This is a genomic window from Deinococcus marmoris (assembly GCF_001949125.1).
In the GTDB taxonomy this organism is placed as follows: domain Bacteria; phylum Deinococcota; class Deinococci; order Deinococcales; family Deinococcaceae; genus Deinococcus; species Deinococcus marmoris_A.
The window spans coordinates 1-40,447 of record NZ_MSTI01000080.1; the positions used below are offsets into that span (position 1 = coordinate 1).

The following is a 40,447-nucleotide window of genomic DNA, read 5'->3' on the forward strand; positions in this document are numbered from 1 at the left end:
TAAACCGCAAGCAGCAACTCTCAAACCTCCATCCTCAAACCTCAGCTACAGGTAAGCCTTGATGTCCGGCAGGTTGTCCTGATACGTCCGCCCCTTGGACGTTGCGCCAATGGCGGTCATGGTCCAGTCGTTGCCCTGGCGCTTGAGGCTCGCCAGGATCATGGCGCTGTGCTGCCCGCCCGCCGACAGGTCATAGCGCGCAATCTCGGCCTCGCCCTGGGTGTTGACCAGACGGCAGTAGGCGTTCTCAATCTGGCCGAAGTCCTGGCCGCTGTAGTTGTTGACGCTGAAAATCAAAGTCGTGACGTTGGCAGGCAAACGCGACAGGTTCACGGTGATGCTCTCGTCGTCGCCGTCGCCCGCGCCCGTGCGGTTGTCGCCGCTGTGCTGGATCGCGCCGTCCTTGCTCTGAAGCTGGCGGAACCACACGGCGTCCACCAGTTGGCCCTGCGCGTCAAACATCAGGGCGTTGGCATCCAGATCAACATCCACCGAGCCGCCGCCGAAGCCGAAGAAGCCCTTTTTCTTGATGGCGTCCCAGCCCAGGCCCATGCGAACGCTGCTGAGGCCGGGGGCTTCCTTGGTGAGGCTGATCTGCTGTCCTTTCTTGAGGGAAATAGGCATTGGGTTTGCTCCTTGTGTGAGGGGGAATGGGAGTTGGGGATTGTCTAAGGGTCTAAGAGTCTGAGGGCCAAAAACGTGGGCGTCTGTCTTTTAGTTTTGCGGTTAGACGGTTTGACCGTTGGACGGTTAGACGCGCAGGATTCCTGCGGCTTTGGCGTCCCGCTGCCAGCCGTCCAGCTCATTGAGCAGCAGATCAAACAGTTCGGCGTCGGCAATTTTGATGGGTGCGGGCACGCGGAAGAAGTCGGCGTTGTCCACCACGCGGCCCGGCAAGTCGTCCAACTTTTCCAGAAAGTCAAAGTTGACGCGCCCCTCTTCAATGCCCATGAACTTCCAGAAAATTGGTTCGTGGGCGGCGTCGGTCATCTGGCGGACCACCACGGCGGGGTTGCTGGTGCCACCATCGGTGATGAACAGCACCAGACACGGCAGGTCACGCCCCTCTTTCTCGGCGTCCTCGCGGACCATTTTCATGACCGGGCTGTAGTGGGTGCCGCCCTCCAGCTTGACCTTCAGGCGGTCCACGAACCCGGCCACGTTGTCCAGCGACAGCGTGCCGCTGCGGTGGGCCTTGATCCCGAACAGGTAAACCTCCACCTCGCCGTCGTCGTCCAGGCGGGCGGCCAGGGCTAGGGCGCGTTCGGCCAGCGCCTGCACTGCGCCGCTGCGGTACTCGTTCTGCATGCTGCCGCTGATGTCCAGCACCAGTTTCACGCGGTAACGGGCGTCGGCCAGCCCGCGTTTTTCCAGGCTGACGCTGGCGGTCTTAATCAGGTTGACCAGTTGCGGCTGCTCGCGCTCGGCCTTTGCCAGCAGCACCCGCTGGCGCTCCTTGTGCAGATTGACAGTCGGGGAAGGTGTTGGCGTGAATGTTTCAGCTTCCTCCACCTCCCCGCCAAAGTGCCGCACCAGCGCGTCCAGACCGCCGTTAAAGCCCTGCGCCACCGTCGCCAGCCGCCAGCCGTCCGCGTGACGATAAAGGCGAATCAGCATCACGGCTTTCTCCGCCTTCAGATGGGGTTTGACATCAAATGTCGCCTCCCCAACTTTGACGGACAGCGCCCCCGCCCCGGCAATCGGCTGGCTGTCGTGCGTGGCGGTGAAATAGATTTCGCTGATGGTGGCAGGGAGCGCGGCGAGGTCCACGCTAAAGCTCGTGTCTACCCCCTGCTTGACCAGTTCCAGCGCCCCTTCCGGGCTGCGCGGCTGGTTAAAGAAGACCATGTAACGGTCATCGGTCAGCTTGCCGTCCTGCAAGCCGAAGGCCGTCAGGTCGGCGCCGTCCAGCGTGCAGTGGATGTCCACGCTTAGGCGCTGACCCACGCCCAGAGTGCTGAGTGGCACACGCTGCCCGGCCTGGAGAACGCCCATCTACTTGCTGCCCGCCGACCAGCGGAAGCCGAAGCCGAAGTGCTGATCGGCCTCCTGATGGTCCTTGAAATAGCGTTCTTCCTTGGTGATCTTGACCTCGCCGCCCACGTTCTCAATGCTGGCGATGGCGCAAAAGGTCCGGCGCATATCGGGGTTGCTCAGTTGCACCATGATCTCGTTGCCGCGCGGGTCTTTCATGGTCAGGCGGGCATTGACCTTGGTGAAGTCGGAAGTTCCCTGATAGATGAAGGCGAAGATCACCACCGTATGAATCAGGTCCGGGCGCGAGATCACCAGATTCTCGCCGTCGCTGGACGCGCCGCTGCGGTCATCCTTGTCCAGCAGGATGAACGGCTCGAAGCGGTCACTGCCAAAGCTGTTGCCCAGCGCCTGAATCACGCCCTTCTGCCCGTCCTGCATCACGAACATGCAGCCCAGGTCCAGGTCCGCACTGGCGCGCAGGAAGCCGCCGCCCTTGTCCCAGTTCAGATTCACACTGATGGGGTCTTTCTGGCCGTCTTTCCGCAGAGAAATCTTGGCGCTCTGGCCCTGCTTGTCCAGCGTGATCTTGCCCAGGTTGATGGTGGGAGCGGGCGGCGTGGGCGCTGCGGCAGGCGTAGGCGTGGCCGGGCGCGGCGCGGCAGCCGGGGTGGGCGGGGGCGCAGGAGGGCGGGCGGCAGGCGTGTCGGCCACCGTGCCGCCAAAGTGCTTGACCAGTGCGTCCAGACCGCCGTTAAAGCCCTGGCCCACCGCGCCCACACGCCACACGTCCTTGAAATACAGGTCCAGCAGCATGATCGCCTTCTGCTGCTGAAAATCGCGCCCGGTCACGCGGTAATTCATCAGCGGGGTGCCGGAACTGCTCAGCGTGACCTCGGCGTGATCGATGGCGTTGAATGCGCCGCTGTCCACCGTGGACGCCAGACTCAGGCGGCGAACGCTCGTGGGCAGGCGCGACAGGTCCACCTGAAAGACCTTCTCATTGCGCGCCCCGCTTTTCATCTCCACCGCGCCTTCCGGGCTGCGCGGCTGGTTAAAAAAGATCATGTAACGGTCATCGCTCAGCTTGCCCGCCGCGTCCAGCCCGAACAGAATCAGATCGTACTCGGAGGCGGGGCCAGTCACCTGCACCGTTAAAGTCAGGTTGGTTTGCGGAGTCAGGGTACTCAGTTGGGCTTTCTGCCCGCTCGTGAAGGTCTGCATGTTCTCCTTTGTGCGGGGGGTTGAGAAGAAGGGAGGCCGGAAACCGCGTTCCCAACCTCCCCAACGTCTGTGCTGTGAACTGCTCTAGAGGTGGCTCAGTCTCAGACGTTGACGCCGAAGTTGCGGGCCATTGGGGCCAGACCGCCCGCGAAGCCCTGACCCACCGCGCGGAACTTCCAGTCTGCGCCGTTGCGGTAGATCTCGCCAAAGATCACGGCGGTCTCAGTGCTGTAATCCTCGCTCAGGTCGTAACGGGCAATTTCTGCGCCGCCGTCCTTGTTCATCACGCGGATAAACGCGCCGCCTACCTGGCCGAAGCTCTGGCCACGGGTGTCGGCCTCGTCGATGGTCACGGTAATCGCCACCTTGTCGATGTCGGCGGGCACTTTGCTCAGGTCGATGTCGATGGTCTCGTCGTCGCCCTCGCCCTCGCCGGTGCGGTTGTCGCCGTTGTGGACCACGCTGCCGTCAGAGGACACCTTGTTGTTGTAGAAGATAAAATCGCCGTCGGCGCGGACCTTGCCGTCGGCCTTGAGGGTAAAGGCGCTCGCGTCCAGGTCAAATTCCTTGCCGTCGGTGGCGCGGGGGTCCCAGCCCAGACCCACGGTGATGGCCGTCAGGCCGGGGGCCTCTTTGCTCAGGGAAACGTTGCCGCCTTTTTTCAGTGATACTGCCATGTTGGTGCCTCCTAATAGGGAATGAATCGCGAATTGACGAAGGGGATGGCTTGAAGGTTCAGACGTTAAATTCGGACGGGTCCAGCTTCAGGGCCTGGGCAATTTCGCGCACCACGCCCATTTCCTTCTCGTCAAATTCGCCGTCAGAGTTGGCGATGACCACCGCCAGTTGCACCACGGCGCGGGCCTGATCGGGCTTGCCCGCCACCTTACCGATGGCCTGCATCAACTCGATCTTGCCGAAATCGAAATCGGCGGTGATCTTGTCGCAGTAGCGGTCATACTTGTCACGCATATCCGAGACATTGAACGCCTTGAGCTTGTCGCTGGTGGTGATGAACTGCGCGGTGCGGCTGCGCTCGGTCTGGTCGATCTTGCCGTCTGCCGCGCCGATCAGCGCGCACGCCGCCATTGTCGCGTCGGCAAATGCGCCGTTGTTAAAACGGCTCCAGCCGTCCTGCGCTTCCTTGCTGGCCTGCGCGCCCATCGCTTTGAGCTTGTCGAGAAAACCCATACCGTGTTCCTCCTGACTGCCTGTCGAAAACTGCTTGAAAGACGAGAACGTGAGGTCAGACAACTGCGGACCTTACCCCCTGAAACTATCAGGACTGGGGTTTAGACTCCTTGAAATTGTTCTCATGAAAGCGGCGGACTGTCGGCGTAGCGGTGGGAGAACGGGTGGTGCTGTGCAGTCCCTGATCAGAAGTGCAGGGCCTCGTGCCGCTGCGTTTCCAGCACGCCGTAGAGCCTGGCGCGGCTCAGGATGTCCGAGGCCCAGCGCGTGTGCGTGGCCGGTTCGCACATGCGCCCGTTCATCTGGAAGACGGCGGGCGCGTCTGGCGCGAGGATCGCCCGCGCTTCCAGCAGATCGGATTCCGACACGCGGTAGGCGTCCAGGACGGTGTGAAGTTGCGCCGGATGGATGATGGTCTTGCCGCACAGCCCATAATCCAGGTCCTGTTCCAGTTCGCGGGCCAGCGTGGGCAGGTCACCGAAGACCTCGTAGACCGGGCTGGACAGCGCGAAACCGTGCGGCTTGAACACGCCGATGAGCATGCTGATCACGCGTTCCAGCGGTCCCTCATACAGCGTGCGCCCCGGTTTGCGGCGCACCCCCAGCGCGTGCATCAGGTCATTGCCGCCGATCCGCAGGGCGGCCACGCGCGGGCCGTGGCCGCCGTCCAGGATCAGGTCGCGCAGCCGGGTCATCTGCGCCTCGCTGAGGGCTTCCGGGGTTTCCAGCGTCAGCAGCACGGGCATCTGCGGCCACGCCGAGTGGTCCAGCGCCCGCAGATAGTCCGCCAGATTCCCTGCGTGAATCTTGGGCAGCACGAAGCCGCTGATGCCGCGCAGGTCCAGTGTCAACAGGTGCGCCAGAATGTGAGGATTGCGGGCGCGGATCAGGCGCAGTGGCCCGGTTCCGGGTGGGGGCAGCAAGGGGAGCGTGCGTGCCAGATTTGCCAGCGCCAGGGGCAGATCGGCCTCCAGCACGGCGTCCTCGGTGCAGTAGATCAGGCTGGTCAGGGATGAGTAACGCCCGGACCCCAGCGCCAGCAGATCGGGCCGGGTGGCCGGGGTGTACAGGCTGGCCCCCAGTTGCCAGGGATTCATACGGGTTCCGTCTGTTTCGTCAACAAACCGGGAAAGCTCCCGTTCGTCAACTCTATGCCCGGAACCCGTCCTTCTCCTTCTCGCATCCGCTCGGATTTCATCGTTTTTGCAAACGATTCAATCGGAGTCCGTATCAGCCGCCAGGGATTCAGCAGCGGCGCTGGCGAGAGCGAGGTGGTCATGTGTCTTCCCCGGCGCGTGGCCTGATCAGTGCCGCCGCCAGATACGGCAACTCCGGGTGGACCGTCATGGGAATGCCCGCCGCCCGCGCCAGTTCGCTCAGGTGGTGGGTGTCGGGATGTCGGGCGTCGCGCAGCAGCAACCCGGCAGGCTGGCGGCGCAGGAAGACGCGGGTGGCCTCGCCCACCCCTGGCTTGACCAGATGCGGGTCATGCACGCCCAGCCCAGCCGCCAGCGCCAGCACCGCGTCGTAGGGGCGCACGGGGCGGGGGCCGGGACTCAGGGGGAGGTCAATCCCGGTGTCGAAGGCGTCCAGAGCCGCCAGATACTCGCCCGTCACATCGTCGGGGCGCAGATGATCCTCGGTGCGGACGCCGTGCAACTTCTGCTCAATCTGCGATTCGGCGTCCACGAAGGTCCGGCTCAGCAACCCGCTGATGGTGGCGTTCAGGGCGGCGTGGGGCAACAGCAGATCGTCGTGGGTGGCGGCAAAACTCGCCACGCCCGCTGGATCGCTCAGCACGGCCAGCAGCGGCGGCACATCCCCAGGCAGACTGTCCACCAGCGTTCCCCAGATGCTGCCCTTGCCCGTCCAGCCGTCCACGAAGACCAGTGTGCCCCCCGGATGCGCTCCCTGTACGCGCCGCAACGCCTCCCGGTCAATCCCGCTGCCCCGGATGATGCTGAGGGTGTGGTGGGGCAGCTTTTGCCCCCGCCGCCGCGCGAAACGCGTCATGGCCGCGCCCACTGGCGTTCCCGCGCGGGCCAGCGAGACCAGCACCGGCTGCGGCACATGGGCCAGCAGATGCGCGGTCAGACTGGCGATCAGTTCCGCCATGCGGGGGCCGTTGCGCGTCAGGGCGTCGTGGTAGGCAGCCATCTGCACGGCGCTGGGCCGCGTTTCGGGGGTCAGCAGCGTGCCGTAGGACACGCCCTGCCGCAGCAGCGCCTCCTTCTCGGCCACGCCCACCAGCCGGGGCGTGGCCGGGCGCAGATGGACCGTCACGTCGGCGGGGTCGAAGGTATGGAAAAAAGCTGTGGTCTGGGTCATAGAAATGGACAGCCTCTGGGATGTGGATGTTTGGGGTATGCGCGTCTGGGATGTGAGGGCTGGACAGGGGAACCGTCCGAGGGGGAGAGGGTGGGCCGCAAGGTCTAAACATGTTACGCGAGAGCGTGTGCCCTGGCCTCCAGATTTGAGCCGGGTGCAAGGCCGCTGGCCTCCAGAGACGGACCGGGGAGCCAGGGCATCGGCCCGTAGCCCGCCTTTCTCTCAACTAGATCTCTCAGCCGACGTATTCAACCAAAGTATTCGGGCAGATCGGCTTCTGTCGCCAGCACGTCGCGGGGTTTGCTGCCCTGGTGCTTGCTGACGATGCCCATCGCTTCCAGCAGGTCCATCAGTTTCCCGGCGCGGGCGTGGCCCACACTCAGGCGGCGCTGCAACCTGGAAACGCTGCCCTGGCCCTCCTCGATGCAGATCTGGGCGGCCTGACGCAGCAGCGGATCGCTGAAATCCATGCCGCTGCGGTCTCCGGGGCCACTGGACATGATCTCGCTGTCGAAGTCCGCGCCGTACGCCTCCACGAAATCGTCCTCGAAGACCATCCGGCGCAGCTCGTCGCTGATGCGGGCGGATTCGGCCTCAGAGATATAAGGCCCCTGGAGGCGCACGGGTTTGACCTGACCCGGCTGGTAGAACAGCATGTCGCCCATCCCGGTCAGGCGTTCCGCGCCCATGCTGTCCAGAATGGTGCGCGAGTCGTGGCTGCTGCTGACTGCAAAGGCGATGCGCGCCGGGACGTTCACTTTAATCAGGCTGGTCAGGATGTCCACGCTGGGGCGCTGCGTCGCCAGGATCAGGTGCATGCCGGTGGCGCGGGCCATCTGTGCCAGCCGCATAATCGCGCTTTCCACTTCTTTTGGGCTGGTGATCATCAAATCGGCCAGTTCGTCGATGATGATCACCAGATGCGGCAGTTCGGTTTCGCCGGTCTGGCGCATCTTGGCGTTGTACTGTTCCAAGTTCTTCGCGCCCACCGCGCTCATCATCTTGTAGCGGCGCTCCATGTGGGCCACCGCGCCCAGCAACACCCCCGCCGCGTCCACCGGATTGGTGACCACGCTGCGGACCAGATGCGGAATGCCGTCGTAGGGGGTCAGCTCTACCATCTTGGGATCGATCATCAGAAAGCGCAGATCGCCCGGCAGGTACTTGAACAGCAGTGAGGTGATCAGCGTGTTGACGCACACCGATTTGCCCGAACCCGTGCTGCCCGCCACCAGCAGGTGCGGCATCTTGGCGAGGTCTCCCACCATCAGTTCGCCGTCAATGCTCTTTCCCAGAATGATCGGCAGTCTGGCGCGGGTGTTGCGGAAACCGGGAGAAGAGGCCGCCTGATGAAAGGTCACGGGTTCGCGCTCGGCGTTGGGAACCTCCAGGCCGATCACGCTCTTGCCGGGCACGGGGGCCTCCACGCGCACGCCGCCCACCGCCAGGGCGCGGGCCAGATCGTTGCTCAGGCTGGCGATCCGGCTGATCTTCTCGCCGGGCGCGGGTTCGATCTCGTAGCGCGTGACGGTGGGGCCGCGCGCGTAGTCCACCACTTTGGCCTGCAAACCAAAGTGCCGCAGCGTCTCGTCGATCAGTCCGGCCCGCTGCCGCGCCGAGACCTCCAGCGCCGCCGTGTTGTGTGCTGCCGCCGGAATGGGATCAAGGAGTTTGCTGTCGGGCAGGGCCAGCGCGATTGCGCCCACAGGGTTGGTGGGCCGCCTTTCCTGCCGGGGTGGGCCAGCGTCTTTCTCCCACGGTGGCGTGCCCGATTTCGGCGCACCAGCACGCACGCCACCTTTGCCCAGCAGAGGCTCGCCTTTACCACTGGGCACGGCGTCCAGCGTCCGGCCCGTCTTGATAGGTGCAGGCCCAAACGGCAGATCGTCGTCGTCCCAGTCGGAGAAGGGATCGACGCCACCAGTTTCTGGGCCAGAGGAGGGGTTTGAGACAATGTGCGGTGAGGCCAGAGGCGGCGCTCCCCAGCCCGCTGGGTCTGCCGTGGCCGTGATGGTGGTGGGCTGTGGAGTTGCTGCCGTGTGCCCAGTGACAGCGCTTTCCCCTTCCGAGAACTCGTCGTTCACGAAGTCGAAGTCCAGCGTGGGCGGCACAGCCTGGGCCGACACGAGGACTTCCTGGGTGGCCGTTCCAGTGATGGCCTCGGCGCGGCGCAGGGCGTCCTCCTGGGCCTGGGCCAGCCGGTGTCTCCAGCGGCCCTGTTCGCGCAGGGTGCCGTCGGTGTCCTCGGCCAGCGCCGCCGCCAGTTCGCCTGCCACCTCGGTGGGCGCGCGGTCAAAGGCGGTGGCCAGATCGGGCCAGCCGGGATACACGTCGGCCCGCGTGCGCCACGCGGTGAAATCGCGGCTGACCTCCTGCCACGCCACCTGCCGTTCGCGGTGGGCGGGCCACTCGCGGGCCAGGGCGGCGCTGTCGGGCTTGGCCAGGGCTTTCTCGGCGGCCACGCGCTCACGCTCCAGCTTGCCCGCACGCCCGGACAGGCGCTGGATCTCGGAGACCATCGCGCGGCGCAGGCGTTCCAGCGCGTCGCAGGCCTGGGTGCTGGGCAGCGCCACGCTCAATTCATGGCGGCCCTGGCGAATCTCGGCGGCGCGGGCCTCGGCGTCGGCCCCGGCGTCGGGGGCTTCACGGGCCACCAGTTCACGCAGATCGCGGGCACCGTTGCCGACAAAGATGCGGGTGCTTTCCTGCCAGTGTTTCAGATCCCGCTCCAGACCCTTGAGGCCCGCCTCGTCCTGGCCGCGCACCTCGCGCTGGGCGGCCTTGAGTTCGGCCTGCTGGGTCTTGATCTCGTTCGCGTCGGGGTACAGGCGGCGCAGGGTGTCCAGCTCGCGCCCGTGGGCCATCAGCCCGGCGCGCACGCCGCCGCGTGCGCGGGCCGACTCGATGCCGTCCTGCCGCGCCTCGATGGCCCCCTGCACCCCCGCAGACGCACCGCCCAGCAGCATGCTGAGCCGCCGGAAAACAGACTTGAGCATGCTCAGTGGGGCCAGCCGAAGCATCAGCTCCAGTCCCAGTGTCAGCGTGATCAGGGGCAGCAGCGCCGCCGCGTAGCTGAGGGTTCCCACCAGCGGACGCATCACCACCACGGCCCCCTGTCCCGCCGCCCCCGGATGAACGACCTCGTGCAGCGCCAGCAATGAGGCCACCACCACCACGCCGCCCAGCACCCGGCGGTTCAGGTTTCTCAGGTCACGTCCCAGGAAGACCAATGCGCCGTAGGCGACGGGAATGATCGGCAGCAGGTACGCGCCCCAGCCCAGCCAGTCCAGCAGCAGCGAACGTGCCCCACCCATGAACCCCGCCGTGCCGCCAGTGCCAGGGGTGCCCGTGCCGCCCGCTCCCAGTCCGTCCTCGCCCGGCAGCAGCAGCGTCACCGCCAGAAAGATGCCCACCGCGAACAGCACCAGACCCAGCGCCTCGCCGTCGAAACGGCTGACCGGGGGAGAACTTTTGGCGCGGGCCTTCGACATAGCGGGCAGTGTAACGCAAAGCGGGCCGGGTCATTTGGAAATTGAGTCGTCCTGTACGGCGTTTGAGGTTGGAAAGGGACGGCGGTCTGTCCTGATGGGGTCCCGGAACCGTGCCGCGCGGCACGCCGCGCCCGCGCTCCATAATGGAGCGTGTCCCTGATCCTGCCTGCCGTGCTGGCTGACGCGCTGTGGGCGCACGCCGCCCGCGAGTTTCCGCGCGAATGCGTGGGCGCGTTGGGCGGCACGGGCCGGACGGCGGAGGATTTGGATGGTGAGGAAGCCCGCGCCGTGGCGCTGTACCCCCTGCCCAACATCTCCGCGCAGCCGGAGCGCGAGTATCTGGCAGACCCGGTGCATCTGCTGCGTGCCCTCAAGGCCATGCGCGGGGGCGGTCTGGCCCTGGTGGCGCTGTACCACAGTCACCCGCGCGGCCCGGCGTGGCCCAGTTCCACCGATCTGCGTCTGGCCACCTACCCGGTGCCCTACGTGATCGCGGACCTGCAAAACCGCGTGCTGCGCGCCTACCGTCTGCCACAGGGAACGGCGGTAGGGGTGCGGGTGGAGGCTACGTCTACAGGGGATTGAACGCGGCCCCACACTCTAAGAAATCCTCTAATCCACGCAAGAGAGGGTGAAGGCCGATTGTGAGGCGTTGGCTTATGCCGGGGCAGGGCGGTCCTACACTCGCGGCATGAAAAAGATTCTGTTCGTCGCCGGGCTGCTGATGCTGGGCCAGGCCAGCGCCGCAAGCTATGTCAGTAACGACGCGGCCACCAAGACCGCCACGATCACGGTCAATGCCGGAGAGGGCGGCGACAACGGCGGCCTGAACTTCAACGGGGCCGATCACGGCAAGAAGGGCTTTGTCATCCCCGCCGGATGGACCGTCAAGATGGTCTTCAAGAATGTCGGGATGATGCCCCACAGCGCCGTCGTGACCAAGGGCAAGACGCCGCTGTCCAGCATCACGGAAAAGGACGCGGCCTTCGCCAAGGCTTACACCTCCAAACTCGCCGGGGGCATAGCGGGGGGCAGCAAGGCCGAGACGGTGATGTTCAAGGTGGGCAAGGCCGGAACCTACAATCTGGTCTGCGGCGTCCCCGGCCACGGTCTGGGCGGCCAGTACGTGGGCTTCATGGTGTCCGGCACGGCCAAGACCGCCAGTTTCGAGTAAGCCGGACTGCGGGTAGGGCGAGCAGGACGGGGGTGGGTTTCAGATACGGAATCCGCCCCTTCTCATGTCTGCCACTCATGTCTGCCCGCCGGGAGTGTTCAGCATCGTCTGCACTGCACCGGAATCTGATACGGGGCCACAGCGCGTTGGCCCCAGGCATTTGCCAGCCACATTCATGATTTTCCCCTATGTTGAGGGCGTGACTGGGGAACGGGATGTGGGGGAAGGCAGTGGTGGCAACGGAAGTCTCCTGATTTACGGTCTGGGCCGCAGTGGACGCGGCGTGGCCCGGTTTCTGTCCTCAGAGGGAACGCGGGCGCAGTGGCACGACGCCCGGCCCTCTGCGGAAGATCTGGCGTTGATGGACGAGTTGCATTACGGGCGCGGCGATGTGGGCGGTACCTACTCAACCGTCGTGGCGGCTCCCGGCGTGCCCATCGATCACCCGGACCTGGAAAGCCTGCGTGGGCGCGGCGCGGAGGTCATCGGGGAGGTGGTGCTGGCCGCCCGTCTGCGCCCGGCGCTGCCCATCGTGGGCGTGACCGGCACGGCGGGCAAGGGGGGGACCACGGTGCTGATCGCCTCTTTGCTGCGGGCCTGCGGGGTACGGGCGCGCGAGGGCGGCAACATCGATCCGCCGCTGCTGGACGTGGTGGACACGGCAGCGGTTGCGGTGGCCGAACTGTCCAGCTTTCAACTGGAACGGGTACCCGGCCTGCGCCTGCCCGTGGCCGTGATCACCAATCTGGGTGTCGATCATCTGGACCGCCACCGCACCGTGGCCGCCTACCACGCCGCCAAACTGAGCATCACGGCGGGGCAACAGGAAGAGGACGTGCTGATCGTCCCGGAGGGGCTGGAGGTCAGCACGCGCGCCACGGTTCTGCCCTTCTCCCCGGCGCGGCTGGTGCTGAGCAGTGGCGAGGAAGTCCTGCCCGCCGCCGAACTGCCCGACGCCATCCACCCCGCCAACGCCGCCGCCGCACTGCTGGCTGCCGAGGCCATGCTGATCCGGCTGGGCCGCCCGGTGCAGCCCGAGGTGCTGGCGGCGGCCCTGCGCGCTGCCCGGCCACAGCGGGGCCGCTTCGAGACGGTGGCGCAGGTGGGTGGTGTGCGTTTTATCGACGACAGTATTGCCACCCGGACCATCGCCGTGCAGGCCGCGCTAGAGCGGGCGAGGCCGCCGATTGCCTGGCTGGTGGGCGGGCGTGACAAGGGCGCGGAGCTGGGGCCGCTGCGCGAAGCCGCCCAGGGCCGCGTGAAAACAGTGATCGCCTTCGGTGAGGACGGCGAGAAGTTGGCCCACGAGTTGGGGCTGCCCTTCGTGGCCGTGTCCGGTGCGGATGGAGACGGCAGCATGCGCGCGGCGGCGCTGGCCGGACTGGAAGCGCTGGGAGGCGAGGGAACGGTCCTGCTGGCCCCCATCGGCACCAGCTTCGATCAGTTCCGGGACTATGCCCAGCGGGGCGACAGTTTCCGGCGGGCGGCGCTGGCCCTCGTGGACGCCGCAGATGCGCCAGACCCGGAGGCCCGCGCGTGAGCGTTCAACTGATCATCGCGCAGGTGCTGCTCATGGCGCTGGGTCTGCTGGGCATCTCCGCCGCGCGCCCGGACCTGGTCGTGGAACATGGCTGGAAAGCGGCGCTGGCGCTGGGCATCACCTTCGCGGTGGCCCGGCTGCGGCCCAGAACCTTCCTGAAACTGGGGCCGCCGTTCTGGGCCTTCACCCTGGTGCTGCTGCTGCTGGTGCTGTTCATCGGCAAGGGGACCCAGGAAAGCGAGGCCACCAAGCGCTGGCTGGATTTCGGCGGCCCCTTCCGGTTTCAGCCCTCCGAACTGGCCAAACTGGGGCTGGTCATGATGCTGGCCTCGTTCTTCTCGCGGCGGGGGGTGCAGAACAAGCTCCTGAGCGCCACGGTCATGATCGTGCTGACCACCGCCCTGATCTTTGCCGAGCCGGACCTGGGCAGCAGCGTCCTGATGTTCGGGCTGGGCATCATTCTGATGTACGCCGCCGGGGTGCGGATCAGCAACATCACCGGCTTTCTGTTCGCGCTGGGCCTGATGGCGCTGCCCGTCTTCTCGGTCTATCTGGAGAAACACCCCTACATTCTGGCCCGCTGGCAGGGCCATCAGGCCCGTGACGAGGAGCGGGCCATCGGCCTCGATCAGATCGGCCTGGCCCACCGGGACCTGAGCTGGGGCGGCTGGTGGGGCCAGGGGCCGGACGGCAGGCGCTACGAGTATTTTGCCGCCCACACCGACATGGTGGTGGCCTCGGTGGGCTTTACCGCCGGGCTGCTGGGTGTGGTCACGCTGCTGTTCTGCTACTGGCTGATCGTCTCGGTGGCCCTGCAAACCTCGCAACTGGCCGCGCGCATCCGGCCCATGACCGCCGAGATCCACGGGGCCAGCATCCTGGCGACGGGCGCGATGTTCATGATCGTGGGTCAGGCGATGGTAAATCTGGCCGTCGCCGCCGGGGTCTTTCCGGTTACGGGCGTGCCGCTGCCGCTGGTCAGCTTCGGTTTTTCCAGCATGCTGACCATGAGCGTGGCGCTGGGCATCATCCATTCTGCCCTGCGTGAGGTCAAGCGCAATCTGCCCGAAACCGAGGCCCGGCCCGCCGAGGACAGGGTGGCCGAAAGCGAGGGCGTGGGCCTGAGTGCCGATTGAGGGCTGGAATATAGAGAAGAGGCAGCGTGGCGGGATAGTCCCACGCTGCCTCTCTCTTTTGTCCCTTCTGCGTCCTGGCTTAGCGCCCCGGCGTCAGCACGTCCAGATTTCGCACGCTGACATACGGCACCAGCCCGGCGGCGCGGGCGCGGCTGTAGGTTTGCGAAATCAGGCCAGGATTCGAGGCGTAATCCAGCGTCAGCACCGGCTTGCCCAGCTTGCGCCAGGCTTTAAAGCTGCCCAGCAGTTCGGTCTGTCGCTCAGGTTCCGTGACCCCATCCGTGGCGTACACGAAGGTTTCTTCCTGGGCGGCAGCGTCCACGCAGGCGGCGTAGCCGGGGTCCAGCAGCAGTTCGGGGGCGTTCTGCGGGATGATCAGAAACTGGGGGTCACGGGCGTGGGCGTGCGCGGCAATCTTGCAGACCCAGCGCACCATCTCCGCGCGGGCGGTGGGGCGTTCCGGGCGGCGCATGTAGGCGTCGATCAGGTCCAGGTAGACGCCGTGAAAACCCTGATCGATCAGCGTGTCCAGCCCGGCCAGCGCCAGCTTCTGCCACGCCGGGTTCCAGTACGCCACGTCGTAATTGCCGGGCCAGTCAGGATCGGCCTTTAAAATCCATTCCGGCTGGCCGGGTTTCCAGCCCGGCTGCCAGTAGCGGCGGTAATCCTCGGCGGCCCCCACGCTCAGGTAGGCGACGAGCAATTTATCCTGCGCGGCAGCCTCCACCTCGGCGCGGCTCCAGGGCTGGCCGTCGTCGTCGTTCGGCTCGATGACCAGCAGACCAAAGGGAGCGCGTTTCAGCGGGGCCAGACGCGGCCCGTCCGCCCCGCCCAAGCCGCCCAGTTGAATGGCCCAGGTACGCACGGCGCTCAGTTTTTCTGAACGCGATTCGGCCTGCGCGCCGCCTGCCGCAAGCGTCCAGCCCAGACCAAGCAGGAGGGGAGAGAGGAGAACCAGCCACCGCGCGAGGCGGGACCGGGAAAGGAAGTCTGGGACCGTGTTCAGGGCAGACCTCCAGCCAGCGAGAGGGCGCGGTCTGTGACGAAGGTCTGCACGTTGTAACGCGCGGCCCGCTCGCGTGCGGCGTGGGCCAGGGCCGGGGTATCGGCATAGTCCAGCGCGCAGACGCTCAGGCCCGTGGCCCGCACTTCTTTCAGCCAGTGGTCCGTGTAGGTGCGGCCCGCCTTGTCCAGCGCGGCGTAAGCGGGGGTGTGCGTGGTGGAAAAGCCCTCGAACAGCACCCCGTCTACCAGCCGTGCCAGCCCCGGCAGCAGCCCGAAGCCCCGGTTGGCCAGCAGCGTGGCCTTGGGGAAGGCCGTGCGCAACGTCTGCACCAGTGCCAGCGTCGCGTCTGCTCCGGCGCTGTCCAGGGTGTCGAGCATCAGGCCGTCGGCGTGTTTTAACTCTAGGTCGGCGCGGCGCAGCAGTTCGGCCCACCACGCGGGGTTGGTGGCGTCCACCTTCACGCTGCCCCACTGCGGGTTGACCTCCAGGTGGTACGCCTGACAGCCGGGCGCGCAGCGGTAATCGCCCAGCGGGTGATCCTCGCCCACGCTCAGATACCCCAGCACCCGCGTCCCGCCCGCCCGCAGGGCGTCGAGCTGGGCCGGGGTGTACAGCGTGGTCTGCACCACCACCGTGCCGAAGCCGCCCAGCGTCTTTAGAGCCTGCGGCGTGGGTGGGCCGTAGTAGACGCTCAGGGGCAGGTGGGGCGAGAGAGCGGTAATGGCCGTGAGCAACCCTTACCTGGGCGTCACGGCGACGTTGACCGTGCCGCTGACGGTGCGGTTCAGGATGCGGGCCGCGCCGTAGACAGACCCGGAAGTCGCCCCGGTCAGGCTGACCGGCAGGGTGCCCGCGCGGCTGGTGACTGCCACCGTGTTGGTCTTGCGGTCCCACACCGCGCCAAGTTGGCCGGCTGCCTTGGCCTTTTCCTCGCGGGTGTGGCGGTCCACGTAGGCTCCCAGATCGTCCCAGGCCAGGGTGTTCACCGGCAGCGTGCTGGCTTTGCTGTACTTGTCCAGCACGGCGCGTACCCAGTCGGTGGCCACGCTCTTGCCGGGGGCGTACTGGTTCAGGTTGGGCTGGTGCATGTAGTGCGGCCAGGCGGCCCCGGATAGGACGTGTTGCAGCCCGATATCGCTTTCCTTGTCCAGATATTCCGTGTAGTTCAGGGCGCTGGGCCAGTACGGGCGAACACCGCCGGGGCCGTAGACCGCGTTGTAACTGGTGGCCGCCTCGTCAGGGGTGCTGGAGTAGTAAAAGACGTTGTTGGGCCAGCGCGGCACCAGCAGGATGTTGGGCTTGAGCGGATGGAAGATGCCGCAGGTGGGGCAACTCGCGTCCCAGTGGCTGGCGACGCTGCGGTTGGAGGGCACGTACTGGACGCCCGACAGGGTGGCCGCGTTCAGGAAGTTGATGTTGCTGGCCCCCAGGCCGTAATCCACCTTGGGCTGACCCTCAACCAGGGACTTCCAACCCAGCCCGCTGATTTCGCCGGTCAACACAGTCTTATAGCTCAGTTTCAGGCCCATGAACAGGCCGATCAGGGTGTTCTGGAAGATCTGGTTGAAGCTCTCGTTCAGCGACAGGTCATCCATCAGCAGGTGATCGCGGGTGTGGTTGACCCAGTCGAAATCCTGGCTCAGGCATTTGGTCACGGCGCTCAGCGGGTCCTTGACCCCGGTGGACGGCGAACAGGTCTTGGGGGCCAGGATGTCCGCACCCAGGCCGTTGTACATCATGGCGTAGGTAAAGTTTCTGGCAACTGAATAATCCTTACGGACAGCGGCCTGCTGATCGCGCACGGACAGCGCGTCACTGGCCTTCAGCCGGAACGCATTGGGAAGCACGGTCTTGGTGGGAGCGTCGTAGCGGTCCCCGGTGGCGAACCAGTCGTCGATGTCCACGCCCAGGTAGCGGCGGTACTCGCCCAGGTAGACGCCCTTGGTCAGCCACTGCACCATCCCGTAGCCCAGCAGTTGGGTGTGGGTCAGGTACTCGTTCTGGGCCATCGTCAGCAGCAGCCGCTCACGCCCGTCGGCGGCGGTGCTGCTGACCGCCAGCAGGTTGCCGTTGGCGTCGGTCAGCAGCGGGGTGGTGGTCACATTGGGCACGGCTTCCAGACGGCTGGGGTAGGCGTATGAGAACCGCACCGGCACCGTGTTGGCGGTCAGGTCGCTGAAGACCGCCTTGCCGCCTGCTGTCACCGTGGCATCGGAGGTGCCCGTTTCTGCCCCTGGCACCGCCCGCACGCCGTAATCCTCCGGCGCGATGCCGGGGAAACCGAACAGCGCCAGTTGGCGCACCTTGTAGGCCGCCTCGTACTCGAACAGGGTGGCCCACTCGGCGTCGTTCAGGGCGCTGGTAAACACGCCGGGGCTGTTCTCGGTGGTCAGTGAATTGCTCGCCAGGATCACGCCCGAATACTTGCCCACGCCGTCCGGGCCGATCAGGGTACTCAGATTCAGATCCTTGGCCGTGGCGTCCAGCGTGTCATAGGCGACGCCGTGCTGAGACAGCAGCGCCTTTGCGGGGGCCAGCCCAAAGTTGGCGGCCCCGGCATGCAGGACCAGGATCTTCAGCGCCACCTTGCCGGTCTGGGCGTTGCCGGGCAGGGCCTGGGCACGGATGGCTTGAGCGCTCAGGCGTCCAGCGGGCGCGGCGGGAACGGTGGCCGGACCCAGGCGCTGCGCGCCGAAACCCTGGGGCAGCAGCCGCCTGATATCCCCGGCCACTGCTCCGGTGGGCGTCAGATTGCCGCCTTCAGAGGCCGAGACCGTCTCGCCGTAGCGGGCGATGTCGCTGAGCTTGACGCCGTTCTCACCGACGATGCCGGTGTCGGGTTTGCCATCGGGGGCAGAACCGGAGGGGCCGGGGGCGCTGCCGCCTCCGCACCCGGTCAGGATCAGGGCGGCGGACAGCAGCAGGGCGGATGGAAACAGGTTGTTCAATTTCGTCATGGATAGTCCTGAGGGTGGTGAAGAGTGAGTGGAGGCAAAAATGGACGGCCCCCTGGAAGTCCGGGCAGGCCGACTGGATGATGAATGCAATGGCTCTAGCGGGGCGTGACCCCCACGGTCCGGTTGCCGCTCAGGCTGACCACCTGGGATTTGTAGGCTCCGTACAGGCTGCCCCCGTCCGCGCCGGTCAGGGTGACCGGGACCGTGCCCGCTGACAGGTTGCTCAGGACCACCGTGTTGGTTTTGCGGTCCCACATTCCCTTGAGGCTACCCGCTGCCTTGGCTTTTTCCTCGGTGGTGTGGCTCTGCATATACGCGCCCAGATCATCCCAGTGGTAGGTGTTCAGCGGCAGGGTGCTGTACTTGCTGTATTTGCTCAGGGCCGCCTGCACCCAGTCCGAAGCCACGCTCTTGCCCAGGGCGTACTGGTTCAGGTTGGTCTGGTGCATGTAGTGGGGGAATGCGCCGCCGCCCAGCATGTGCGTCAGGGCCAGATCGCTTTCCTTGTCCAGGAATTCGCTGTAGTTCAGGGCGTGGTCCCAGTAAGGCCGGGTGCCGCCGGGGGCATAGACATTGTTGTAGCCCTTCAGCGTTTCGGCGGGGTTGGTGGCGTAGTAATAAATATTGATCGGCCAGCGCGCCATCACGAACAGCTTGTTGTCCAGCGGATGCACCACGCCACAGGTGGGGCACGAAGCGTCCCACTGGCTGGCGACGCTATGGTCGGCACCCAGATAGCGCACCCCGGCGCTGTCGGCGGCTTGCAACATGTTGGGGTTGCTGCGCCCCAGGCCCAGATCCTGCTTGGGCAGGTTGACATCGTCGTCGTTGTGGCTGCCGTCGTCGGTGGGGTCCATGTTGCCCAGCCCGCTGTGTTCGCCAGTCACCAGACTCTTGCGGTTGACGGGAAGGCCCAACTGGCTGGCAATCGTGAAGTTGCCCGCGATCTGATCGGTGGCCGTCTTCAGATCCATCACGTCCATGCGCAGATGGTCTTTGGTGTGGTTGACCCAATCAAAATCATTTTTCAGGCACTTGGCCATACTGGTCAGTTGGTCCGAACTGAGCCAGTAAAACAGGCAGGAGCCGAAGGCCGATGTTTTTGCGCCCCCACCGTTAAAGACCAGTGAATACCTGAAGTCGCTGGCTGCCTTGAAGGTGCTGCGGATATCGCGCTGCTGGTAGTACACCGAAATGAGGTCGCCAGCGCTCATGCGAAAGGGTTTGGTGTACAACTGCCCGGTGGCCGAGTTCAGGTGGTCCCCAGCCGAGAAAAAGTCGTCGATGTCCACCTGAAGGAAGCGGCGGTGTTCGCCCAGATGGACTCCCTTGGTCAACCACTGCACCAGGCCGTAACTCATCAATTCGGTGTGCAGCAGGTAAGGGTTCTCAGCCACGGTCAGCAGCAACCGCTCCCGGCCATCAGGGGCGGTGCTGGTGGCGGCCAGCACGCGGCCCTGCGGATCGGTCAGCAGCGGGGTGGTCTTCACGCCAGGAACACTTTCCGGCACGGAAGGGTAACTGTAGGCGTACTGCACGGGCAATGCCGTGCCGGTCAGGTCCTTGAAAACCGCCTTGCCCGCACTGCTGGGGGTCATGGACGTGGTGGAAGTCTCCGCGCCCGGCACCGCCCGCAGGCCGTAATCTTCCGGTGCCACGCCGGGATAGCCGTACAGCGCCAGTTGCCGCACCTTGTAGGCCGCCTCGTACTGGAACAGGGTGTCCCATTCGCCGCTGTCCAGCGTGCTGGTGTACACGCCGGGAGTGGACTCGTTGATCAGTGCGTTGGTGGTCAGGATCACGCCCTGATATTTGCCGCTGCCATCGGCGTTGATCAGCCGCGACTGGTCCAACGTCTGCTGGCTGGCGTCCAGTACGTCAAACGGCACGCCGCTCTGCTGCAACATGGCCCTGGCACTGTCGATGCCGAAGTCCCCCGCACCGCTGCTCAGGACCAGCACTTTCAGGTCCACCCTGTCGGTCTGGGCATTGCCCGGCAACGCCTGAGCGCTCAGGCGCGCGCCGCTGGGAATGGTGGCCTCGCCCAGTCGGGCATCTTTCGGCAGCTTGCCAGGGAAAGGCTCGGGAGCCTGGTAATGTACGTCTCCCGACACAATGGGGACATTGTCGAAAGCCGGTTCTACCGTGTCCGGCCCGACGGCCTGCGGAACAGTATTGAGGTCGCTGGTGGAACCGGGCACCTGACCGGTGTCAGTGGTCGTGCCGGGGGTCGGCGATCCAGCGCAGGCAGCCAGAATCAGGGTCAGGGACAGGGCGGACAGCAGGGTCTGGGGTTTCATTGCGTAAACTCCTCAAAACCAGATGTTGGTTTCATGTGTTGCAGCCGGAAAAACGAGGTTTGACGGGGACCGAAGGTCTGGCTCGGACTGCTGTCTGTTATGCAATCCCGGCACCAAATTGTTTTCTTCGTGAATCTGCCCGGCCTCGGCCAGCATGGAGCGGAGCAGAGTGGAACAACGGTCTCGCCTTACTGTTGCGTGACCGGCACGGTTTTGCTGCCGCTCAGGCTGACCACCTGTGATTTGTAGGCTCCGTACAGGCTGCCCGCATTCGCGCCGGTCAGGGTGACCGGAACTGTCCCCGCCGAGAGGTTGCTCAGGATCACGGTGCCCGTCTTGCGGTCCCACATGCCCTTGACGCTTCCTGCCGCCTTGGCTTTTTCCTCCAGGGTGTGGCGCTGCATATACGCGCCCAGATCGTCCCACTTGTAGGTGTTCAGGGGCAGGGTGCTGTAGAGGCTGTATTTGGTCAGCCCCGCGCGCACCCAGTCGCTGGCCAGGCTCTTGCCGGGGGCGTACTGGTACAGGTTGGGCTGGTGCATGTAATGGGTGAAGGCGTAGCCACCCAGGATATGGTTCAGGGTCAGGTCGCTGTCCTTGTCCATGATCTCTTCGTAGGTCAGCTTGTGGTCCCAGTACGGGCGGATGCCGCCGGGCGCGTAGATGCTGTTGTAGGAGGCCGCCGCCTCGTCGGGCGTGGTGACGTGGTAATGCACGTTGGTGGGCCAGCGCGGCACCAGGAAGATATTGGCGTTCAGGGGATGCTGCACGCCGCAGGTCGCGCACGAGTCGTCGCGTTCACTGGCGACGCTGTGATCGGAGGCGATATAGCGCACCCCGGCGCTGGTGGCTGCCGAGAGCATGTTGGGGTTGCTGCGGCCCAGGCCCAGGTCCTGCTTGGGGCCAACCGTTCCCTCGTCGTTGTGGGTGCCGTCGTCGTTCGGGTCCATGTTGCCCAGTCCGCTGTGTTCGCCGGTCAACAGGGTCTGCTTGCTGAAGGGCAGCCCCAGCTTGTTGGCAATCGTGACGTTGCCGCCCACCTGTCCCTTGGCGGTCTTCAGGTCCATCACGTCCATGCGCTGGTGATCGCGGGTGTGGTTGACCCAGTCGAAGCTGCCCTTGACGCATTTGGTCACGCTGGTCAGCAGGTCCGGCGTGCTGATCCCCAGGTTGCACGACGCCGGGGCGTTGGGGAACGCGCCGCCGCCGTTGAACATCATCGCGTAACGGAAGGCGCTCGCCACCGGAAACGCCTGCTCGATTCCGGTCTGCTGGTCCCGCACCGACAGCACGTCCGAGCCGCTCAGGCGGAAGGGGGCGGGGTAGACCAGCCCAGTCTGGGCGTTCAGGTGATCGCCGTCCAGGAAGTAGTCGTCGATATCCACCTGTAAGAAGCGGCGGTGTTCGCCCAAGTGGACGCCGCGCGTGAGCCACTGCACCAACCCGTAGCTCATCAGTTGGGTGTGGCGCAGGTAGGGGTTCTCGGCCACGGTCAGCAGCAACCGCTCACGTCCGTCGGGGGCGGTGCTGGTGGCGGCCAGCACGCGGCCCTGCGGATCGGTCAGCAGCGGGGTGGTGGTCACGCCAGGAACACTTTCCAGCACGGAGGGGTAGCTGTAGGCGTACTGCACGGGCAATGCCGTGCCGGTCAGGTCCTTGAAAACCGCCTTGCCCGCACTGCTGGGGGTCATGGACGTGGTGGAAGTCTCCGCGCCCGCCACGGCCCGCAGGCCGTAATCTTCCGGTGCCACGCCGGGGTAGCCGTAGAGGGCCAGTTGCCGCACCTTGTAGGCCGCCTCGTACTGGAACAGGGTGTCCCATTCGCCGCTGTCCAGCGTGCTGGTGTAGACGCCAGGACTGGTCTCGGCCACCAGCGCGTTGCTGGTCAGGATCACACCCTGATATTTGCCGCTGCCGTCCGCGTTGATCAGGTTGCCCTGCCCCAGGGTCTGCGTGCTGGCGTTCAGCACGTCGTAGGGCACGCCGCCCTGCTGGAGCATGGCCGTGGCGCTGTCCAGCCCGAAATCGCCCGCGCCGCTGCTGACCACCAGCACTTTCAGGTCCACCTTATCGGTCTGGGCATTGCCCGGCAGGGCCTGGGCACTCAGCCGGGTGCCCTTGAGAACAGTGGCCTCGCCCAGACGGGCGTGGGTGGGCAGGTTGCCCGGCTTGGGGTCCGGGGGAATGATCGCGATCTCGTCGTTGTGATCGTTGCTGTGGTCGCGGTTGTAATCGCTGCGCGGCACGATGATCTGCCCCGAGCCGTCGGGCGCGCTGGCGTCGTCTGGAACAGGGAAATCCACGGCGGGCGCGGAGGGGCCGGTGCCAGCCTCGGGCGGCGCGGCGCAGGACCCCAGCAGCAGCGAAAGGGTCAGGGCGGACAGCAGCAGTTTTTTATTCATAGGCAGATTCCTCGGTTCCGGGGGCGATCTGGTCTTTCCCGATGACGACGCAGGGCAAAGAGGTGTGAATCTCGTCAGCAGGTGGGGCGGGGGGCATGAAGGTGGGGGCTTGAAGGGAGTGCAGCCGGAAAACATCGGTGGGGGCTGGGGTCTCAGCCCATAACGGCAGTTCTCCCCTCGGCAGGCTCCAGCCCCCGCAGGAGCGCCTCCAGCGAGTCGCCAAAGCTGTGGCGCAGCGTGAAGCCGCTGTCCAGCAGGCGCGAGATGTCGGCCCGCTGATACGGCACGTCGCCGCTGCGGGGGCTGCCGGGGGCGTCTTCCAGAATCTGGCCCCGGAAGCCGGTCAGGGCCACCAGTCCGTCTACCAGATCGCGCACCGGACGCGCCTGACCGCTGCCCACGTTCACTACGCCGCTCAGGTCCGAGGTCAGGGCGTGCCACACGGCGCGGGCCACGTCGCGGGCGTCCACGAAATCGCGCCGCGCCCCCAGCGGGCCGAAGCGCACCGTGTTTTGAGCCAGCACCGTGTCCCGGCCTTCCAGCGCCGCCACCGAAAGCTCGTGGGCGGCGCGGCCCGGCAGGGTGCCCGCGCCGATGCCCGCACCCAGCGGATTGGTCAGGCGCAGCACTGCCGCCTGCACGCGCCCGCTGCGGACGGCCTCCAGGGTCAGCACGGTTCCGGCCAGCTTGGACGCGCCGTAGGGCGACAGGGGACAGGCCGGATCGTCCTCGCACGAGGCGTGGTCCTCCGGCACCGCGCCGTATTCGGCGGCAGAGGCCAGATGGACCAGTTTGACGCTCCCAGCGCCCGCGCGGTTCAGTTCTTCCAGCACCCGCGCGGGCAGCAGGGCGTTGGCGCGGGTCAGCTCGGTGGGGCTGCCGAAGGTGCGTCCGGCAGCGTTGATCACGCCCGAAACGCCGTCCAGCAGGGCGTCCCAATCGGCGCGCGAGGCCGCCGTCAGATCGCCCGGCGGCGCGGTGCGGACCTCGTGGCCCGCTGCCTGCACCCCGGTCACGATCTGCGCGCCCAGAAAGCCGCGTGCGCCCAGCACCAGCACCGGACCAGTCGAGGGACGGGGCCGGGGGAAGCCGGGCAGATCAGCGTCGGGCATTCTAGTCGGCGGCGCTCAGGGTCAGGTGCGGCAACAGGATGGCGGACATCTCCTGCCACTCGCGGTTGGCCATGTCGTAGTCCTCGGGGCGGCCAATATCCAGCCAGTAGCCGCCGAACAGGTCGCTGCCAGGGAAATCCTGGGCGGCCAGCAGGTCCAGCATCAGGGTGTCGAAGCCCAGCACCTGTCCCGGCGTGTAGCCGCGCAAAGCCCCACGGGAAATAGCGTAGACGCCCATGCTGACCTGAAAATGCACCGTGGGCTTCTCGCGGAAGGCGACGATCTGGTTGCTGGCCTCATTGATGTCCAGCACGCCGAATTCGCTCTTGATCTCGCGGTTGTAGGTGGCCACGGTGACCGAGCGCTCCGACTGGATGTGGCGTTGCAGGAAGGTGCCGTAGTTCAAATTTGTAAGCACGTCGCCGTTCATGACCAGGAACTGCTCGGGCAGGCTGTCCAGCACGTTCAGCACCGGGCCGATGGTGCCCAGCGGGGTTTCCTCGTCGGTGTACTCCACCGTCAGGCCGTAGCGGCTGCCGTTCCCTACGAAGGCGCGGATCAGGTGGCCCATGTGCCCCACCGCCAGCGTGACCGACGTGAAGCCGTGGGCGCGCAACTGGTGCAGCACGATTTCCAGGATCGAGTAGGTATCGCCGATGGGCACGAGCGGCTTGGGAACACAGGTGGTGTAGGGGCGCAGGCGGGTGCCTTTTCCTCCGGCCAGGATAACTGCGTGCATGGGTTCCTCCTTTCCTGTCTTCCTAGAGCAGGAATGAATCTGGGGTGAGGTCGCGGTGAGGACTCTTCCTCATCTGCGACTAGTGAAGCACTGGACGCGTTTCAGAGAAGTTTCAGACCGTTAATTAACGCTCAGTCTGTTCTCAGACGGTGGCGCTGCTCAGACGGTGTACTGATCGACGCGGTAGCGGGCCAGATTGGCGGGGTCGGTGAACCATTCGGCGGTGCGCTTCAGGCCCTCTTCCAGCGGCACTTCGGGCTGCCAGCCAGTCAGCTTGCTCAGCTCGGAGTGGTCCGCCAGCAGGCGCATCACTTCGCTGCCCTCGGGGCGCAGCCGCACGTCTTCCTGGGTCACGTCCAGCTCTGCGCCCATCACCTGTCCGATCAGCTTGACGGTGTCGCCCACGGTGATCTCGCGGCCCGAACCGGCGTTCAGCACGCGGCCCAGCACCTCCGGCCCGGCCTCGCCCACCGCGCGGAAGGCGCGGGCCGTGTCCAGCACGTAATTGAAGTCGCGGGTGGGGCGCAGGTCGCCCAGTTTGATCTCGCGCCGCCCCGCCGCCACCTGGGAAATGATGGTGGGAATCACCGCGCGGGCGCTCTGGCGCGGGCCGTAGGTGTTGAAAGGCCGCATGGTCACTACTGGCAGCTCGAAGCTCAGGTAATAACTCTCGGCCAGCTTGTCCGCGCCGATCTTGGTGGCCGAGTACGGCGACTGGCCCTGCAAGGGGTGGCTTTCATGAATCGGGGCAGTGCGGGCGGTGCCGTAGACCTCGGACGTGGAGGTATGCACCACGCGCCCGGTCCCCAGATCGCGGGCGGCTTCCAGCACGTTCAGGGTGCCGGTGATGTTGGTCTCCACGTAGGAGCGCGGCGCGACGTAGGAGTACGGAATGGCGATCAGGGCGGCCAGATGGTACACGGTCTGGGCGTCCCGCATCAGCGCCCGCACGCTGCCGGCATCGCGCACGTCGCCCAGTTGGACCTCCACATGCTGCATGGTCTCGGCGGGCACGGTGTCCAGCCAGCCGTAGGACCCCTGCGAGTTGTAGATCGCCATCGCCTTGACACGGTAACCCGCGCGGACCAGTTCCTCGGTCAGGTGCGAGCCGATAAAGCCGTCCGCGCCGGTCACGGCCACCAGCGGGCGCTGGGAAGAGGTAGAGGTGTTGGGGGCAGGCAGGGTGGTCTGGGTCATCAGCGGTAACTCCTGGGATCAGAGAGGGTGTGCAGGGTGGGAAACAGCAGGGCGAGCAGCGTGAACAGCGCGAAGGCGGGCGGGGGCAGGCCCAGCACCAGCGCGGCTGCGCCCAGTGCCCAGACCGCCGTCAGAAAGCCCAGACGGCGCTGGTTGGCCAGCCAGGAACTGAGCAGCAGGGCCGCGCTGTACAGGGCCACCGTCAGCAAAGAGAGGTTCAGGTCGAGCGGGCGCAGCCAGGACAGCAGCGCCACGCCCGCGCCCAGCGCCAGGCCGTAGCCAGCGGCGCTCAGCAGGACCGTCGGCAGACCCACCCGGCGTAGAGCGGGCAGGGTCCGCAGGGTGCGCGCCGCCACCTGAAGGCGTTCCTGCGCGTGCCACACGCCCGCTTCCAGCAGTCCGGCCCCCAGGATCACCGGCAGCAGCGGCCAGGTGCCGAGCCGCGCGCTCAGGGCCACGAAGGCGGCGGCCATCGCCCAGCCGTACACGGCGTGGGGCAGGTGCGGGCGCAGCGTGGCAAGGCTGGCGCTCAGGCTGCCGCGTGGGCGGGTCACGTTCAGGGCGGTAAAGGTGGGCACGGCGGCCAGCAGCCCCAGCGCGAACAGTGCGGCCCCGCGCGAGGGCAGCGACATCACGATTCCGGCGGCCAGCAGCGGGCTGGCAAAGGCCCCGGCGAACTGCCCCAGTTGCCCCAGCGACAGCAGCACGCCCGCCGCGCCGCTGGACAGGGCCACTGCGCCGCCCACCACTGCGCCGATCAGCACGTCGCCGCCCAGCGCTGCCGCGACGCCCGCCCCGCCCAGCAGTCCGGCCCCGGCGCTGACCAGCAACGTGGTTCGCAGGGCGCGGCCCGGCACCGCGAAGGGTTCGGCGTAGCGCACCCCGGCCACGGTCATGGTCCAGCCCCAGCCGAAGGCCGCCGCCAGGATAAAGGCGCTCTCGGCGGCTTTCCCCAGCGCGCCCGCGATCAGCAGGCCCGCCAGACCCGGCAGCAGGTACAGCGGCCCGCGCGGCAGCATGTGCCAGGGAAAGGCCGGGGTGACGGGCTTGGGCACATGGTCCAGCGCCCTTCCCGTGCCCTTTTGCCGGTACAGCATCTCGGCGGCGTCGAACAGCCCGTCCGCGCCGTAGCGGTCTTTCAGGATCTCGTCGCCCAGTCCGTCGGCCTCCAGGTAGGCGGCCAGTTCCTCGGCGTCCACGGCACTGGCGCGCTCGGCGGCCAGTTTCAGGTCCACCTCGCGCAGCCGCTCGGGCAGTTCGCCGGGCAGTTGCAGGCGGGTGCGGGCGGCGCTGGTCCGCGTGCCGGTGTGGCTGCGGGCCGTCCGCTGGAGCTGCGTATCCAGAGAGTGCGTATCCAGGGAGCGTGTCTCCCGAGGCTGTGTCTCCCAGGAATGTGCATCCCAGGCCTGGATATCCCGGAGGTGTGGGTCAGGAAGTCCTATGTCCTGAAAGGGGCTGGACTGAACGGACTGTTCTGCAACCGGATCAGAAGCTTGTGGTGTCGGGGCCTGGGCTGAAGGCGGGGCCACCGGGTTGAATCTGTTGTCGCCCGTCACCCTGAGCAGTCGGGCGCGCACCGTGTCGCGGCTGCTTTCACGGCTCATACGGACTCCGATTGAATCGTTTGCAAAACGGTGGAAATCCGAGCGGGACTCGCAGAGCTGCGACGCAGAGGAGCAGCGTCCATACGGGCGTCTGTCGCGACGATAGCGAGGAGGAGAAGGACGGATTCCGGGCGTGGAGTTGGCAAACTGGCGCTGTCCCGGTTTATGAACGAAACAGACGGAATCCGTATCACAGCCCTTTGCCCCCGGCGATCACTAGCGGGTAGGCCCGGCGGTAGGCGTCCAGGCAGCCGTCCAGGGTAAACAGCTCCATCACGCGCTCACGGGCGGCGCGGCCCAGGCGGGCGCGCAGCGGCGCGTCGTCCAGCAGGCGGGTCAATGCGCTGGCCACGCCCATCACGTCGCGCGGACGCACGATCAGCCCGGCGTCGCCCACCGCCTCGGGCACGCCGCCCACGCGCGTGGCCACGGGCGGGCGGCCCATCGCCATCGCCTCGATCACGGTGTACGGAAAGCCCTCGCTCACGCTGGTCAGGGCCACCACCTGCCCGGCGCGGTAGGCGTCGGTGATGTCGTCGATGCGGCCCTCGAAGGTCACGTTCTCAGTCAGGTTCAATTGCTGGGTCAGGCTCTGGCACTGGAACAGGTAGCCCTCGTTGCCCGCCGGGGTGCCGCCGAACAGCCGAAGCTGCGCGCCCGCATTGCGCCGCCGCACCAGATCGAAGGCGCGGATCAGCGTTTCGATGTCTTTCAGGGGATCGATGCGGCCCACCCAGCTCACCACGCTCTCTGCCGGTTCCTCCTCGGCGTGCGGGAAGATATCGGGGTCGATGCCGTTGTACACGCAGTGGATCTTGTCGGGATGCGCGCCCAGACGCTCCTCCCAGCGGCGGTTGTAGTGCGAGCCGGGCAGCACCAGCGTGGCTTCGCGGTAGACCAGACTGCACAGCAGGCGGTAAAAGCGCAGCAGCATGCCTTTAAAGCCGGGGCTATAGGCGCTGCGGCGGAATTCCATGTAGCGCTCGCGCAGGTAAACGCCGTGTTCGGTCAGCACGAAGGGGGTGCCGTGGGACCATAGCCCGTGCAGCGCCAGCAGCCCCGCGAAACCGTTGCTGACGGCGTGTCCTACCTCTGCCTGTGGGGCGGGGTGGCCTAGCGGGCGCAGGGCGTGTTCCAGCCACATCAGGGCGTCCAGAGAGTCGGCCACGGTGGGCAGCGGCAGCCGGGGTTCGCCACGAACGCGGGAACTGGCCTGCCGCGCCGCGTGGCCCGCCCAGGTGTCCAGCGTGAGCCGGGCCACCCGTGGCGTGTCCAGCAACGCGGTAAAGCCCCCGCCCTGGCCCAGCGTACTCAGCGCCTGTAATCCGGCAGCGAACAGGTCCAGATCCAGCGTACATAACCCGTCCAGCAGGGTCAGGTAGGCGTCCTCGGCCCCTCGCCTGCGGGCGGCGTCGTTGCGGACCAGGGCAGACGGCGGCGCACCCCACAGCGGCACCTGCGTGAAGCTCACGTTGCCGGGCATCTGCACCGCCGCCCTGGCAAAGGGAATCCCGGAAATGGCCTGCACCACAAATCGGTGATCGCCCAGACCCCTCACCAGTTGGTCCACCCAGACGCTGACGCCGCCGTGGGCCTGGGGATAGGTGCCCTCGGTGTACAGCGCAATGGTGTGGGTCTGGATCAGCGTGTGGGTGGACATCTGGCAAACTCCGGGCAGGACAGAGGGGGGCAAGCTACCGCGACAAAGTCAGTTTTATGAGGGGCTAGAGAGAATCTGACGGCAGAAGGGAAAGAGAGAAAATATACGAAGGCCACCCTAAAAGATGAAGTATCTCAAATCTCTTTCAGACCTGCCCCTGCTCGGGCACCAACTTGCGAAGACTGCCCTTCCACCCACAAGTTTGACTGACCGCACGTTAAATAATCGCTTCCCTCCGGCTGGGTTTTGAACCGCGTCAGAGGGCTGCTCCGGGCGGCAGGATTTCTGCTCAGATTACTCTCATGGCATGTCTCCCAGCGCGGGCTTTGGGCCTTTTGTCCTTTGGGTGAGGACGGATTGGTCAGACCAGGGTGGTCACTTCGCTGGAGCGCTGCCGACGTGCCTGAGATTCCACTCGAATGGGGCAGGCCGGACGCCGTTGGAGGTGGGCGCAGGGGCTGATGCAGTGGCCGATCCGGCACCGTATGCCCCGTTCAGCTGTACGGCATTCAGCCACGATTCGTTCAACTACCAGTGAGGTGATGGCCTTTTCACCGCTTCTTCACTGCGTCGTCGGTGCGGCCTGCATCCATTTTTGTGGCAACCCAGTGTTGCCCCGCTGCCGTCTATCTGAAGCCTGAGCGCTGGGGCGTGCATTCCTGCTGTGCGGGCAAGTCGGCCAGATCCCCAGGGGAGGATTGTTCTCATATGTGATTCAGATGAGAAGAGGGCGTGGCTTACTGGCCTTTTCATTTACATGACCTGTCCCAAATCTTGTACAGGTTGCTTTTCATCTTGCCGTGGTGAAGATTGAGTGTCGGACGATTAGCAACCTAAATCTGTCAGAGGTGAATTCATGAAGAAGCAGACCAGTCTCATCACGCTCGGCCTTTTGCTGGCCACTCCCGCTCTGGCTGGCGGTGCAGGCGCGCCTGTCGCCAAGCCCGCCCCCACCTGCATGTCCATCGCGCAGATCGTGACCAGCGACTCCAACTTCAGCACGCTGGCCACTGCCGTCGAGGCCGCCGGATTGACCGAGACCTTGCAGGGCGGGACCTACACGGTCTTCGCGCCCACCAATGCCGCCTTCGCCAAGCTGCCCAGTGACACGCTGGCCGCCGTGCTGAACGATCCAGAAGCCCTCAAGAACATCCTGCTGTATCACGTCGTGCCCGGCAAGGTCACGGCCAAGCAGGTCATGGGCATGACCTCCGGCAAGACGGCCCAGGGATCGAACTTCCTGGTCACGATCAGCGACGGCAAGGTCATGATCGACAATGCCACGGTCACCAAGGCCGATGTGGTGGCCTGCAACGGCATCGTCCACGTCATCGATACCGTGCTGATGCCGGCCCCGGTGGCTGCGGCTGAGCCTGCCATGGAAGAGATGGCAGAGCCTGTTGTCGAGGCCCCTGCCGAAGAGACTGCTGCCGAGATGCCCGCTGCCGAGATGCCTGCTCCCGCTGAGGAGCCGATGGCCGAGGCCGCGCCCGCACCCGAAATGCCGATGGCCCAGGCGGCCACCAGCATCGCTGATATTCCCGCCCTGCCCCTGAGCGGCGCGACCATGAGCGCCGATACCGCTGCGGCCACGACGACCACGGACGCCACCACCTCGACAGATACGGCTGCGACTGATATGGCTGCGACGGATACGGCGGCCACCGATACCACCGCCACGGACACCGCAGCGACGGATATGGCGACCACCGACACGGCCACCACGGATACGGCCACGGCTGATGCCAGCGCCGACGCCGACATGGCCGAGATGAATACCAACTCGCTGTACGACGTGATCGTCTCCGACGACCGCTTCAGCACCCTGCGCGATCTGCTCAGCGACGCGGGCATCACCGACATCCTGATGGACAACGAGTACACCATCTTCGCCCCCACCAACGAGGCGTTCGCTGCCGTCGATCCCGAGACGCTGGCCCTGATCGCCAGTGATCCCGACACGCTGCAACAGGTGCTGCTGTACCACATCGCAACGGGCAAGATGACGGCGGATCAGGTTTCGGCGGAGAGCCAGATCAGCAGCCTGGAAGGCAGCAGCCTGAATGTCAAGAAAGACGGCGATACCCAGATGGTGGGCGACGCCAAGGTCACCGGCTCCGTGGATACTGCCGACAACGGCATCATCTACGTGATCGACAAGGTGCTGTTGCCCCCCACCCTGAAGCTGCCTGCCCCACCCACCCCGGCTGAGGCTCCTGTCGCTGCCGCGCCTGCACCCGCTGCCCCGGCACCTGCCGCACCGGCCCCCGCTGCGCCCGCGCCAACGCCTGCGCCCGCACCTGTGGCAACGCCAGCGCCCGCACCAGCCCCAGCACCTGTCGCCACCACGGCCACCGGGGCCGAGACCCTGGTCACGCGCCTGCAAGGTGAAGCCCAGTTCAGCACCCTGCTGAGCCTGATCCAGAAGGCTGGACTGGCCGACGCCCTGATGGCCAGCGACGTGACCATTTTCGCGCCCACCAACGACGCCTTCGCCAAGGTGCCCCAGGCCACCCTGGACGCCCTGATGGCCGATGACGCCAAGCTCAAGCAGGTTCTGACGTTCCATGTGGTGACTGGCCGCGTGACCGACACCGATCTGATGGGCGCACAGCTCCGCAGCCTGGAAGGCAGCAGCCTGGACCTTCAGACGAAGGCTGGCGTGCTGAGCATCGGCGTGCTGACGGGCGACGTGATCACCGGAGCAATGGTGAACGTGACCCCGATCATCGTGGGCAACAGCGCCGTCTATCCCATCGACAGCGTCCTGATTCCCCCGGACCTGACGCTGGGCGCTGCGGCACCTGCTGCGGCTCCTGCGGCGGCGGCACCTGCTGCACCTGCTCCGGTGGCCGTGCCGCCCGCAGCGCCCGTCTCGCCCACCCCGGCAGCCGCCACGGGTGCCATGACCCTGCAACAGCGTCTGGCCTCCGAGCCTCAGTTCAGCACCCTGTTGAGCCTGCTCCAGACCGCCGACCTGACCACGCCCCTGATGGCCACCGACGTGACCCTCTTCGCCCCCACCAACGACGCCTTCGCCAAGCTGCCCAAGGCCACGCTGGACGCCCTGATGGCCGACAAGGCGCTGCTCAAGCAGGCCCTGAGCTTCCACGCGGTCAGTGGACGCGTCATGGAAGCGGATCTCAAGACCACGCAGCTCCGCAGCCTGGAAGGCAGCAGCCTGGATCTCAAGGACACGGCAGGCGTGCTGATGGTCGGCGTGCTGAACAACGGCGACATCACTGGCGCGACCGTGAACGTGACCCCGATCATCGTGGGCAACAGCGCCGTCTATCCCATCGATACGGTGCTGATCGCTCCTGACCTGAATCTGCCTGCGCCTGCCGCCGCCGCACCTGCTGCAACCGCTCCTGCGGCCACTGCGCCCGTGATGACGCCCCCGGCAGCACCTGTCTCGCCCACCCCAGCCGCCGCCACGGGTGCCATGACCCTGCAACAGCGTCTGGCCTCTGAGCCTCAGTTCAGCACCCTGCTGAGCCTGCTTCAGACCGCTGAGCTGACCACGCCCCTGATGGCCAGCGACGTGACCCTCTTCGCCCCCACCAACGACGCCTTCGCCAAGGTGCCCAAGGCCACGCTGGACCGCCTGATGGCCGACAAGGCGCTGCTCAAGCAGGTTCTGAGCTTCCATGTGGTGACTGGCCGCGTGACCGACACTGATCTGATGGGCGCACAGCTCCGCAGCCTGGAAGGCAGCAGCCTGGACCTCCAGACCAAGGCTGGCGTGCTGAGCATCGGTGTGCTGAACAACCAGGACATCGTGGGCGCGACCGTGAACGTGACCCCGATCATCGTGGGTAACAGCGCCGTCTATCCCATCGACAGCGTCCTGATTCCCCCGGACTTCAAGTAAAGCTTTTCTGATTCCCCTGCCCGCCCTTGATTGGGCGGGTTTTTTATGGCCGCCGGGCGGGAAGGCGGCGCAGAAAGGTGTCCCAGGTCCGGGTATTGCGCGGCAGCCCCCCGTCCTCTGTCCAGGACCAGTACGGGGTGTACAGGCTGCGCGAGCTGATGATCTCCTCCCGGAAAATCTGCGCGCTGAGGCCGGTGTCCAGCAGACCGCTGCTGCCAAAGCGTGCCAGCACACCCGCACGGTCATAGGGAATGGCCCGGAACTCGGTGTGCCAGCCGTCCGCCGCCGCCGTCAGGAGCAGGTACTGAGCGCGCGGATCACCGTTGGCGGGTGCGCCCACTGCCCCGGTGTTCAGCACCAGCACGCCGCCCACCCACGCCTGCGCGGGGCGGTGGATGTGCGAGCCGATCAGGACGCCGTGTCCGGCGCTCAGCTCCTGCACGCGTTCGGGTCTGGTCTTCTCGCTGAGGCCCTCGCGGTAATGCTGCGGCGAGCCGTGGGCGATCAATACGCCGGGCAAGCCTGGAATCTGCACGGTCCGGGTCAGCGGCCAGTCGGCGGGAACATGCAGCAATCCGGCGCTGTTCAGTTGTTCGGCGCTCCAGGCGGTGGCCCCCCAGAAGGGATCGCTGAACCACTCGGCAGGCAGGTCCGGGCTGCGGGCGTCCCACAGCCGCAGCAGGTCGTCGTGGTTGCCCAGCGTGAAACTTACGTCCCCCCGTGCCAGCAGCGTTTCTAGCGCCGCCACCGAATCCGGTCCCCGGTTGACCACGTCGCCGTTGACGATGATTCGCTCTGCGCCCTGCGCCTGAGCGTCGGCCAGCACCGCCCGCAGCGCGTCTAGGTTGCCGTGAATGTCCGCGATGATGGCCAGGCGCATGTCGGGCGATTCTAGAGCAGTTCTCCGAACTACGTCACCGGAAAAACAGACTTCCGGCGACTCCATTCTCCGTCCTGCCTGATAAAAGTCACTCGCTCTGCTCGGTCATAAAAATGGTCTTTCTATGACAACTGCTTTAGGGGCTGCTGGTCAGGTGCATTGCAGCCCCGGTCCCACCCGCCATGTTCAGCCAGTGCGGAAAGCTACTCCATGACCGAGAAATGCCACCGCGTGCGCGTGTGGTACGTCTGGCCGGGCTGCACGATGATCGAGCCTGCGCCCAGACGGTCCAATTCCGGCTGATTGAGGGCGTCGGGGGCCTGCTGGGTTTCCAGACACAGGGCCGAGCGCTTTTTATACCGTGCCCCGTTCCAGCCCACGACGCTGCCGCTCAGGAAATTGCCGCTGTAGAGCTGCACGCCGTTCTCGGTGGTCCAGACTTCCATGCGGCGTCCGCTGGTGGGATCACTCAGGATCGCCGCCTGTTTCAGACCGTCATCCCCGTTCAGAAGGACGAAATGATGATCGTAGCCGCCTGCCCCCCGGAGCTGCGCGTCGTCCGCGTCTATATCCTGCCCCAGCGGTTTGCCCGCGCGGAAGTCGAAGGGCGTGCCCTGCACCTCCGTGACTGCGACTGGAATCGCGCTGTCGTCCACGGCCAGAAACTGGGCGGCGGGAAGGAGAAGCGTGTGATCCAGCACGCTGCCCGCGCCGCCGTCCGCCAGATTCCAGTAGGCGTGGTTGGTCAGGTTCAGCGGTGTGGGGGCGTCGGTTTCGGCCCAGCAGTCCATCGTCAGCCAGCCGTCGCCACTGAGGGTGTAGCGGGCCGTCACGTCCACCGCGCCTGGGTAGCCTTCCTCACCGTCCGGGCTGTGATACCGGAAGGTCACGCCGTTCGGGCCCTCGCTGCTGTCCAGCGCCGTGCCTTCCCAGCGCACGGCATGAAAGCCGCCGGGACCGCCGTGCAGGTGGTTGGGTGGGTTGTTGATGGCCAGTTGGTACTGCTGTCCGCCCAGTTCAAAGCGTCCGCGCGCCGTCCGGTTGGCAACCCTGCCCACCGTCGCGCCGAAATACAGAGCGTCCTCCTGCTCCAGGTAAGCCGCCAGCTCGGGGTGGCCCAGCATCACGTCGCCGGGCACGCCATCCCGGTCCGGCATCTGCACCCGCAGCAGCCGCGCGCCGTACTCGCCCAGCGTGACGGTCAGCCCGTTCGGGGCGCGCAGCACGAAAAGCTGCACGTCCTGGCCGTCCGGCAGCGTTCCCCAGCGCCGCGTCTCCACCCCGGCCACAGTGCCTACCCCTACCACAACAGTCACTGCGCGTCCTCTAGCATGGCTTTCCAGCCGTCCAGATCCTCGCCTACGCTCAGCACCTTGCCGCCACGCACCAGGGGCAGCCGCAGCAGTTCGGGCGTCTCGATCACCTTGGCGATCACGCCTTCCTCGGTGGTTCGCAGATACGCCAGATTGCTGCGCTCATACGCCTTGCCCTCCAGATCCAGCAGTTCGTTCAGGCCAAATTTCTGGACGAAGCGGGTCAGCTCACCCTTGGCAATCGGACGCTGCGTTAAATCCACAAAATGGATCTTGACCTGCCGTTCCTTGAAAAACCGCTCGGCGGCGCGGGTTTCCTTGCTCTTTTTCGTGCCGAAGACCTGAACCTGGGGGGCGCTCATGAAGGAAAGTGTAGAGGACGGCGGCAGTAAAGTGCAGAAGCAGCAAAGTGCAGAAATGGTCTGGTTCCACTCTGAGCGCAAGAAACAGAGTGCGCCCCCGTGCGTCCCCCGCTAGGCTGGCCCCGGAGGTGAGGGGATGGACGGTGTATATCCAACCGAGGAAAGCCGCTGGGAAGCTGTCCTGGCACGGGACGCACGGGCGGATGGGGCATTCTGGTACGGCGTGCGCTCCACCGGGATCTACTGCCGCCCGTCCTGCCCCTCCCGGCGGCCCCGGCGCGAAAATGCTTCCTTTCACGACTCGCCACAGGAAGCACGGGCGAGGGGGCTGCGGGCCTGTCTGCGCTGCGAACCGGACGGCGTGAGTGCGGGCACGCGGGCGGTGGTGCGGGTCAGGTTTCTGCTCGAAACCGCCGCAACGCCTCCCCCTCTCTCTGCCCTGGCCGCCGATGTGGGCCTCAGCCCCTTTCATCTTCAACGGCTGTTCAAACGCGCCGTGGGTCTGAGTCCCAAACAGTACGCCGTGGGGCTTCGCCACCTGCGTTTCAAGGAGGGTCTGAAAATGGGCAAACCCGTGACTACAGCCATATATGACGCCGGACACGAGACTTCCAGCACGCTTTACCGCAAAGACGGTCTGGGCATGACGCCGGGCGCTTACCGTGCGGGCGGGGCCGGGCAGACCATTCATTTTACTGTGGTGGAAAGCACGCTGGGGCCGATGCTGGTGGCCGCCACCGCGCGTGGCCTGTGCGCGGTGCGCTTCGGCGAGGCTGAGGCCATGACGGCGGAGCTGCGCGCCGAGTATCCCGCTGCCACGCTGATCGAGGATGCTGCGCCCCTTGAGCCTTACCTTCAGAGCTTGCATGCCTACTTGGACGGTCACAGTCCAGAATTGAAGCTGGACACGGACGCACCCGGCACCGAGTTTCAGCAGCGCGTCTGGGCTGCCCTGCGCCAGATTCCCAGCGGCGAGACGCGCAGCTACGCCGAGTTGGCCGGGATGATCGGTCAGCCCAGAGCGGTGCGTGCGGTGGCGACGGCCTGCGCCAGAAATCCAGTCGCGCTGGTGGTCCCGTGCCACCGGATCGTCCCCAAAGTGGGCGGAAGCGGCGGCTACCGCTGGGGCGTGGAGCGCAAGGCGGCGCTGCTGGAGGCCGAAAGGGGAGAGCGGTTGCTCTGAAACTCCTGACCCACAGCGGCCTCCGTGTTAGAGAGGATCGAAGAAGAAATCCCCTCCATTGGCGGTAGGGCTGAATGAGGGCCTCCTAATTCGTATACAACCCTAAATCCCCGTCCGAGCCGCCCACAGGCAGTCCCAGGTGGTCATAGGCGTGGGCTGTCGCCACCCGTCCACGCGGGGGGCGCTTGATAAAGCCCAGTTGGATCAGATACGGCTCGTACACGTCTTCCAGAGTCAGCGCGTCCTCGGAGATGGCCGTAGCGAGGGTATCCACGCCCACCGGCCCTCCCGCGAAACGGTGAATCAGCGTTTCCAGGTATTTCTTGTCGCGGTCATCCAGCCCCGCCGTGTCCAGCCCCAGCTTGTCCAGGGCGCTGTAGGCCCGTTCCAGCTCGATGGTGCTTTCCCCGGCCACCTCGGCGTAATCGCGCACCCGGCGCAGCAGCCGCTTGGCGATTCGCATGGTCCCGCGCGAGCGCCCCCCGATTTCCAGCGCAGCCTCTTCCACCAGTCCAAACCCCAGCAGTCGGGCGTCGCGCAGCAGGTTGGTGGCGATTTCCTCGGGGGTGTAGTACTCCAGATGCTCGATGATCCCAAACCGCGAACGCATCGGCGCGCTGATCAGGCCGGGCCGCGTCGTCGCGCCCACCAGCGTAAAGCGCGGCAGCGGTAGCTCGATGGTGCGCGCCGCCGGTCCCTGCCCCAGCACGATGTCCAGCTTGAAATCCTCCATCGCCGGATACAGGTGTTCCTCGGCCACGCGCCCCAGACGGTGAATCTCGTCGATAAACAGGACGTCGCCTTCCTCCAGACTGTTGGTCAGGATGGCCGCCAGATCCCCTGGTTTCTCAATCGCCGGGCCGGAGGTGACGCGGATGTTCACGCCCAGCTCGGCGGCGATGATGTGCGCCAGCGTGGTCTTACCCAGCCCCGGTGGCCCGAATAGCAGCGTGTGGTCCAGCGCCTCCTTGCGGTTGCGTGCGGCTTGCAGGTATACGCCCAGTTTGTCCTTCAGCTTTTCCTGGCCCACGTATTCGGTCAGCGACTTGGGACGCAGGGCGGCGTCGAACGGTTCGGTCATAGGGGTAGTTTAGCGCAATTTAGCCCTGAGCGAAATAGGGTGAGGGGTTTAGCGTTTGGCAGAATGGGGGAGAGGTGGGGATAGGGTTTCATGGGCGGCTCAGCGCTACTGGAAAGTCTGATTCCTGGCTGGCTCCCACGTTTAACCCCTCTGTTTCGCAGCTCTGCGAGTCCGCACCTTCGAGCCATCTTCCCTTAGAAGGGAGGCAAGAGGATTGTGTGTGGGACGATCTATCGCCACTCTTGGCTCCCTTTAAGGGGAGCTGGCTGCGAAGCAGACTGAGGGGTTAAACCGCAGATGACACCTCCAGAAAACTGCGTAGCTGATTGCCCTCTCCCACTGCCCCACGCACTATCCTGGCTCCATGAAGCAGAAACTCTCCACATTGGTGGCCCAGGCGCGCGGAGGCCGCGTGGTCCGCACCGGATTCCTGGACGGTGACGAGATCGACCGCCGCCTCCTGAACGACGACGACCTGCGCCACCGCATCGCTGGCGGCTTCCCCGACGCTCGCCGCGTGGTGCTGACGCTGTACCCCGCCCACATTCCAGAGGTGGATGCTGGCGTGACCGTGCTGCGCCTGACTCCTGCCCAGGCCGCCCCCGAGTGGGACGAGCAGGATTTTCTGGTGCAACTGCGCCGCCTCGAACTGAACGAGGACCAACTGGGCGACGTGCGCGAGGAACGCGGCAGCTTCCTGATCGCCGCCACGGGCAAGGCCGCCCAGACCCTGGAATCCCTGACTGCGCTGGGGGGCCGTGACATCGAAGTCGAGGAAATCGGCGAGACGGCGGGCCGGGGCAGCAAGATCCGTGAGGTGGTGGTGCCGTCCATGCGTGTAGACGTGGTGGGTGCGAAGGGCTTTGGCGTCAGCCGCGCCTATTTCCAGCAGGGCATCGACGGCGGCAAGGTGCGCCTCAACGGTGGCCCTGCCCGCGCCAGCAGCGACATCCGCGAGGGAGACAGCCTCAGCGCCGACGGGCTGGGCCGCATCGACTTCAAGCGCGTGGTCAACGAAACCCGGCGCGGCAACTACAAGGTTGAACTTGAAGTCCATAGGTAGGGGTCAAAGGGTCTGTGGGTCTAAGTTTTCTGGCTCCCTCCCTCCTCGTGGGGGATGGTTGGGGAGAGGTGCCACTAGGCAGGCCCCCACCGCAAACAACACCCCTCCTCCTATCAGCCGCGCCTATGATTGACCTCCTGACCCGCAATCCCGCCCCCGATCCGCTGGCGCTCACGGCGGAGCTGTTGCCCAGCGCCCGATTTCAGGAGGTGCGCTTCGGAACGTATCGGCCCAATCCTGAATATCCCAGTCAGGCGGCGGCGCGCGACAGCCTTCAAACGTTTGTAGAGACCGCACAGCAAAAGCCCGGCGGCCTGCGCCTGTTTCGCCGCCGTGCCCCGGAAGGACGCGGCCTGTATCTGGACGGCGGCTTCGGCGTGGGCAAAACGCATCTGCTCGCCAGCGCCTATCACGCGTCCAGCGGAGTGCGCGCCATCATGAGCTTTCAGGACCTGATGTACCTGATCGGCGCGCTGGGGATGACCCGCGCGGTGGACGCCTTCCGGAGCCATGACCTGCTGCTGATCGACGAATTCGAGCTGGATGATCCCGGCAACACCCACATGGCAAATACGTTTCTGGGCCAGTTGATGCCCGGCGGAACCTCCGTGATCGCCACCAGCAACACCGAACCCGGCGCGCTGGGCCAGGGCCGTTTCAACGCGGGCGACTTCCAGCGCCAGATTCAGGGCATTGCCAGCCGCTTCGAGACCCACCGTCTGGACGGCCCCGATTTCCGCCAGCGCGGCACGAAACCTGAAGACGTGTTTTCTGAGTCGGAGTACGCGGTCTGGGGAGCCGTACAGAACCCGGAGACCCTGGCCACGCTGACCCACCGTGATCTGAACCGCCACCTATTGAAGATTCATCCCAGCCGCTTTGCCGGGCTGCTGTCTGGCGTGGGCGCGGTGGGCGTCCTGAATCTGGTGCCGATGGACGATCAGAACGTGGCGCTGCGTTTCGTCCATTTCATCGACAAGCTGTATGACCTCGGTTTGCCTGCCGCCTTCACGGGTACGCCGCTGGGCGCGCTGTTTGACAGTTCTTACCGCCACGGCGCTTACGCCAAGAAGTACAGCCGTTGCCTGTCACGCCTGTCTGAAATGCTGCGCGAGGCACGGGAAACTGGCCGCGTAAATGTCCCATGATACGGACTCCGATTAGAGGATGTTGAAAACACCCGTAATCCGAGCGGAGCGACCAGGAGAAAAACGGGTTCCGGGCGTGGAGTGGAGGGATCGGCGCTGTTCCGATTCCTGCACGAAACAAACGGAATCCGTATGACAGCGTGTTTGGCACCTCGTTTTCCAGCTTCCTGGCCTGTCCTATAAAAATAGTGATCCAGGAGAGGTTGACAGAATGGGCAATGGCCTGTATCTTTTCTGAGCCTCCAACGAGGCGGGGCGCATGACAACACACGTAGTGAGAGAGCAGGACCGCTTCGACAGAGGCGGGTGAGCGGCCCTTCCAAATACGGAAGTGGCTCCAGATTCACGAAAATAGAAGGCATGGGTTTCGGCCTGTGGACTTCAAAGCAGACCCGCTTCTACGGAAGGGGGCAGCCAAGCGAAAGCTTGGGTCAACGAACTAACATCTGCAAACCTTAGGGTTTGCAGTGATAGACCATTTTATGGAGAGTTTGATCCTGGCTCAGGG

Annotated in this window: 30 protein-coding genes; 8 read left to right on the forward strand and 22 right to left on the reverse strand. The window is 65.7% G+C overall.

Features of this window, described 5'->3' with window-relative positions; genetic code table 11:
• Positions 1–45 precede the first annotated feature (45 nt).
• The 8 genes from BOO71_RS12710 to BOO71_RS12745 all read right to left on the reverse strand — a co-directional run bounded on the left by BOO71_RS12710 (position 46) and on the right by BOO71_RS12745 (position 10,208).
• A complete protein-coding gene (locus tag BOO71_RS12710; protein ID WP_075832927.1) occupies positions 46–624 on the reverse strand; it encodes a TerD family protein in 579 nt (192 codons plus the stop codon).
• A 126-nt stretch (positions 625–750) separates the two neighbouring features.
• Positions 751–1,995 carry a VWA domain-containing protein gene (locus tag BOO71_RS12715; RefSeq protein ID WP_075832929.1) on the reverse strand — a complete coding sequence of 415 codons (1,245 nt, stop codon included), beginning with the start codon at positions 1,993–1,995 and terminating at the stop codon, positions 751–753.
• Positions 1,996–3,198, reverse strand: a complete 1,203-nt coding sequence (locus tag BOO71_RS12720) for a TerD family protein (RefSeq protein WP_075832931.1) — start codon at positions 3,196–3,198, stop codon at positions 1,996–1,998.
• Positions 3,199–3,299: 101 nt separating this feature from the next.
• A complete protein-coding gene (locus tag BOO71_RS12725; RefSeq protein WP_075832933.1) occupies positions 3,300–3,875 on the reverse strand; it encodes a TerD family protein in 576 nt (191 codons plus the stop codon).
• A 58-nt stretch (positions 3,876–3,933) separates the two neighbouring features.
• Positions 3,934–4,389: a tellurite resistance TerB family protein gene (locus BOO71_RS12730; protein ID WP_075832934.1), complete on the reverse strand. Its 456-nt coding sequence runs from the start codon at positions 4,387–4,389 to the stop codon at positions 3,934–3,936.
• Positions 4,390–4,574: 185 nt separating this feature from the next.
• Positions 4,575–5,486 (reverse strand): HpcH/HpaI aldolase/citrate lyase family protein, encoded by a 912-nt coding sequence (locus tag BOO71_RS12735; protein WP_075832936.1) that lies wholly within the window; start codon positions 5,484–5,486, stop codon positions 4,575–4,577.
• A gap of 178 nt (positions 5,487–5,664) precedes the next feature.
• Entirely contained in the window at positions 5,665–6,717 is a 1,053-nt protein-coding gene (locus tag BOO71_RS12740) for a cysteine protease StiP domain-containing protein (RefSeq protein ID WP_075832938.1), read from the reverse strand.
• A gap of 248 nt (positions 6,718–6,965) precedes the next feature.
• Positions 6,966–10,208, reverse strand: coding sequence for an FtsK/SpoIIIE family DNA translocase (locus BOO71_RS12745; protein ID WP_075832940.1), 3,243 nt, complete (start codon positions 10,206–10,208; stop codon positions 6,966–6,968).
• A gap of 150 nt (positions 10,209–10,358) precedes the next feature.
• Here BOO71_RS12745 and BOO71_RS12750 point away from each other — a divergent pair, with 150 nt between their 5' ends.
• The 4 genes from BOO71_RS12750 (at position 10,359) to BOO71_RS12765 (ending at position 14,058) form a co-directional block, all read left to right on the forward strand.
• Complete coding sequence (locus BOO71_RS12750; RefSeq protein ID WP_075832942.1) at positions 10,359–10,793, forward strand: Mov34/MPN/PAD-1 family protein; 435 nt, start codon at positions 10,359–10,361, stop codon at positions 10,791–10,793.
• Positions 10,794–10,899: 106 nt separating this feature from the next.
• Positions 10,900–11,382, forward strand: coding sequence for a sulfocyanin-like copper-binding protein (locus tag BOO71_RS12755; RefSeq protein WP_075832944.1), 483 nt, complete (start codon positions 10,900–10,902; stop codon positions 11,380–11,382).
• Positions 11,383–11,581: 199 nt separating this feature from the next.
• Positions 11,582–12,922 carry a UDP-N-acetylmuramoyl-L-alanine--D-glutamate ligase gene (gene murD / locus BOO71_RS12760; RefSeq protein ID WP_254843145.1) on the forward strand — a complete coding sequence of 447 codons (1,341 nt, stop codon included), beginning with the start codon at positions 11,582–11,584 and terminating at the stop codon, positions 12,920–12,922.
• Positions 12,919–14,058, forward strand: coding sequence for an FtsW/RodA/SpoVE family cell cycle protein (locus BOO71_RS12765; protein ID WP_075832946.1), 1,140 nt, complete (start codon positions 12,919–12,921; stop codon positions 14,056–14,058). The genes murD and BOO71_RS12765 overlap by 4 nt, the downstream gene beginning before the upstream one ends.
• 79 nt (positions 14,059–14,137) lie before the next feature.
• On the opposite strand, the gene BOO71_RS12770 is transcribed toward BOO71_RS12765, so the two are convergent.
• The 10 genes from BOO71_RS12770 to pelF form a co-directional block, all read right to left on the reverse strand.
• A complete protein-coding gene (locus BOO71_RS12770) occupies positions 14,138–15,064 on the reverse strand; it encodes an MJ1477/TM1410 family putative glycoside hydrolase (protein ID WP_083653400.1) in 927 nt (308 codons plus the stop codon).
• The gene (locus BOO71_RS12775; protein ID WP_083653398.1) at positions 15,061–15,798 is read right to left on the reverse strand and encodes an endo alpha-1,4 polygalactosaminidase; all 738 of its coding nucleotides are present in this window, start codon (positions 15,796–15,798) and stop codon (positions 15,061–15,063) included. Before BOO71_RS12775 ends, BOO71_RS12770 begins: the two co-directional genes overlap by 4 nt.
• A gap of 3 nt (positions 15,799–15,801) precedes the next feature.
• Positions 15,802–18,021 carry an Agd3-related carbohydrate-binding protein gene (locus tag BOO71_RS12780; protein ID WP_075832948.1) on the reverse strand — a complete coding sequence of 740 codons (2,220 nt, stop codon included), beginning with the start codon at positions 18,019–18,021 and terminating at the stop codon, positions 15,802–15,804.
• Between the two features lie 95 nt (positions 18,022–18,116).
• On the reverse strand, positions 18,117–20,321 hold the full coding sequence (locus BOO71_RS12785; RefSeq protein WP_075832950.1) for an Agd3-related carbohydrate deacetylase: 2,205 nt from the start codon (positions 20,319–20,321) through the stop codon (positions 18,117–18,119).
• A 188-nt stretch (positions 20,322–20,509) separates the two neighbouring features.
• Positions 20,510–22,723 (reverse strand): Agd3-related carbohydrate-binding protein, encoded by a 2,214-nt coding sequence (locus tag BOO71_RS12790; RefSeq protein WP_075832952.1) that lies wholly within the window; start codon positions 22,721–22,723, stop codon positions 20,510–20,512.
• Between the two features lie 152 nt (positions 22,724–22,875).
• Complete coding sequence (locus tag BOO71_RS12795) at positions 22,876–23,835, reverse strand: NAD-dependent epimerase/dehydratase family protein (protein ID WP_075832954.1); 960 nt, start codon at positions 23,833–23,835, stop codon at positions 22,876–22,878.
• Between the two features lies 1 nt (position 23,836).
• Positions 23,837–24,574: a nucleotidyltransferase family protein gene (locus BOO71_RS12800; protein ID WP_075832956.1), complete on the reverse strand. Its 738-nt coding sequence runs from the start codon at positions 24,572–24,574 to the stop codon at positions 23,837–23,839.
• A gap of 159 nt (positions 24,575–24,733) precedes the next feature.
• Positions 24,734–25,771: an NAD-dependent 4,6-dehydratase LegB gene (locus BOO71_RS12805; RefSeq protein WP_075832959.1), complete on the reverse strand. Its 1,038-nt coding sequence runs from the start codon at positions 25,769–25,771 to the stop codon at positions 24,734–24,736.
• A complete protein-coding gene (locus BOO71_RS12810) occupies positions 25,771–27,375 on the reverse strand; it encodes a hypothetical protein (protein WP_254843147.1) in 1,605 nt (534 codons plus the stop codon). Before BOO71_RS12810 ends, BOO71_RS12805 begins: the two co-directional genes overlap by 1 nt.
• A gap of 190 nt (positions 27,376–27,565) precedes the next feature.
• Entirely contained in the window at positions 27,566–29,035 is a 1,470-nt protein-coding gene (pelF, locus tag BOO71_RS12815) for a GT4 family glycosyltransferase PelF (RefSeq protein WP_075832961.1), read from the reverse strand.
• An 856-nt stretch (positions 29,036–29,891) separates the two neighbouring features.
• Here pelF and BOO71_RS12820 point away from each other — a divergent pair.
• Positions 29,892–32,909, forward strand: a complete 3,018-nt coding sequence (locus BOO71_RS12820) for a fasciclin domain-containing protein (protein ID WP_075832964.1) — start codon at positions 29,892–29,894, stop codon at positions 32,907–32,909.
• Between the two features lie 43 nt (positions 32,910–32,952).
• Here the strand turns inward: BOO71_RS12820 and BOO71_RS12825 are convergent, their stop codons facing one another.
• The 3 genes from BOO71_RS12825 to BOO71_RS12835 all read right to left on the reverse strand — a co-directional run bounded on the left by BOO71_RS12825 (position 32,953) and on the right by BOO71_RS12835 (position 35,464).
• Positions 32,953–33,789 (reverse strand): metallophosphoesterase family protein, encoded by an 837-nt coding sequence (locus tag BOO71_RS12825; protein WP_075832966.1) that lies wholly within the window; start codon positions 33,787–33,789, stop codon positions 32,953–32,955.
• Between the two features lie 203 nt (positions 33,790–33,992).
• A complete protein-coding gene (locus BOO71_RS12830) occupies positions 33,993–35,105 on the reverse strand; it encodes an aldose epimerase family protein (RefSeq protein ID WP_083653399.1) in 1,113 nt (370 codons plus the stop codon).
• Positions 35,102–35,464 (reverse strand): ArsC/Spx/MgsR family protein, encoded by a 363-nt coding sequence (locus BOO71_RS12835; protein ID WP_075832968.1) that lies wholly within the window; start codon positions 35,462–35,464, stop codon positions 35,102–35,104. The genes BOO71_RS12830 and BOO71_RS12835 overlap by 4 nt, the downstream gene beginning before the upstream one ends.
• Positions 35,465–35,600: 136 nt before the next feature.
• On the opposite strand from BOO71_RS12835, the gene ada reads away from it, so the two are divergent.
• On the forward strand, positions 35,601–36,647 hold the full coding sequence (gene ada, locus BOO71_RS12840) for a bifunctional DNA-binding transcriptional regulator/O6-methylguanine-DNA methyltransferase Ada (protein WP_075832971.1): 1,047 nt from the start codon (positions 35,601–35,603) through the stop codon (positions 36,645–36,647).
• 85 nt (positions 36,648–36,732) lie between these two features.
• On the opposite strand, the gene ruvB is transcribed toward ada, so the two are convergent.
• Entirely contained in the window at positions 36,733–37,728 is a 996-nt protein-coding gene (gene ruvB / locus BOO71_RS12845; protein WP_075832973.1) for a Holliday junction branch migration DNA helicase RuvB, read from the reverse strand.
• Positions 37,729–38,092: 364 nt separating this feature from the next.
• Between ruvB and BOO71_RS12850 the strand changes: the two genes are divergently transcribed.
• Complete coding sequence (locus BOO71_RS12850; protein WP_075832975.1) at positions 38,093–38,791, forward strand: S4 domain-containing protein; 699 nt, start codon at positions 38,093–38,095, stop codon at positions 38,789–38,791.
• Between the two features lie 125 nt (positions 38,792–38,916).
• Positions 38,917–39,939 (forward strand): cell division protein ZapE, encoded by a 1,023-nt coding sequence (gene zapE / locus BOO71_RS12855; protein ID WP_075832977.1) that lies wholly within the window; start codon positions 38,917–38,919, stop codon positions 39,937–39,939.
• The last annotated feature ends 508 nt before the right edge of the window (positions 39,940–40,447 follow it).

Excerpts from the sequence above, each read along its gene's own strand:
- BOO71_RS12780 (WP_075832948.1), bottom strand. The coding sequence starts at position 18,021 with ATGACGAAATTGAACAACCTGTTTCCATCCGCCCTGCTGCTGTCCGCC.
- BOO71_RS12790 (WP_075832952.1), bottom strand. The coding sequence starts at position 22,723 with ATGAATAAAAAACTGCTGCTGTCCGCCCTGACCCTTTCGCTGCTGCTG.
- BOO71_RS12805 (WP_075832959.1), bottom strand. The coding sequence starts at position 25,771 with ATGACCCAGACCACCCTGCCTGCCCCCAACACCTCTACCTCTTCCCAG.
- ada (WP_075832971.1), top strand. The coding sequence starts at position 35,601 with ATGGACGGTGTATATCCAACCGAGGAAAGCCGCTGGGAAGCTGTCCTG.
- BOO71_RS12795 (WP_075832954.1), bottom strand. The coding sequence starts at position 23,835 with ATGCCCGACGCTGATCTGCCCGGCTTCCCCCGGCCCCGTCCCTCGACT.
- BOO71_RS12730 (WP_075832934.1), bottom strand. The coding sequence starts at position 4,389 with ATGGGTTTTCTCGACAAGCTCAAAGCGATGGGCGCGCAGGCCAGCAAG.
- BOO71_RS12725 (WP_075832933.1), bottom strand. The coding sequence starts at position 3,875 with ATGGCAGTATCACTGAAAAAAGGCGGCAACGTTTCCCTGAGCAAAGAG.
- BOO71_RS12810 (WP_254843147.1), bottom strand. The coding sequence starts at position 27,375 with ATGAGCCGTGAAAGCAGCCGCGACACGGTGCGCGCCCGACTGCTCAGG.
- BOO71_RS12710 (WP_075832927.1), bottom strand. The coding sequence starts at position 624 with ATGCCTATTTCCCTCAAGAAAGGACAGCAGATCAGCCTCACCAAGGAA.
- BOO71_RS12720 (WP_075832931.1), bottom strand. The coding sequence starts at position 3,198 with ATGCAGACCTTCACGAGCGGGCAGAAAGCCCAACTGAGTACCCTGACT.
- BOO71_RS12825 (WP_075832966.1), bottom strand. The coding sequence starts at position 33,789 with ATGCGCCTGGCCATCATCGCGGACATTCACGGCAACCTAGACGCGCTG.
- ruvB (WP_075832973.1), bottom strand. The coding sequence starts at position 37,728 with ATGACCGAACCGTTCGACGCCGCCCTGCGTCCCAAGTCGCTGACCGAA.
- BOO71_RS12820 (WP_075832964.1), top strand. The coding sequence starts at position 29,892 with ATGAAGAAGCAGACCAGTCTCATCACGCTCGGCCTTTTGCTGGCCACT.
- BOO71_RS12850 (WP_075832975.1), top strand. The coding sequence starts at position 38,093 with ATGAAGCAGAAACTCTCCACATTGGTGGCCCAGGCGCGCGGAGGCCGC.
- BOO71_RS12745 (WP_075832940.1), bottom strand. The coding sequence starts at position 10,208 with ATGTCGAAGGCCCGCGCCAAAAGTTCTCCCCCGGTCAGCCGTTTCGAC.
- zapE (WP_075832977.1), top strand. The coding sequence starts at position 38,917 with ATGATTGACCTCCTGACCCGCAATCCCGCCCCCGATCCGCTGGCGCTC.
- pelF (WP_075832961.1), bottom strand. The coding sequence starts at position 29,035 with ATGTCCACCCACACGCTGATCCAGACCCACACCATTGCGCTGTACACC.
- BOO71_RS12800 (WP_075832956.1), bottom strand. The coding sequence starts at position 24,574 with ATGCACGCAGTTATCCTGGCCGGAGGAAAAGGCACCCGCCTGCGCCCC.
- BOO71_RS12740 (WP_075832938.1), bottom strand. The coding sequence starts at position 6,717 with ATGACCCAGACCACAGCTTTTTTCCATACCTTCGACCCCGCCGACGTG.
- BOO71_RS12835 (WP_075832968.1), bottom strand. The coding sequence starts at position 35,464 with ATGAGCGCCCCCCAGGTTCAGGTCTTCGGCACGAAAAAGAGCAAGGAA.
- BOO71_RS12715 (WP_075832929.1), bottom strand. The coding sequence starts at position 1,995 with ATGGGCGTTCTCCAGGCCGGGCAGCGTGTGCCACTCAGCACTCTGGGC.
- BOO71_RS12735 (WP_075832936.1), bottom strand. The coding sequence starts at position 5,486 with ATGAATCCCTGGCAACTGGGGGCCAGCCTGTACACCCCGGCCACCCGG.
- BOO71_RS12755 (WP_075832944.1), top strand. The coding sequence starts at position 10,900 with ATGAAAAAGATTCTGTTCGTCGCCGGGCTGCTGATGCTGGGCCAGGCC.
- BOO71_RS12785 (WP_075832950.1), bottom strand. The coding sequence starts at position 20,321 with ATGAAACCCCAGACCCTGCTGTCCGCCCTGTCCCTGACCCTGATTCTG.